Raw genomic sequence first — 55,872 nt, forward strand, 5'->3', positions numbered from 1 at the left:
GCCATCGGTCTGGCCGATCACTTCGGCAATAATCTCTTCAGCGGCTATACCGCCAACTGCTGGAAACCCGACCCCCGGCTCTACCTGCACGCGGCCAGCCGGATGGGCTTCGACGCCGAGGATTGCGTCGCCATCGACGACGCCATGGTGGGGGTCAAGGCCGCCCTGGATGCGGGGATGACGGTCATCCACCTCAACCGTTTCCCCGATGTGGAAGAAACCCCCGAAGGGGCCATCATGATCAGCAGCATGTACCAGCTGCCCACCGTGATCGGTCATCTCCTGCACCATCGCGCCATGGACAACCGTCTGGCCGCCTATAGCCGCTGAGCCTTGCCGGCAGCCGCATATCCTCTACCCGCCGGCCTTGCGCCACCGTTATTCACCGCAGGAGCCTGTGGCGATGCAGTCCGCGCCCCTGGGCGGTATCATCTGGCCATCCCTTTTTCGTACAAGGAGTTCCCATGGCCTCTCTGCGGGACCAGCTGCATGGCCTGGTCTATTCCACCGAGCACGGCGATATTTGCCCGAACTGCCGCCAGCCGCAGGCCGACTGCTGCTGCGCCGAGGCCGCCGAGCAGGCTCGCATCGAGGCGCTGGACGGCGTCGTGCGCATTCGCCGGGAAACCAGCGGGCGCAAGGGCAAGGGCGTGACCACGGTTACCGGCATCCCTCTGCCCGATGCCGAACTGAAGGCCCTGGCCAAGCGTCTCAAGAAGCGCTGTGGAACCGGTGGCGCCGTCAAGGAGGGCATCATCGAGATCCAGGGCGATCATCGCGAGGTACTCAAGGCCGAGCTGGAGCGTAGCGGCTATACCGTGAAGCTGGCCGGCGGCTAGGCTCAGTCCGAAAACTGGCTGCGCTCAACCATACGGCGTTAAAAATCGGCTCAAAGTACTCATTTACACCCCGTAAACTCCGTCTTTTCGCCGATTTTTGCCTTGCCTGGTCTTCGCTCGCCGACTTTTCAGACAAAGCCTAAGCAAGGAGAATGGCATGCACGATACGACGACTGTTGCGGCGCCACCGCCGGGCAAGCCGATACTAGCGCTGGCACTGGGGCTACTGGTCATGCTGGTGCTGGCCGGCTGCGCCGGCACCCCGCAGTTCACCGAGCTGCAGGCTCGCGTGATACCACCCGATCCGCTGACGCTGAGCGACGATGCCGAGCTGAACGTACGCCTCAGCGATGCCGACGGCACCCTGGCTGAAACCACGCTCACCCACCTGGGAACGCCCCCCTGGGCGGTTTCGTTGCGCCACGACAGCCAGGCCCTCGAGGACTCCCGCTCCCCCCGGCTAAGCGCCGAGCTGCGCCAGCGGGGCGAACTGACCCACGCCACCAGCGAACCGGTACTGCTGGAAGAGAGCCACCCGGACGAGCCCGTTACCCTGTCGCTTGACCCGCGCCGGTAAGGGCCGCCGCCAAGGCATTCAGCGTCTCGCCCACCGGCGCCTCGACCTTCAGCGAGTAGAGCGCATCGGCCCGGGTATGGCCCAGGTTGAGGCAGGCGATGGGCTTGCTGGCGCGGGATGCCTGCCGCGCGAAGCGGTAACCCGAATAGACCATCAGCGACGAGCCCACGACCAGCAGCGCGCCGGCCTCGTCGACCATCGCAGTGGCACGGGCCACGCGCTCGCCGGGCACGTTGTCGCCGAAGAAGACCACGTCGGGCTTCCAGATCCCCTGGCCGCAGCGACGACACCCGGGCACCCGGAAGGTGGAAAAGTCCGCCTCCAGGTCCGCGTCACCATCGGGCCGTGCTGCTGCCTCTCGGGACAACCAGTGCGGATTGCACTCGGCCAACTCGTCGTGAAGGTCATGGCGCATGCGTAGCGCCCCGCACTGCATGCAGCGCACCTGCTCGGCGCGGCCATGCAGGTCGATGACCCGTCGCGAGCCGGCCTTCTGATGCAGCCCATCCACGTTCTGGGTGATCACCCCCGCCACCAGCCCCTCGGCTTCGAGCTGGGCCAGCGCCGTGTGGGCGATACCCGGGCGGGCCCGATGCAGGGTACGAAAGCCGACCAGCGCCCGCGCCCAGTAGCGCTGCCGCGCCGCATGGCTGCTCATGAATAGTTGGTGCTGCATCGGCGGTGAACACTTCCAGGCGCCGCTGGCATCGCGATAGTCGGGAATGCCGCTGTCGGTACTCACACCGGCCCCGGTCAACACCGCCAGTCGCGGGTAGCGAGTCAGGAAGTCCGCCAGGCGGCTGACCTCCTCCACCGGCATTGGCACGTCGCTCATCGTCTCTCCAATGTCTGCTGCAGCCGCCTTGATGCGATCAACCTTCATGCGAACAACATGGCTCTTATGGTGGTAGGTTGTCTAGAATGTCATGCTTACGTGACTATAACAGGCAAGGACGGACCCCCGATGGCCTGGCTGGAATACCTGCTTCCCCTGATCTTCCTGTTTCCCCTCGGGGCAATGGCGGTGATCGTTATCGCCCTGCGCAACCTGCACGATGCCAGGGTACGCTCACCGTTCAACGCCCGCCCCCTGCGAGAACCCGGCCAGGCCCTGCGCGACAGGCTCGACCGCGCCTTCGCCGCCCTGTTCCTGGATGGCGCCCTGGGGCCGATCCTGTCACTGGCGCCGCTGGTCTACGGCATGGGCCGCATGCTCTTTGCCAACCGGCAGAACTGGCTGGAATGGGCCCTCTACGGCGCACTCAGCACCGTGCTGGTGCTGGTCTACTGCTTCCTGCTGATTCGCGACTTCCAGCTTATCCGTCGCATCAAGCTGGGCCTGGCCTGCGAACTCGCCGTGGGCCAGGAACTGGAGCGGCTGATTCATCCCGAGGCCCACCCCTACTACGTCTTCCACGACGTGCCCACCGACACCGATACCATCGACCATGTCGCCGTCACCCCCCATGGCGTCTTCGTCGTCGAGACTCGCGCCCGCACGCGCCCGTTCACGGCGGACGGCCGCGAGATCAATGTGGTGACCGTGGAGCCGAAGCGCCTCCGCTTCCCCGGCTGGAGCGAGCAGCAGCCCCTGGTGAAGACCCTGGGCGCCACGCGCTGGCTGGGCGAGTGGCTGGAGAGCCGCTGCGGTGCGCCGGTCCCCATCCTGGGGGTGCTGACCCTGCCCGGCTGGGACATCATCTGTGCCGGCACGCCGGAGGGGCTGATGGTGGTGAGCGGCGAATCGCTGGCCCAGCAGTTGGGCGAGAAGCAGCTGGGTCAGATCGATGACGACATGCACGACAAGGTGATCGCGGCGCTCATCGAACGCGCTGCCGAACTGGAGAAGAATACGCCGTTGAACGCCCCCTCCATCTGAGGGGCTGCTCGATCGAGGGCGGCGATGCTTAGCCGGAGGCCAGGCGGCCGCGGTCCTGGCGGGCCTTCACATCCTCAGTCCCCCCGCAGCCGACCGCCCATCTCCTGGGCCAGGTCCACCGCATAGTGGTCGGTCATGCCGCCGATGAAGTCGAGCATGCGCCGATAGCTGTCGTACAGCGTCCAGGAGGGGCGCGGCGTGTTCTCGCCGACCAGCGCCAGCACCCGCTGGTGCTTGAAGCTGGACTCACCGGTGTAGTGCAGCTCGTGGGCCGCACCGATGAAGGCTTCCAGCAGGATGCCGAGGGTGGTGTAGGCGCCGATCTCCAGCTTGGCCTTGCGCTCGTTCTGGAAGATACGCTCGCGGGCCAGCTGCTTGGCCGCCGCCACCCCCCAGCCCAGGTCGGGGTGACAGAGCTCCAGCAGGTCGCTGGTCAGGGTACCGTTGAGCAGCGCCGTCTCATGGTCGACGAAGACCGCCCCCACATCGTTGACCGCCCGCTCCATGGCCGCGCCGCGCAGGGCGGCGATACGCCGACGCTGGGAGACGCCGCTGCGCTCCATGGCGGCATAGTCCGGCGGGGCGTCGCCGGCGATCTGCAGCAGCACGTCGGCCACCTCGTCGAAGCGCAGGATACCCATTTCCAGGCCGTCCTCCAGGTCGAGCAGGGCGTAGCAGATGTCGTCGGCCGCCTCGACCAGCCAGGCCAGCGGGTGACGACACCAGCGCCCCTCGCCCCGGGGCACCAGGCCCAGGCGGTCGGCCACCTCGGCCAGCAGCGCCTTCTCGCTCTGATAGCAGCCGAACTTCCCGGCACTGCCCCCATACTCCACCGTCCAGGGGTACTTCAAGAGTGTCCCCAGCGTCGCCGTGGTCAGCCGCATGCCGCCACGGAACTGGTTGTACTCGATCTGGGTGACCACCCGGAACCCCTGGGCATTGCCCTCGTAGGTGAGCAGGTCGGCGCGTTCGCGCTCCGACAGCCCCTCGAGCAGCCCGCTGCCGTCGGCCTCGGCGCGCTTGAACCAGTCGCGGATGGCATACTCGCCGGCATGGCCAAAGGGCGGGTTGCCGATATCGTGCCCCAGGCAGGCCGCCTGCACGATGACGCCCATGTCGGCCGGGGTGATCCACTCCGGCAACCGCTCGCGCAGCAACTCGCCGACGATCATGCCCAGCGAGCGCCCCACGCAGCCCACCTCCAGGGAATGGGTCAACCGGGTGTGGATGTGGTCGTTGTCGGTGAGGGGGTGTACCTGGGTCTTGCGCCCCAGGCGGCGAAAGGAGCCGGAGAAGACGATCCGGTCATGATCCTTGTGGAAGGGGCTGCGGCCGATCTCGTCGCGCCCGGCCCGACTGCCGTAGAGTCGCGACGGGTCGAGCAAGCGCTGCCAGTGCATCTGCGTCATGGGCTATCTCTCCTTGAGGCCCCCATTCTGGCACCACAGTGGCGGTAAAGGCCACGCCCCGATACCGCCGTCTCACTCCCCGTCGGCCAATGCCGGCAACAGTGTCTTGAGCTTACGGGTCAGGGTGTTGCGCCCCCAGCCGAGAAGCTCCGCGGCCTCGCCCTTGCGCCCACCGGTATGCTTCAGCGCGGTCTCGATCAGGATCTTCTCGAAATCGGGAACAGCCTCTTCCAGCAGATGGGTATGGCCGGCGGCCAGGGCCCGGTCGGCCCAGTCGCGAAACGCGGCTCGCCAATCGCCGTTGCCGCTCTCCGCCGCTTCCGGCTCGCGCAGCTCCGGCGGCAGGTCCTCGACCAGCACCTCGCGGCCGGATGCCATCACCGTCAGCCAGCGGCAGGTGTTCTCCAGCTGGCGCACATTGCCGGGCCACGGCAGCCGGGTCAGGTGCGTCTCGGCATCCTTGGTGAGCACCTTGATATCGGTAGACAGCTCCTTGGCCGCCTCGGCCAGGAAGTGCCGTGCCAGCCGCGGGATGTCCTCGCGCCGCTCGGCCAGCTTCGGAAGGTGCACGCGGATCACGTTGAGGCGATGGAAAAGATCCTCGCGGAAACGACCATCCTCCACCAGGGTCTCGAGGTTCTGGTGGGTGGCGGCGATGATGCGTACATCCACCTTGACCGGGGTGTGACCGCCGACCCGGTAGAACTCGCCGTCGGCCAGCACTCGCAGCAGCCGTGTCTGGGTCTCGGCCGGCATGTCGCCGATCTCGTCGAGAAACAGGGTGCCGCCATCGGCCTGCTCGAAGCGCCCCTGGCGCTGGGCGGTGGCCCCGGTAAAGGCCCCCTTCTCGTGACCGAACAGCTCGGACTCGATCAGGTCCCGCGGTATCGCCGCCATGTTCAGCGCGATGAACGGCCTGCCCGCCCGCGGGCTGTGCTGATGCAGGGCGCGGGCCACGCGCTCCTTGCCGGTACCCGACTCACCGTTGATCAGCACCGTGATGTGGGAGTGCGACAGCCGGCCGATGGCGCGAAACACCTCCTGCATGGCCGGGGCCTCGCCGATGATCTCGGCATCCAGCCCTTCCGGCACGCTGACCGGCCGCTTGCGCTCCCGCGCATGGGCCACGGCACGACGCACCAGCGCCAGCGCCTCGTCGACGTCGAAGGGCTTCGGCAGATACTCGAAGGCTCCGCCCTGGTAGGAGGCGACGGCGCTGTCCAGGTCGGAATGCGCGGTCATCACGATGACCGGCAGGTCGGGGTGCACGTCCCGCACCCGTGACATCAGGTCCAGGCCGTCGATGCCCGGCATGCGGATGTCGGTGACCAGCACATCCGGTGGATCGTCCAGTAGTCGGCTGAGCGCCAGGTCGGCTCGCTCGATGCATTCGACTTCGAGGTCGGGCTGAGCCAGGGCGCGCTCCAGCACCCAGCGAATGGCGCGATCGTCATCGACGACAGCGACACGTGCGACATCAGTCATGGCGCCTCTCCAGGGGAATAAGCAAGCGGAATTCGGTATGGCCAGGGCGGGATTCGCATTCGATCAAGCCCTGGTGTTGATGCAGGATGCCCTGGGCAATGGACAATCCCAGTCCACTGCCCTCGGCACGGCCCGATACCATGGGGTAGAAGAGCGTCTCCTGCAGGCTCTCGGGAACGCCGGGACCGTTGTCGATCAGCGCCACCTCACAGACCAGGCGATGGCGTTCGGCACCCAGGGTGAACTGGCGCCGCGCCCGGGTTCGCATCAGCAGGTGCGGCTGATCGGTGCCGTCCTCGGCCATGGCCTCCACGGCGTTACGTGCCACGTTGAGCACGGCCTGGATCATCTGCGCCTCGTCACCCGGGAAGTCTGGCAGGCTGGGGTCGTAGTCGCGCTCCACCACCACGCCGGGGGTCTCGGCAATCAGCAGCGTGCGTACTCGCTCCAGCACTCTATGGATATTGAGCGGCTCATGGCGTACCAGCTTGTTGGGCCCCAGCATGCTGTCGACCAGGTCGCGCAGGCGGTCCACTTCCTCGATGATGATACGGGTGAACTCGGCCAGGTCGGGGTCATCGAGATCACGCTCCAGCAGCTGGGCGGCGCCGCGAATACCGCCCAGCGGATTCTTGACCTCGTGGGCCAGGCCGCGCGAAAGAACCTTGATCGCCTCCTGGCGGTTGAGCAGCGCCTCCTCCCGGGAGATACGCAGCAGACGGTCGCGTGGCTCCATCTCGACCAGAAGCTCCTCGTCCGAGAGCGGCGTGACGGTATAGTCCACGGTGATCACCGCACCGGTGACGAGGGACAGCCTCACCTCCCGCTGGGTGAAGGGATGACCGTCATCGCGGGACTTGGCCAGCACTGCACTCATTCCGTCATCCTCGGCGACCAACGCCGACAGGCGCATCCCTTCCACGCGCCCCAGGCTGACCGCCAGCAGCGCTTCGGCGGAAGGATTCATCCAGCTCACGCACAGCCTGCTATCCAGCAGCAGCACCGCAGTGGTGAGATGTTCCATCAGGCGTCGGTACATTGGCCTTCCCTTGGTGTAGACGTGCACCCGTTTCGCGCATTCCGTGAATCCCGGCAAACGACTCGGGCTCCCTTGGCTACCCTAGCGACCCATAGCTATCCATACGTGTAGCAAGAACCTAGCAAGAACCGCGCCAACCTTGAAAAGCGCGGCTCGGCGCCGTTTCAGGGCATTATGGCAGCCATGGAGTGCACTATCATGGTGCACGAAAGAAGTGTCCACCGACTCGGAACGGGTTAACGCTCACCCGTGGGGCACGAATGGGCAAGGCCGGGCGAGCCCGGGGCGCGCTTGCCTCAGCCGGCAGGAGAGCGCTGAACATGGAGGGTCACCGGCTGGGTGCGATGACGAATATCCCCGCTCGCATCCAGCAATTCGGCCTGAATCACGTACTGGCCACGATCGAGATCGGTGAGCATGAAGGCAGTGGTATGCATCTCGGTCTGGCTCACCCTGCCATCGACCAGCAGCCGGACCCGGTGGTCGGGCCGCAGCTCGGGCTCGATGGCAAGCTCCACCTGCACGTTACCCGCGTAGCTGGCGGCCAGGTCGGCCCCATGCGCTGGCGACAGGATACGAAAGGCATCGTAGGGCATGAACGGCTGCCCCGGAGACTCGCTGACCCGCGGCGCGACGCCCTCCACCCGCGGCGGCTCTGAACTTCCCGACAGGCTCCGGGATGGCACCACGGTGAGCGGCGTCAGCTCCACCGGCTCGCCACCTCCGTCCGGACTATCGCTGAAGATCACATTGCCCTGGGAGTCGACGGTGCGATAGATGGTCGTCGCCAGGGTAGACGTGGTGACCAGCAGCCCAACCATTGCCAAAAGCGCCTTCTTCATGAGGATCGATCTCCTTCGTCGGCGCCCCGTACCGACTGGACGTCACGGTCAGCTGCCTGTCATATCAAGCCATGGTTCAAGTGTACGACAAAAAGGGGCTCCGCCAAGACGGAGCCCCTGTGATTGCAGAACACGATTCCCGACACGCTTGCCTGACACGACTGCCTGACACTAGCGCACCCGAGTCGGCTCGGGCGGCCCGACCCAGCGATATGGGTCGGACACGTCGGCCTGCTTCAGCAGCTGTAGTACATGTCGAACTCGACCGGATGCGTGCTCATGCGAATACGCTCCACGTCTTCCATCTTGAGCTCAATGTAGGCATCGATCATGTCGTCGGTGAAGACGCCACCTTCCGTGAGGAAGGCACGATCGGCATCCAGCGCTTCCAGCGCCTGATCCAGGCTGTTGGCCACGGTGGGCACGGCCTTGCCTTCTTCCGGCGGCAGGTCGTACAGGTTCTTGTCCATGGCATCGCCGGGGTGGATCTTGTTCTTGATGCCGTCGATACCGGCCATCAGCATCGCCGCGAAGCACAGGTAAGGGTTGGCGGTCGGATCCGGGAAACGAAGCTCGACGCGCTTGCCCTTGGGGCTAGCGGTATAGGGAATACGGATGGAGGCAGAGCGGTTGCGGGCGCTGTAGGCCAGCATCACCGGAGCTTCGAAGCCCGGCACCAGGCGCTTATAGGAGTTGGTCGAAGCATTGGTGAAGGCGTTCAGGGCGCGGGCGTGCTTGATGACGCCGCCAATGTAGTAGAGCGCCATCTCGGACAGCCCGGCGTACTGGTCGCCGGCGAACTGGTTGACGCCATCCTTCCAGAACGACTGGTGCACGTGCATGCCGGAACCGTTGTCACCAACCAGCGGCTTGGGCATGAAGGTCGCGGTCTTGCCATAGGCGTGAGCCACGTTGTGCACGACGTACTTCATCTCCTGAAGCTCATCGGCCTTCTTCACCAGGGTGTTGAACTTGACGCCGATCTCGTTCTGGCCGGCGTTGGCCACCTCGTGGTGATGCACTTCGACGGTCTGGCCGATCGCTTCCAGGGTGTTGCACATGGCACCACGAATATCGTGGAAGCTGTCCACCGGGGGTACCGGGAAGTAGCCGCCCTTGACCCGCGGACGGTGGGCCAGGTTGCCGCCCTCGACCTGACGGTCGGTAGACCAGGCACCCTCTTCAGAGGAGATCTTGAACATCGCCCCTTCGATGTCGGTCTTCCAGTGCACCTCGTCGAAGATGAAGAATTCCGGCTCCGGGCCGAAGAAGGCGGTATCGCCCAGGCCGCTGGACTGCAGGTAGGCTTCCGCGCGCTTGGCGATGGAGCGCGGGTCGCGCTCGTAGCCCTGCATGGTGGCGGGCTCGATGATGTCGCAGCGCAGCACGATGGTAGCGTCTTCGGTGAACGGATCGAGGAAGGCGGTACCGTCTTCCGGGCGCAGGATCATGTCCGACTCGTTGATGCCTTTCCAGCCGGAGATGGAGGAGCCATCGAACATCTGGCCGTTCTCGAAAAATTCTTCGTCCACGTCACGCGCGGGAATGGTGACGTGCTGCTCCTTGCCTTTGGTGTCGGTGAAGCGCAGGTCAACCCACTTCACGTCGTTTTCTTCGATCAGGGCGAGAGTCTTGGCAGACATGATGTCCTCCATTAAGAGCGAGTTTGGCTCGATTCGTTGGCTGATGATCCACTGGCGCTGGGTTCGATCCAGCGCATGTTGTAGCACGCTGTGAGCTTGATGCCCACGATCACCATGCACGGGCATGGGAGCTGGCCAACCTAATGCAGGCTGCGTGCCAACATTGCACCATCACAACCCATACTTTTTTAACCAACTGTTTTGAAATTATTTTTTGATCCACCAAACTGCCCTGCCTTGCACCAGTAATGCAATCCGACCCATCCGGCAGGGTGGAGAGGGGTATTTGTGCACCATAATCGAACGAAATCAGTGCGGCCTGCACCGTATTGATGCAGACCTTCTCTCCCATCCCCTTGCTGATAGCGGCTTCATGGTCAAGAACCATCCTCCTCATTAGCGTTTAATTTTCGTCTAACGCAGCGTTTGAGGGGGTGCGGCGCAGCAGATAGTGTCGTCGGCCATCCATTTCGTCAGCAAAACAATACACGGAAGGAATGGAATTCAAGCAAATGTTCTGTCCAGAGCCTTGATCACCCACCCGAACCGTCATCCACACGACAAGACGTACTCGACATGACCGATATGCCACGCAAGAACTTCTGGTCGGGGGTCGGTGTTGCCGCTGTCGCAGCCTTCCTGCTCGCCTGGGTCATCCCGACCTTTGGCGGCCGTGGCTTCGCCATCGGCATGCCGCCCAAGGCGCTGGCCACCCTCGGCGCCTGGCTGATGCTCGGCTGCGCCGGCCTGCTGATCCTCGTCAGCGCCATTGCCCTCAAGCGCGCCAGGGAGCCCTTCTTCGCCCTCCCCGCCGCCGGCCACCTCTGGCACCAGACGTGGCCGTTTCTGTATGTGCTGGGCTTCATCCTGCTGATCGATCGCTTTCCGTTGACCTGGGTCGCGCCGCTGTTGATCGGCGGCCTGCTGCTGCTGCTCGGCGAGCGCCGCTGGCACGTGGTGCTGCTCACCGCCACGATCCCGGCGGCCGGCCTCTATGGCCTGACCGCCCATCTGATGCGTATTGGAGTGGTGTGACATGATCGGTTTCGACGCCATTCTCGCCTCCTTCGCCGCCGCCCTGCACTATGAGTCCATCGTCATCATCCTCGGCGGCGTGCTGCTCGGTTATGTCGTCGGGGTGATCCCCGGCCTCAACCGGGCCGTGGCCATCGCCATCGCCATTCCGCTGACCTTCTACATGTCGCCCTATGCCGCCATCGCCTTCCTGATCGGCCTGTCCAAGGGCACCGCCGCCGGCAGCGCGGTGTCGGCCATCCTGCTCAATACCCCGGGCGAGCCCTCGTCGGCGGCCACCTGCCTCGATGGCTATCCCATGGCCCGCGACGGCAAGCCGCGCAAGGCGCTGAAGGTGGGCCTGCTGGCCTCGGTGATCGGCGATCTGCTGGCCACCCTGCTGTTGATCGTGGTGGTCATCCCGTTTGCCTCGGTGGCGCTGAAGTTCGGGCCCTATGAGCTGGCCGCCATCCTGATCTTCGCCCTGGTGTTCATCGCCGCCATGGCCGGGGGGTCCTTCCTCAAGGGCCTGGCCGCGGGGGGCATGGGGATCATTCTCGGCACCGTGGGCCTGGACCCGGAAACCGGGGCCGCTCGCTTGACCTTCGGCTACGCCGAGCTGATGGAGGGCGTGCCGATCCTGCCGCTGGTGATCGGTACCCTGGCCCTGGCCGAGATGTTCGTGCAGCTCGACGAGTATCGCCGCAACAAGGGCGCCAGCGTGATCAAGCTGAGCCACGACAAGGCGGACGATCTCTCCTATCAGGAGTTCAAGGGCACCCTGCCGACCATCCTCAAGAGTACCGGCGTGGGGGCCTTCGTCGGCGCGCTGCCGGGCCTGGGGCCCTCCGTCGGGGCGTTCATGGCCTATGGCCTGGCCAAGCGTTCGGCCAAGGATCCCGACAGCTTCGGCAAGGGCAATCCCAACGGCATCGCCGCCGCCGAGGCGTCGGACAATGCGGTGATCCCGGCCAGCTATATCCCGCTGTTCGGCCTGGGCATTCCCGGCAGCGTCTCGGCCGCCCTGCTGGTGGGGGCCTTCATGATCCACGGTATCCAGGTGGGGCCGCTGATGCTCCGCGACCATCCGGAAATGCTCTTCACGCTGTTCTCGGGGATGATCGTGGCGAGCCTGTTGATGCTGGCGGTGGGCTGGTATGGCCTGCGGATCTTCGCCCGGGTCACCAGCGTGCCGCCGCATATCGTCATTGCGGTGGTGATCTTCCTCTGCCTGGCCGGCATCCAGGTGCAGGGCTATGGCACCTTCGGCCTGATCACGGTGTTCGTCTTCGCGATCTTCGGCTACTTCCTGAAGAAGTTCGACTACTCCTTCGTCACCTTCCTGGTGGCCTTCATCGTTACCCCGATGCTGGAGATGAACCTGCGCCAGTCGGTGATCCTGTCGGGCGGTGAGATCGGCATCCTGCTGGAAAGGCCCATTGCCCTGGCCTTCGTCATCCTGACGGTCGTGATGGTGCTGCACCTTGGCTGGAGCAGCTACCGCCGCCGGATGCAGGCGCGCTTCAAGGCCAGGGCCGGCCGTTGAGTCGGCCGTACCGCAACGAAGCAAGACCGCAACGCACGACCACGACGCAAGACAACAGAGCAAGACCACGACGCAAAACAACGAAGCAATAAAGAGGGTTCCACCATGAAAATGAAGCTGCTCACGACCGCCATCCTCTCGTCCGCCATGGCATTCGGCATGGCCGGCGCGGCCCAGGCCGACGAGTTCCCCACCAAGCCGCTGACCCTGGTGGTCGGCTTCGGCGCCGGCGGCAGCACCGATATCCAGGCCCGGGTGCTGGCCAACGTACTGGAAGAGGAGCTGGGTCAGCCGGTCAACGTGGTCAACCAGCCGGGGGCCGGCGGTGGCGTGGCACTGGCACGCCTGGCCAACAACACCGACGAGGGCTACACCTTCGTCTTCGGCACCTCCATGACCATCACCTTCGGTCCGCTCTCCACCGAGACCACCTATCAGCTGGACGACTTCCGCTACGTGGCCGGCGTGACCCTGGGCCAGTCGGCCATGGTCACCGGTGAAGACCGTGAGTTCGGCGATACCTGGGAAGGCCTGATCGAGTATGCCCGCGAGAACCCGGGCACCAGCTACGCCACCCAGACCGCGCTGGATCGCATGATCATCGAGTACATCGCCCGTCAGGAAGGCCTCGAGCTGCGCATCGTGCCCACCGCTGGCGGGGCCGGCATGGCGCCGCTGATCCTGTCGGGGGATGTCGATTTCGGCTACAGCGGCGGCACCCACTCCGGCTATGCCGACAGCGGCGAGATGCCGGTGCTGCTGAGCCTGGCCGAGGATCGCCTGGTGGCCTTCCCCGACGCCCCGACCGTACAGGAAGCCGGCTACGACCTGGATACCTCCGACTTCCGCGTGGTAGTGGTGCCGAAGAATACCCCCGACGCCCATGTGGAACGCCTTGCCGAAGCCCTGGAAGCCGCCACCCAGGACGAGCGCTTCATCGAGATCACCGAGGAGCGCATCCTGATGCCGGTTCACTTCATCGGTGAGGAGGAAGCCACAGAGATGCTCCATGCCCAGTCGGAGAGCTATCGCCAGCTGCTCAAGGCGATGGGCGGGGTTCCCGACGACGAGTAAAGCCACACTCGAACCGGATAACCGCGCCGGACAACCAGACGCAGCGGCTCAGGCGCGCTCGATCGATACGCGAGCCTGGCAGGCCTGTAGGCGCTCGATCAGCTCCGGCAGGGCGCCGTGTTCAAGCACGGGGTCGAAGCCACCGATACGATCGAACCAGTCGCGTGTCACACAGAAGGTGTCGGTAGGCGATGCCCGATGCAACCGGCTCAGCAGTCGCATCAGTCGCATCAGTCGCATCAGTGCGCTCTGCCGCCGCGCCTGCAAGACCACGGCATCCCACTCCTGCCGGCCCAGGACGCCGAGCTGATTGGCCAGCCATCGATGAAAGCCGCCCTGGCCCAGGCCGGGAAAGAACAGCAGCTCGCCATGGCTGGCCGCCACGGCAACGTTGAGCCGCTCCCCCAGCGGGCAGGGACGAGAGGAGACCAGGGTGACACCGAAACGGCAGGCCAGCCCCGGCAAGCGGCGATCGCCGGTATCGTCGACCACCAGCACCTCATGCTTCCCCCCCCCGTAGCGCATGACACGATGCAGCGCGTCCAGATGTCGTGGCAGCTGGGCGCCGAACGAGCGGGCATCGAGAAGAACACTGCTCGTATACATGGCTGCCGACTCCTGGACAGCAAGCCAGAATGCGAGCTTGCCGGGCACGGGAAAGAAAAGCATTGTTAGTTAACGTATCATCAAGTGTACAAAGGCATCCAAAAGTATCCAGACTGGTTTTCATCGCACCGATCTCGCCAATTCCATCCGCTGCATACCAGCAGAACGGGCAGTCCGGCGTCAGCCGCAAGGAGGCCCTGGCCCTACTGCGACCTGAGAAGCGCCTACCACGAGGGCCCGATACTGAGGTTCTGCTATTCGCCTACCTTCCTAGTCTGTACAATGCGCCTCCACTCTCCCTACCCCCGCGCCTAGGGTACTTTCTTGATATGTGTACATAGGTGCGTAGATGATGACGAGCCACAACCTATGAGCACAGCCGTTCCCTCTCAGATCGAGAGTCTTCGCAATATCGCCATTATTGCCCACGTCGACCATGGCAAGACCACCCTGGTCGACAAGCTCCTCAGCCAGTCCGGCACGCTGGACCGCAAGGCCGAGGGGCAAGAGCGCGTGATGGATTCCAACGACCAGGAAAAGGAACGCGGCATCACCATCCTGGCCAAGAACACCGCGATTCGCTGGCAGGCGCCCAACGCCGACCAGGTCTACCACATCAACATCGTCGACACCCCGGGACACGCCGATTTCGGTGGCGAGGTCGAGCGCGTGATGTCCATGGTCGACTCGGTGCTGCTGCTGGTGGACGCCGTCGACGGCCCCATGCCCCAGACCCGCTTCGTGACCCAGAAGGCCTTTGCCCAGGGCCTCAAGCCGATCGTGGTGGTCAACAAGATCGACCGCCCCGGCGCGCGCCCCGACTGGGTCATCGACCAGATCTTCGACCTGTTCGACAATCTCGGCGCCACCGATGAGCAGCTCGACTTCCCGATCATCTACTGCTCGGCGCTCAACGGCATCGCCGGCCTGGACCCGGAAGAGCTGGCCGACGACATGACGCCGATGCTGCAGTCCATCGTCGACATCGTCGAGCCACCCAAGGTCGAACTGGACGGCCCGTTCCAGATGCAGATCTCGGCGCTCGACTACAACAGCTATGTCGGCGTCATCGGCCTGGGCCGCATCAAGCGCGGCAGCGTGCGCCCCAACCAGCAGATCACCGTGATCAGCACCGACGGCACCACCCGCAAGGGCAAGATCGGCCAGGTGATGACCCACATGGGCCTGGAGCGCGTGCAGACCGAGCAGGCCGATGCCGGCGATATCGTCTGCATCACCGGCATCGACAACCTGTCGATCTCCGACACCCTGTGCGACCAGGCTGCCGTCGAGGCCCTGCCGCCGCTGTCGGTGGACGAGCCCACGGTCTCCATGACCTTCCAGGTCAACGACTCGCCCTTCGCCGGCCGCGACGGCAAGTACGTCACCAGCCGCAACATCAAGGAGCGTCTCGACCAGGAGCTGATCCACAACGTGGCGCTGCGGGTCGAGCCCGGCGAGACCCCCGAGAAATTCAAGGTGTCCGGCCGCGGCGAACTGCACCTCTCGGTGCTGATCGAGACCATGCGCCGCGAAGGCTTCGAGCTGGCTGTCGGCCGCCCCGAGGTGATCATCAAGGAGATCGACGGCGTCAAGCAGGAGCCGTACGAAGAGGTGATCATCGACTGCGAGGAGCAGCACCAGGGCGCCGTCATGGAGGAGCTCGGCTATCGCAAGGGCGAGCTGACCAACATGAACCCCGACGGCAAGGGCCGTGTGCGCCTGGACTTCATGATCCCCGCGCGTGGCCTGATCGGCTTCCGCGGCCAGTTCCTGACCCTGACCTCGGGCACTGGCATTCTCACCAGCCGCTTCGACCACTACGGCCCGCTGAAGCCCGACGCCTCCATCGAGCGGCGCAACGGCGTGCTGGTCTCCATGGTCGACGGCAAGGCCCTGGCCTACGCGCTCTATGCCCTGCAGGAGCGTGGCAAGCTGATCATCGACCACGCCACCGAGGTCTACGAGGGCATGCTGGTCGGCATCAACAACCGCGCCAGCGACATGGTGGTCAACCCCACCAAGGGCAAGAAGCTCGACAACATGCGCTCCACCGGCAACGACGAGAACATCGTCCTGACCCCGCCGGTGAAATTCTCACTGGAGCAGGCCATCGAGTTCCTCGACTCCGACGAGCTGGTCGAGATCACGCCCAACCATATTCGCCTGCGCAAGAAGTTCCTCAAGGAAAACGAGCGCAAGCGCGCCAAGAAGTAAGCGCTACTCGCCCAGTCCAACGACACCCGCCCTTCGGCGGGTGTCGTCGTATGGTACGAACGACTTGGCCGTCGTCATGGCATCTCACGCGCGATTTGCTTAGAGTGCTGTGCTTCTCCACTGCCATGGCTACCCTTGGAGAAACCATCACCCAAGGAGAAACGGCCATGCACAGACACGTGGAATGGGATGACCCCGGCAGCGCCAGCGTGGCACGCCACTTCGAGCAAGATCCCACCGGGCGCTCCGACCCCGGGCCCGGCGACATTCTCTCGGCCCGCTACCAGGGCCTGGTGGTGCGCATCCGGGTCGACGCCTATGTCGATGGCACCAGCATCGGCGAGGTCGTGGCGTTGATCGACCCCGCTACCGGCGAGCGGCGCAAGCTTGTCGGCAAGCTGGCCAAGGGCGACATCGTGCGGCTGCCGGATGCAAGCCGCGCCTTCGAGCCCACCGGCGGTGAAAAGGACGATGATGACGAGGACCACACATGATCCGTGGCCCCCGTCATCAGCCGACCCCAACGCAACCTTAACGCAACACCCCTGGCCAGAACGCCGGGTTCTGACGCACAGTGTACGCGCCGTCACGCTCCACCTACCGGTGCGGTGACGGACGGCAACCCTAGAGGGCCCACAAGGCCACGACCCGATCCTCGGAACCACAATGAGCACGCACAACGTCTGGACACACAAGGGCACCTTTCTGCTGGCCGCGGTTGGCTCGGCAGTGGGGCTCGGCAATCTATGGCGCTTTCCCTACCTGGCCGGCGAAAACGGCGGCGGTGCCTTTATCCTGGTTTATGCGCTGACCATCTTCGCCGTCGGCATTCCCATCCTGATCGGCGAGACCATGCTCGGACGCAACAGCCGCCGCAGCCCCATCATGGGCATGCGTCACCTGACCAGGACGCACAACACCTCGCGAGCCTGGGAATCCATCGGCTGGCTGGGCGCCGCCTCGGCCTTCCTGATCCTGAGCTTCTATTCGGTCATCGCCGGCTGGGCGATCCACTACACCGGCCAGATGTTCACCGGCTCGCTGGTCGGCGCCGACGCCGACACCATCGCTGCCAGCTTCGACGCCCTGCTGGCCTCCCCGGGGCTGCTCACCCTCTACCACACTCTGTTCATCATTGCCTCGGGGTTGATCGTCGGCCTGGGCATTCACAGGGGGCTCGAGAACGGCCTGCGCATCATGATGCCGTCGCTGTTCGTGATCCTGCTGGTGGTGCTTGGCTACGGTATCGCCAACGGTGACTTCGGGGCCGCGGTCAGCTTCCTGTTCACCTTCGATATCGGCGCCCTGAGTCTCGAAGGCTGGCTGCAGGCGATGGGCCAGTCGTTCTTCACCCTGAGCCTCGGCATGGGCGCGATCATGGCCTACGGCGCCTATATGTCCAGCGAGGTCTCGCTGACCCGCACCGCCTTTGCCATCGCCATCGTCGACACCGCCGTGGCCATGGTTGCCGGCCTTGCCATCTTCTCGCTGGTGTTCGGCGCCGGCCTCGATGCCGCAGCCGGCCCCGGGCTGATGTTCGTGTCACTGCCGCTGGCGTTCGCCGAGATGCCGTTCGGCGCCCTGGTGGGTGGGGTCTTCTTCATCCTGGTGCTGGGTGCGGCGATCAGTTCCTCGATCTCGCTGATCGAGCCGGTGGCCGCCTTCCTGGTCGAGCGCTTCGACCTGACCCGTCCCCAGGCGGTATTCGGCATGGTGACGGCAAGCTGGGCCATGGGCCTGCTCACCGTGGTGAGCTTCAATATCTGGGCCGAGGGGACGATCTTCCATGCCCTGTTCGGCCGCAGCGCCTTCGACTTCATCGAGCTGCTGACCAATATCTTCATGCCGCTGGGCGGGCTGCTGATCGCACTGTTCGCCGGCTGGGCGTTGACCCACGCCGAGGTCATGAAGGAGATGCGCACCAGCGAGACATGGTTCACTATCTGGCGCTTCCTGGTGCGCTTCGTCGCCCCGGCGGCGGTGGCCTTCGTCTTCCTGCGCAGCATTCCGCAGATCGAGGGCTACCTGATCCCCACCGTGGGCGCCCTGGTGATCGTCGGCGCCTTTGCCGCCAGCCGCACCTTCCTGGCCGACAGCAGCCAGGAGACGTAACGCAGGCAGCCGCCGCCCCCGGGCGGCGGCCTCACTATTCAGCGTGTCACCGCAAGCTGCCCTCAGGCTCTGCGGGGCACCATAACAAGACTCCGGAAGCCATCGGACTCCGGAAAAAACGGGGCGTAACCAACATGCCAGCCATTATCGACGTCAGGCACGTCCACAAGGCCTTCGGTGGCCTGAAGGTCATCAACGACTGCTCCATCCAGGTGGAGGAAGGCTCCATCACCGGACTGATCGGCCCCAACGGGGCCGGCAAGTCCACCCTGTTCAACATCATTGCCGGCGCCCTGCCGCTGGACAGCGGCCAGGTCCTGTTCGACGGCGAGGACATCACCAACCGTCCGGCCAACGAGCTGTTCCACAAGGGGCTGCTGCGCACCTTCCAGATCGCCCACGAGTTCTCCCAGATGACCGCGCTGGAGAACCTGATGATGGTGCCACCCCAGCAGGCCGGCGAGGGCCTCTTCAGCGCCTGGCTGAAGCCGGGGATGGTACGCAGCCAGGAGGCCGAGGTGCGCCGCCGCGCCCGGGAGGTGATCGACTTCATCGGCCTGCACCACGTGCGCAACGAGCTGGCCGGCAACCTCTCCGGCGGCCAGAAGAAGCTCCTCGAACTGGGTCGCACCATGATGACCGATGCCCGGGTGGTGCTGCTCGACGAGATCGCCGCCGGGGTCAACCGCACCCTGCTGGGCGACCTGGTCAGCAATATCGAGCGGCTCAACCGCGAGATGGGCTACACCTTCCTGGTCATCGAGCACGACATGGACATGATCGCCCGACTGTGCGACCCGGTGATCGTGCTGGCCCAGGGCAGCGTGATGGTCGAAGGCACCATCGAGGAAATCCGGAACAACCCGCAGGTGATCGAGGCCTACTTCGGTTCCAACGTAGCCTGAACCACTGCCCGACCCGCCTGGTTTACAAGAAGATGGGTTACAAGAAGAACAGCAACGACTAGCGCAGAGAAACCAAGATGCCACTACTCGAAGCACGCGACGTGCACGGCGGCTATGGCGGCATGAACATCCTCAACGGGGTGAACATGACCATCGAGGCCGACGAGATCGGCGTGATCGTCGGCCCCAACGGCGCCGGCAAGTCGACCATGCTCAAGGCCATATTCGGCCTGCTTACCGTCAGCCAGGGCGAGATCCTGCTGCGCGGCGAGCCGATCCACAACCTGCCGCCCCACAAGCTGGTCCAGAGGGGCATGGGGTTCATTCCCCAGGAGAAGAACGTTTTCCCCAGCCTCACGGTGAAGGAAAACCTGGAGATGGGGGCCTTCCTCAAGCCCAACAGCGTCAAGCGCATGCTCGACAAGGTCTACGGCTTCTTCCCGCCGCTGCACGAGAAGCGCCATCAGCCCGCCGGCGAGCTCTCCGGCGGCCAGCGCCAGATGGTGGCCATGGGCCGGGCGCTGATGGCCGAGCCCGAGGTGCTGCTGCTCGACGAGCCCACCGCCGGCCTCTCCCCGCTCTACATGAACGAGATCTTCGAGCGGGTGAAGGAGATCAATGCCGCGGGTGTCGGCATCCTGATGGTGGAACAGAACGCCAAGCAGGCGCTCGCCATCGCCGACAAGGGTTTCGTGCTGGCCGCCGGCCAGAACCGTTTCACCGATACCGGCGCAGCGCTGCTAGCCGACCCGGACGTCGCCAAGAGCTTCCTCGGCGGCTAGCCCAGCCAGTACCTGGAGAACAATGACGTGAATGAACTGGTCTTCTTCATCAACAACGTGGTGGTCGCCGGCAGCGTGACCGGCTCGATCTACGCCATCGGCGCCATCGGCGTGACGCTGGTGTTCAGCATCATGCGCTTCGCCCACTTCGCCCACGCCGACATGATGACCTTCGGCGCCTTCATGGTGCTGCTGCTGACCATGGCCTTCCCGGGGGCCGGTGCCGTGGTCGGCCTGCCCACCGCGGTGGTCATGCTGCCGCTGGCCATGGCGCTTACCGCGCTGCTGGCCGTGGGCATCGACAAGGCGTTCTACAAGCCGCTGCGGGCCCACGGGGTCAAGCCCATCGTGCTGGTCATCGCATCCCTTGGCGTCACCCTGATCCTGCAGGGCCTGATCCGCCTGTTCGCCGGCACCAGCTCCCAGAGCCTCTATATCGCCGAGCGCAAGGAGATCTATCGGCTGGACCTGCCCTTCGAACTGGCCACGCGGCCGATCATCGTCACCGAGCCGCAGATCATCCTCTTCATCCTCACCATCGCCGCGGTGGTGGGTCTGCACCTGTTCCTCAACCGCTCGCGGCTGGGCAAGGCGATGCGCGCCATGTCCGACAACCCCGACCTGGCCCGCGCCTCGGGGATCAACACCAACACCATCGTGGCGGTGACCTGGGTGATCGCCGGGGGCCTGGCGGCCGTTGCCGGCACCCTGCTGTCGCTGGACGTGACCTTCAAGCCCGACCTCAGCTTCTTCCTGCTGCTGCCGATCTTCGCCGCGGCCATCGTCGGCGGCGTGGGCCACCCCTACGGCGCCATCGCCGGTGGCTTCGTGGTCGGCTTCGCCGAGACCCTGGCGGTGTTCAACTGGACGGTGCTGCTGCGGCCCATCGCCCACCACTTCCCGGAGTGGCTGGATCTGCCCCGCAACCTCGCCTTCGTCGGCACCGAGTACAAGATCGTGGTGCCCTTCTTCATCCTGGTGGCCATCCTGGTGTGGCGCCCCACCGGCATCTTCAAGGGTAAGGTGATCTGATGACTACGAATCGTCCCGACACCGTCGCCGCGCCGTCGCGCTTCCCGGTACGCGAGGTCGTTCTCTTCGCCGCCCTGCTGGTGGCCATCCTGGGCGTCTACATGGTCATGGGCACCGCCTACAGCACTCGCATGCTGGTGGAGGCCTCCTGCTATGCCATCCTGGCCCTGGGCCTCACCATCCAGTGGGGCTATGCCGGCCAGTTCAATGCCGGCGTCATGGGCTTCGTCGCCATCGGCGGCTTCTCCGCGATGTTCTTCAGCGTACCGGTCAACGACGACTTCTGGGGCACCGAGCTCCCCGGTGAGCTGGGCCGCGTACTGCTCTACCTGGTGGCAGCGGTCGTGCTGGTGATCGGCGCCACCCGGCTCGACCGCATCGGCGTGCCGAAGAAGCTGCGCACGGTGATCGCCGTGATCCTGGCGGTGGTGCTCTACCTGATCGTCATCAGCATGCTGCGCGGGGTCACCAGCGAGATCCAGTCCCGGGCCGGCTTCGTCGGCGGCCTGGGCCTGCCGGCCTGGACCGGCTGGATCGTCGGCGGTGCCCTGGCCGGCGGTATCGGCTATTACATCGGCCGCATCTGCCTGGGCCTGCGCAGCGACTACCTGGCCATCGCCACCCTGGGCATCGCCGAGATCATCAAGGCCTTCCTCAAGAACTCCGACTGGCTGACCCGTGGCACCGCCACCGTTTCCCCGCTGCCCTGGCCCACCCCGGGACCTGCCGAGCTGGGCTTCACCCTGGCCCGGGCGGTCTACCTGTCGGTGACGGCGGTGATGATCGCGGTGATCTTCTTCCTGCTGCACCGCGCCTACCATGCCCCCTGGGGCCGCATGATCCGCGCCATCCGCGACAACGAGGTTTCTGCCGCGGCCATGGGCAAGGACATCAACAAGCGGCGCCTGGAGATCTTCGTGCTGGGCTGTGTCCTGATGGGCATCGGCGGCGGCGCGCTGGCCTCGTTCAACAGCCTGTTCGACCCCCAGGGCTACCTGCCGCTCAACCACACCTTCCTGGTGCTGGTGATGGTGATTCTCGGCGGCCCCGGCAACAACCTGGGCACCATCTTCGGCGCCGTGGCGGTCTATATCATCTGGCTGATGTCCGAGCCGCTGGCGCTGTTCCTGATGAACCTGGCGGTGATGTTCGGCGAAGGCGTCTTCGGCTGGGAGCCCCCCGGCAACCTCTCCAGCCGGGCACTGCAGGCCCGGGTGCTGGTGATCGGCCTGTTGATCACCCTGGTGCTGCGCTTCGCCCCCAAGGGGTTGTTACCGGAGAAAGTCAGGCATCATGGCTGAGGCCACACCCTGGCCAGCACGAGAAAGCCCCGGCGGGATAATCCCGCCGGGGCTTTTCATTGCCGCATTGCGCTAGCGTCTTAGAGGTCGACCTGCCCCTTGCCGACGAAGGCGCCGCCTTCCACCACCATCTCGACCACGACGCCGGGCACGTCGCCGGCCTCGTCGAACTCATGGCGGCCGGACGCACCCTCGTAGTTGATCTCGGTACCGGCGGCGATCAGCTCCACGGCCTTCTCCCACTCGCCGGGCAGGATCACTTCGCCGGGCTCGCTGGAGACGCTGCGCAGTGCCGCGGACAATCCTTCACGCTCGGCGCTGCCGTTCTGCTCGATGGCCAGCGCCAGCAGGAAGGCGGCGTCGTAGGCCTGGGCGGCGAAGACCGCGCTGGGGTCGAAGCCCGCTTCCTCGGCGGCCTGGTTGAAGAGCTCGGTACCCGGCAGGTCCGGGCTGCCCGGGCGGGTGGCGATCATGCCCTCGAGGACATCGGCACCCACCGCCTCGACCAGCCTGTCGCCGACCATGCCGTCGGCGCCGGCATACTGGGTGAACATGCCGCTCTCGTAGGCCTGGCGCAGCACGGTCTGGCCGGAGCCATCGGCGTAGGCCAGCACCACCAGCGTCTCGGCACCGCTGCCGGAGAGCGAGCCCAGCTCGGAGCGGTAGTCGGCGCGGCCATCCTCGTGGGCCAGGTTCTCGGCGACGACACCGCCGCCGGCCTCGAAGGCCTCGACGAAGGCATCGGCCAGGCCGCGGCCATAGTCGTTGTTGACGAAGGTCACCGCGACCTCATCGAAGCCCTTGTCGAGCATCAGCTTGGCCAGGATCTGGCCCTGGAAGGCATCCGACGGCACGGTACGGAAGACCAGGTCGTTGTCGTCCAGCTCGGAGACCGCCGGCGCCGTGGAGGCCGGCGACACCATCACCACGCCGCCAGGGATGCCGGCATTGTTGGCCGCCGCAATGGTCGCCCCGGTACAGAGTGCACCCACGATGGCGGTGACCTGCTCGGTGTTGACCATGCGGTCCGCCGCATTGGAGGCCGCCGAGGCGTCGCTGCAGGTGGTATCCGCACTGGGCATCGTCAGGGTCTGGCCGCCCAGGATGCCCCCCTGCTCATTGATCTGCTGGACCGCCAGCTGGGCACCGTCGAAGATCGGCGGTGTCAGGCTCTCGATCGGGCCCGTGAAGCCACCCAGGAAACCGATCTTCACTTCAGCCTGCGCCGCACCGACGAATGCCAGGCTGGATGCTGCAACGGCCATCGCCAAAACGCGTTTTTTCATGGTTGTTCTTCTCACTCTGGTTGCGAAAAAAGTGCACCCTCTAAATCTGGAAGGATCGGCGCCAAAACACAAGTCCCACTGCCAACGTAAGCGACAATCGATATGCCGCCAACCCCCTGATCGCAAGGGGGAATCGCCGCCAGATCGATAGGGCACAATTCAACGTTGGCGGCACGCTGCCGCCCGGCGTGCCTATACTGAGGGATCCGAACCACGCCCACCCGACAGGAGGCCCGCCATGTGGCCCGCACCCTCTTCCCTCCTGGCAGGCAGCCTGCCGCTACTGGTCGGTCTTGGCCTTGCCACCAGCGCCCACGCCTTCACCCCGTCCGGCAGCGATATCGTCTATGACGTCGACGACGAAAGCTTCGAAGGCTATCTCGCCACCGCCGACGGCGAATCCCGCGGCACGGTACTGATCATTCATGACTGGAACGGCCTGGACGACTACGAACGCCAACGTGCCGACATGCTCGCCGCCGAGGGCTACGACGCCTTCGCCGTCGACCTCTTCGGCCAGGGCAACCGCCCCGAGTCGACCGAGGACCGCCAGGCCGCCACCCGTGCGCTCTACAGCGACCGCGAACGCATGCGAAGCCTGACCCTGGCCGGCCTGGCCGAAGCGCGGGAGCAGGGTGCCGCCGAGACGGCCGTGATCATGGGCTACTGCTTCGGTGGCGCCGTGGCCCTGGAGATCGCCCGCTCCGGCGAGGCCGACGCCATCGCCGGCTACACCAGCTTTCACGGCAGCCTCGGCACACCGGAAGAGCAGACGTGGCCCGCCGACGTCCCGCAGCTGCTGATCGCCCACGGCGGTGCCGACAGCTCCGTCACCATGGGCGATGTCGCCACCCTGGCCGAAGAGCTGGAAGCCGTGGAGGCCACCTACGAGATCCAGGTCTACTCCGGCGCCCCCCACGGCTTCACCGTGTTCGGCGACGACAGCTACCGGGAGCGCGCCGACGAGCGCTCCTGGTCCGCCTTCCTGGATCTGCTCGAGGAGGTACTGTGACCCAACCCAGCCACGCCCTGGCCGTGACCCGGCTCTCCGGCAGTCGGCATGACATCGGCACTGGCCATGGCCGCATTCACGCCCGTCTCATTCAGCACAGCCTGGCGGTCTACGCCCAGCTGTTTCACGACTTCGTCGGCATCCGCTGGGAAGAGGCCCGCCAGGAAGCCGTGCGCTTCCAGGCCATGATCGAGCGGGGGTTTCCCGCCATCCTCGAGGAGATGGCAGGCATCGCCGAAGGCGCCGGGGTCGATGTCACCGACATCCTCACCCTCAACTGCCGCAGCGAGATCGCACTGACCCGCGCCAGCGGCGGCTGCTCGGCCTTCTCGCTGCAGCGCCAGGGCCGCCAGTGGCTGGCCCAGAACTGGGACTGGCGCACCGACCAGTTGCACAACGTGGTGGTCCTGCACATCGAGGGTACCGGCACCGTGCCGCTGGTCAGCGTCGGCGAAGCGGGCATGGTCGGCAAGGTGGGCATGAACGCCAACGGTATCGGCGTATGCCTCAACGCCATCCGCTCGCAGACCTGCGGCGACGGGCTGCCGATCCACGTGGCGCTGCGCAAGATACTGGAAAGCCCCGACTGGGAGAGCGCCCTGGACGTGGCCCGTAACGACCGGGTCTGCTCACCGGCCCACTTCCTGCTCGCCGCAGGCGACGGCCGGGCCATGGGCCTGGAGGTGCAGCCCGGCGAGCCCGGCCGGCTCAGGCCGCAGGACGGCATCATCACCCACACCAACCACCTCTACGCCGCCGGCTGCCAGGTCCAGGACTTCCCCCGCATCGACTCGCAGCCCCGGCTGCAGCGGCTCGACACCCTGCTGCACGACGAACTGGCCGCCGACAGCGACGTGGACGAAGCCACCCTGTTCGACATCCTCAGCGACCACCACAACGCCCCGCTGTCGATCTGCCGCCACTTCAACCCCGACCAGCCCCCCGACGAACGCATGGAAACCCTGTTCGCCGTGGTCATGGAGCTAGGCGAACGCCGCCTGACCCTGCGCCACGGCAAGCCCTGCGAAACCACCGATAGCCTGACCCTCTCCCTGGCCTGAGCCCCCCATTCTGAGGCTACCTTGCCGCGCCTGGCTCCGCGAATGAGAGCGGTGAAAGGAAGAAGTGAGCGCCATGGCCGTGCCCCTGGAAGAGGTCCACCTGGGCTCCGAGACCGGCGACTTCGAACGAGTAAACAGCAATGGCGCGGCCTACCTCGACGCCGCCCAGACGCTGATGCCGTAAACCCGCCGCCGATGGCGCCGCCGACACCTTCAGCCGGCGAGCGCTTCCTCCACCAGCCCCTTCGCCTCATCGCTCATCGGCAGCTCCAGCGCCAGCTCATGGGCCCTCGGCGACATCTTCTTCCAGGTCATCTGCACGATACGGATCAGATGATCGTGGTCGATCTGCTTCGAGAAATCGGCGAAGTAGTTCTCCAGGAACACCAGGCAAGCGCAATCCTCCACCGCCTGGGTGCCCTCGTCGCGGCCCAGGCCCTGCTTGCGGACCATCTGCGCCACCCGCGCCGCATCCTCCGGCGAATAGCCGCACGCCTCCATCACCCGCGCCGTCGTCTCGCCGGCCCGCTTACCCTGGTCACGCCGCCAGGTCAGATACCCCACCCGGCCCTCCGGATACTCACTGCGCGGCACCTGCCAGCGCTGCATATGCTGCGAACGCACCGCCAGCTGCGTCAGCTCATCCGCCGCCGGCACCACCCGCTCCAGCCAGGCACTCATGCGCCCCGCATGCCACAGCTCCATCGGCAGCGACTCCCCCTCGACCTCCACCCGGCGAGGATCCTCCGCATGCAAGGCATCGAGCTCGGCGATGGTGCGCTGAAACGGCGTTTGATCTGACATGGAGAAGTCCTTGCAAGTCATTATTGCCACAGCATACCGCATACGCGCATGTCGCCGATAATCCCGATAGGTCGCGGAAACCCTTCGCAAATCAGCTTGTAAGACACTGAAACTCAACTAACTTAGGATAGATGACTAACACCACGGAGAGGTAAGCCTATGAAACCTATTATTTTGAGCCTTCTTGTCTCCCTGCTGACCCTCGGCGTCGCCCACGCCGAAGAAGAGCAGGAAAACGAGCTCGTCGAGCAGCTCGAAGCAACTCAGGGCCAACCGATGGATACTCTGCAAGAGGCCATGGATGCCCTGGAGCTACGCAACGACCTGCTCGGCGTGCTGCTCGACAAGGAGGATCTAACCGACGGCGACCTGGCCATTATCCAGCAGCTCACCGACACCATCGAGAACGCGCTGGCGAAGATCGATGAAGAACTCGACATCATGCGGGATCGTGTGCAGGAAGTTCGCGAAGGCGCCGACGGCCAGGATCAGCAACGCGTGCGCGAGAGCGGTAAAGAATACCTGGAGCGGATCAAGACGCTGATGCAATAAGGCAGGGGAATCCGCTTGCCACCAGCAGGCCGTCTGACGACCCGGCGGGGACCTCCGCCGGGTCATTCGATGATGACGATGGCCGTTTCGTCGCCCGCAAGCCAACAGCAGGAACCCCATCGACCCGTGGGCCAAAATCGTTAATTCAGCCCTACATAAGAAAAATACGCTGTTGGAGGTAGCTTTAGCTCGCGACCGCGGTGTTGTTAGACCTGGCGATGAACGCCAACAGCAGCGCTCCCCACCGCCGCACCCCATGGCCAAGACACGGCGGTAAACGGAACGCCCCTAGCCGCCTTCCATCTACATAAGAAAAATACATTGTTGGAGGTAGCTTTAGCTCGCGACCGCGGTGTTGCCTAACCTTGATGATGAACACCAACAGCACCGTCTCTCACTCAGGTTGCTCAATGCACATGCTTCTACTGCACGGCCTTGAGCCACGCACCTGCATGGCCGGATTGTCACCTCCTGTCCCTACGGTAGGGACACTGGTTGAGCCCACCCAACGTATCTGAGCTGCCTGGGCGGCAGCGCACCTGACGACCTTCCCGACACCGCATGCCCAGCGCCGCTTTACCTGGAGGACATGGGAACACCGACTGGTTGGAGCGCTGGTAGTCAGCGTGAGATATGGGAGACGGGAAATAAGAACCCCCGCGTAAGCTCGTAAGAACCAAGAGGCGGGGGCCGTGTTGGAGACGATACTAGGAGGCTGCCACCAAATGAGCAAGCGCTCTGGCCTCGCAACCGATGGTGGCTGTTGCTAACTAGCAGCCCCCCACCTTGCGATCCCCCTCCCGCCCTCGGCATGATGACAGGCACTGCCCCTGCCACCCACAAGGATTCCCATGTCGACTCTCTTTGATCGCCTGAAGGACGTTGCCTCGCCCCCCATCGGCCTGGGTTGCATGAACCTCTCCCATGGCTACGGCAGCCCCGTACCCGAGTCCGAGGCAATTCGTGCCCTGGATGAGGCCTTCGACATGGGCTATCGCCACTTCGATACCGCGACGCTTTACGGGGCGACGGCCAACGAGAAGGTGGTGGGCCAGGCCCTGGCGGACAAGCGCGACCAGGTGATGCTGGCCAGCAAGTGCGGCATGGCCATCGACCCGGAACTGGGCAAGCGGGTGATCGATGGTCGCCCCGAGACGCTAAAGCGACAGTGCGAGGCGAGCCTTAAGCGCCTGCGCACCGATCACCTGGACCTCTACTACCTGCATCGCCTGGATCCCCGGGTGCCCATCGAGGAGAGCGTGGGTGCGCTGGGACGGCTGGTGGATGAGGGCAAGATCGGCGCCATCGGGCTCTCCGAGATATCCGCGGCCACCCTGCGCCGCGCGGTGGCCGAGCGCCCCATCGCGGCGGTGCAGTCGGAGTATTCCCTGTGGACCCGCAACCCCGAGATCGCGCTGATCGCGGCCTGTCGGGAGGCTGGCACGGCGCTGGTGGCCTTCAGCCCCCTGGGCAGGGGCTTTCTGGCAGGCGCCGTCAGGGATCCTGAACGCCTGGAGGAGAACGACATGCGGCGAGGCCTGCCGCGCTTCAGCGCCGAGAACCTGCCGCGCAACCTGCGCCAGCTGGAGAAGCTCGAGGCCCTGGCCGAGGAGCTGGGCGTGACCACCGGCCAGCTAGCCCTGGCCTGGCTCAGGGCCAAGGGGGACGACGTGATACCGATTCCCGGCTCCCGCTCGATTGCCCACATGCGCGAGAACCTGGCGGCGGGAACGCTCGACCTGGACTCGGCGACCGTCGCCCGGCTGGACGCCATGATGACCCCGGACCAGGTAGCCGGCGACCGCTACAGTGCGGAGCAACAGGCGGATGTCGATACCGAGGAATTCGAGCCGCAGGATTAGTCGAGGAGTGGCAGGGCCCTGCTGGCCAGGCTCACACCACTTCCGCCACTTCGTCGAACGTCAACCGCGGGCCCCGGGGGCGCAGGCTCTCGGGGTCGCCGATGCCCAGGTTGACCAGGAAGTTGCTCCTGTAGCGGCCATCGGGGAAGAACTCGGCGTCGACCATGGCGTTGTCGAAGCCGCTCATGGGCCCCACGTCGAGCCCCAGCATGCGGGCGGCGATCATCAGGTAGGCGCCCTGCAGGGTGCCGTTGCGCCAGGCCGTTTCGCTGGCCGTCTCGGGATTGGCCCCGAAGCGCTCCCGTGCGTTGGGCGAACTGGGAAACAGCGTCGGCAGGTGTTCGTGAAAGCGGGTGTCGGTGGCCACGATCACGGTGGTGCCGGCCTGGTAGGCCTTGTCGCGATTGGCTTCGGAAAGCGCCGGCAGCAGCCGCGACTTGGCCTCGACGCTGGTCACGAACACATAGCGCGACGGCTGGCAGTTCATGGAGGTCGGGCCCCATTTCAGCAGGTCGTAGAGACGGCGCAGGAGTGCCTCGTCGATGGGCTCATTGCGAAAGCCGTAGTGGGTACGCGCTTCACGGAAGACAACATCGAGCGCGGTATCGTCGAGCGGCGGTCGCATTAGGTTCTCCAGATGACATATTCTTAGACTCTACGGTATCGCTTCATGCCGGTCACTGTCGGCAGCTCGGCTTTGGTCGAAAAAATTTCTGTCCATGCCTATGGAGATGTCCATGTCCTCGTCACGCCTGCTTGCCTGCCTGGTCGCTGCGCTGTTGGCCAGCCTCGCCCCCCTCGCCGCCGCCCAGGAATTCCAGGGCTACGAAGACGCCCTGGCCCGGGGCGAACGGCACGCCAACTATTGGCAATACGGCTGGGCGGGGGTGTATGCCACCACCCTGGCGGTGAACGCCTATCAGGCCAGCGAGTCGAGCAGCCGCGACGACCGCTATGACGCCCGAGTTGGCGTGGTGAAGTCGGCCCTGGCGCTGGGCGGCACCCTGATGGACCGCCAACCGCACCCTCAGGCCTACCGCGAGCTGCGTGACGGCGATCAGGATATCGACAGGGCCCGGCGGCTGATGCAGTCGGTAGCCGAGGAGGAGCGTCGCCGCCGCAGCCTGGAAGCCCGGCTGGGTTCGCTGGCCGTGAACGCGGCCTCGGGGCTGCTGATCGGTGTGGGGGACGGGCGCGGACGCGACGGGGCGATCAACTTCGCCACCGGCATGCTGATCAGCGAACTGCAGCTGCAGACCCAACCGCGCCAGGCCACGGTGGCGATCAACCGCTTCCAGCCGGCCCGGGTGTCGGTGGGTGACATGCACCTGAACGGCGAATACGCCCTGCTGGTGACGCCCAACCAGGTCGGGGTGGCGCTGCGCTACTGATTCACGCCGAGCCAGGGCGAGAGGACCTCGCCCGCGGCTTGCCGTTGGACTGCCTTTCAGACGGAGTTCCTTGTACATCAACGCCGGACTCATTATTGTTATGTTATAACATATTCTAGAATATCCCATTTTACCATCTCTAGAGAGCCCGATGATCGATTCACTACTCTGGTGGGTCACCTCGCCGCTGGACTACGCCTTCATGCGCCGAGCGCTGGTGGCCTGCCTGGCGCTGTCGCTGACCGCCCCCATCCTCGGGGTATTGCTGATGCTTCGCGGCATGAGCCTGATGGGCGAGGCGCTCTCCCATGCGATTCTGCCCGGCGTGGCGGTGGCCTTCATGCTGGCGGGCTTCTCGCTGCCGTTGATGATGCTGGGTGGCGTGGCGGCGGGGCTTGTCACCGTGGCCACGGCCAGCAGCGTGACCCTGTTCAGCGGCCTGAAGGAGGACGCGGCCATGGCCAGCCTGTTTCTCGTGGCCATGGCCGCCGGGGTCATGATCATTTCGCTCTCGGGCAGCGCCCTGGACCTGGGGCATGTGCTGTTTGGTTCGATACTCGCCGTCGACGGCCGCACCCTGCTGCTGGTCTGCCTGGTCAGCAGCCTGGTTCTGGTTGGCCTGGCCATCAGCTTCCGGGCACTGGTGATGGAGTGCCTGGACCCGCAGTTCCTGACGCTTCAGGGCAGGCACGCCGGCTGGACCCATGGGCTGTTCATGTGCCTGGTGGTGCTCAGCCTGGTGGTGGGCTTCCAGTCCCTGGGTACGCTGATGGCCGCCGGCCTGATGCTGCTGCCGGCGGCCACGGCGCGCTACTGGAGCCGGCGCCTGGAGGGAATGATCGCCATCGCCATCGGCTGGGCAGTGACCTGTAGTGTCACGGGGCTGCTGGTTTCCTATCACGCCGGGCTGCCCACCGGGCCCACCATCGTGCTGCTGACGGGGGCGGGCTATGCGCTCTCCGTGCTGGTCGGGCCCTGCAATGGAATGCTGGCTCGCCAGCGCACGCCGCACCGGGTCTTGAGTCACGAAAAACGGTGAGCCCCCTCCCCGCCGGCCGGCACATTTGTTATGTTATATCCTAGTTAATCTTATCGCGCCGAGAGGCCAACCCATGGCACATCGCTCACGTTCGCATCGACACCGCCAGGAAGGGCCTTGCCATTTCTCGCTGATGTCGCTTTCCGCCACGCGCCGCCTGCTGCTGGCCACCGCGCCGCTGGCCGCGCTCTGGCTGGCCGTCTCCTGGGCGGCAGGGTGGTGGGGCTGATGGAGCAGGAACCCAACTCCCGGCTGCAGCTGCACAACCTGCAGCTGGCCCAGGCCAACCGCACCGTACTCGAGCATGTGGACGGTCGCTTTCGCGACGGCGCCATCACCGCGCTGGTCGGCGCCAACGGCACCGGCAAGAGCACGCTGATCCAGGGGATCATGGGCATGCTCAAGCCGGTGGCCGGCCGCGTGGCGTGCTCGGTGCCCAGGGAGCGCCGCGCCTGGCTGCCACAGCAGCTGGCACTGGACCTCACCTTCCCCATGAGCGTGGAAGAGCTGGTCATGACCGGCAGCTGGCCGAGCCACGGAGCGCTCACCGGGTACTGCGCCCGCCACTATCGCCGCGGCCGCGAGGTCATGGCTCGCCTGGGTATTTCGCACCTGGCGCACCGCCCGCTGGGTGAACTCTCCGGCGGCCAGCGCCAGCGCGCCCTGATCGGCCGTACCCTGATGCAGGAAGCGGAGCTGCTGCTGCTCGACGAGCCCTTCGCCAACGTCGATAGCGAAACCGTGGACGTGCTGATGACGGTGCTTCGCGACATGGCCGCCAGCGGCGCCACCCTGATCGTGGTGCTGCACGACATGGAGCAGCTCTCGCGTCTGGCCGACGAGGTCGTGGTGCTGGCCAACGGCCACGCCCACTGGACCTCGCCCCAGGCGATTCTCGAGGGCCAGGCCCCCATTGCCGGCACCGCCCGGCTGACGCTGGGTATCCCGGGGGTCAGCACATGCTAGCGCTGCTCTACGAGTGGCTGATCGCTCCCTTCGATTACGGCTTCATGCGGCGCGCCGCGGTGGGCGGCCTGGCCCTGTCGCTGGCGGCGCCCCCCATGGGGGTGTTCCTGATGCTGCGGGGCATGAGCCTGATCGGCGATGCCATGGCCCATGCCATCTTGCCCGGTGTTGCGCTGGGCTTCCTGCTCGCCGGCTTCTCGCTGCCGATCATGAGCCTTGGCGGCGTACTCTCGGGACTGCTGGTAGCCATGCTGGCGGGTAGCGTGTCCCAGATGACCGGCCACCGGGAAGACTCCGCCATGGCCAGCTTCTTCCTGATTTCGCTGGCGGCCGGGGTGATGCTCGTCTCGCTGGGCGGCAGCAGCGTCGACCTGACCCATGTGCTGTTCGGTTCGATCCTCGCCGTGAACACCACCGCCCTGATCCTGATCGCGGCGATCAGCAGCGTGATCGTGATCACCCTGGCGCTCATCTTCCGCGCCCTGGTGGTGGAGTGCCTCGACCCGCTGTTCCTGCGCGGCCAGGGCATGCATGGCGGCCTGGTTCACGGCATCTTCCTCGGCCTGGTGGTGCTCAACCTGACCGCCGGTTTCCAGACCCTGGGCACCTTGATGGCAGTGGGCCTGATGATGCTGCCGGCCACCACCGCGCGCTTCTGGAGCAAGCGCCTGGAAGGCCTGATCGGCATCGCCATCGTGCTGGCCATGATCGCCAGTACCGGCGGGCTGCTGCTGTCGTATCACCTCAGCATTCCCTCGGGTCCTGCCATCATCCTGCTGGCCGGCGTGGGCTACATGCTCTCCGCCCTGTTCGGCCGCCACCACAGCCTGACTGCGCGACTGCGCCGACGCGCGGCACCGCTGGGGGCTCCCGAGCCTCACTGACCGCCGCATAGACACCGACAACAAACCAAGGAGTACTGCATGCGTACCATCAAGCCCTCCGCCCTGGTGATTGGCGCCACGGCCATGCTCGCCCTGCCGGCTGCCTTCGCCGCCGAACGCGTACAGGTCGTTACCAGCTTCAGCATCCTGGCCGACATGGTGGAGAACGTGGGCGGCGAGCACGTCGAGGTGACCTCGCTGGTCGGCCCCGACAGTGACGCCCACGTCTTCTCACCCAGCCCGCGCGACGCCCGCGACCTGGCCGATGCGGACCTGGTGGTATTCAACGGCCTGCTCTTCGAAGGCTGGATGGAGCGCCTGATCGATTCCAGCGATTACGCCGGCCCGCTGGTGACGGCTACCGACGGTATCGACAAGCTCGACTACCATGGCCACGACCATGACAAGGCACATGGCCATGACGATCATGATGACCATGACGACCATGGACACGATCATGACGACCATGGGCACGACCATGACGATCATGACGATCACGGCCACGACGACCATGGGCATGACGACCATGGGCACGATCATGAGGATCACGGCCACGACGACCATGGGCACGATCATGACGACCACGGCCACGATGACCACGACCATGCGCATGGCGAACAAGATCCCCATGGCTGGCAGGATCTCGCCATGGGCCAGGTCTATGTCGGCAATATTCTCGAAGGGCTGATCGAGGCGGACCCGGACAACGAGGCCGCCTACCGCGAGAACGCCGAGCGCTACATCAACGAGATGCAGGCCACCGATGACGAGATTCGTCAGCTGATCGGTGAGATTCCCGCCTCCACCAGCGTGATCACCGGCCACGACTCCTTCGGTTACTTCGCCAACGCCTACGGCATCCGCTTCCTCTCACCGGTGGGTCTCTCCACCGAAGCCGAGCCCAGCGCCGCCGACATGGCGCGGTTGATCGACGTGATTCGCGAGCAGAACGTCAGGGCACTGTTCCACGAGAACATGACCAGCCCGGCGATCATCAACCAGCTGTCGGAGGAGACTGGCCTGCCCATCGCCGGCACCCTCTATGCCGACGCCCTGGCCGCCGAAGGCGACGCGAGCACCTACCTCGGCATGATGCGTCACAATGCCCAGGTGCTGCATGACGCCCTGGCCGAACCCAGCCATGATGACCACGACGACGATCACGGGCATGGCCATAGCCATTGACCGGACGGTACCGAGCGCGCCGCTAGCGGCTGCGTAATCCACAGCGGGGGCGCCAATGCGCCCCCGCTGCTTGCATGGCCTTGCTGGCCCCATTCCTGCCTTTCAAACAGCGGCTTGCCCCCTGCCGCCCGCCACGTTTTTCCAAAGAAAACCTGGCATGATCTGTATCGCCCAGCCTCCCCCGCTACAGCGCCCTCCCTCTCGCGGCACTCTCCATCCTGCTGATTTCAATAGAACATCTTTAAATGAAGCCAAGCTAGCCACGGACACCACCCCTAGGACCAAAGTCTTAGCTCTTTCAAGCCATCTGATAATTGGCACGAAATGCAAAAAGTGTGGCGCGATGCGTAAAACCGCAGCGTGAGTTTCCTCCTACCATGAAACAGCGCCGGATCGGCCGGAATGGAGCCATCCACAGCCAGCCAACACCTTACGCACAAAAGTTCACACGAAAATACACAGGTTATCCACAGCTTGAATCCAGCGCCGTCGATTACCGGCGGCTCGTACAACAACAACGCACAAGGCAACAGAATGCACGCTACCCACCGCTTCGCCATGGGCGCACTCGCCGCCTCCGTCATGCTCGCCGGCCACGCCGGTGCTGCCGAGATCACCGACAACGAGATTCGCATCGGCTACCTGGCCGACATGTCGGGCCCTTACCGCGACCCCATCGGCCCCCAGGGGCTGGATGCCATCGAAATGGCCATCGAGGACGTCGGCGGCAGCGTAGCCGGTGCCGATGTCGTGGTATTCAGCGCCGACGACCGCAACAGCCCCGACGTGGGCTCGAGCATCGTGCGCGAATGGATCGACGAGCGAAACATCGACATGGTCACCGGGCTGGTCGCCTCATCGGTCACACTTGCCGCGGTCAAGCTGCTGGAGGAGGAGAACCGCCTCGGGCTGGTCAACGGTGCCGTCTCCTCCGGGGTCACCAACGAGAGCTGTTCGCCCAACCATATCCACTGGGTCTACGACACCTGGGCCATGTCCAACGGTACCGCCAAGGCGATCACCCAGGAGGGCAACGCCAGCTGGTACCTGCTCAGCGCCGATTACTCCTTCGGCCACGCCCTGGAAGGTGACGTGGAGCGCGTCGTCACCGAGAACGGCGGCACCATCGTGGGCAAGGCGCGACACCCCTTCCCCACCAGCGATTTCTCGTCGTTCCTGCTGCAGGCCCAGGCATCGGGCGCCGACGTGATCGCGCTCAACAACGCCGGCGCCGACACCGTCAACGCCATCGCCACCGCCGGTGAATTCGGCATCACCCAGGCGGGGCAGATACTCGCCGGCATGGTGCTGTTCAGTACCGACGTGCGCAGCATCGGGCTCGAGGCCGCCCAGGGGCTTCAGTTCACCAAGGCGTGGTATTACGACCTGAATGACGAGACCCGCGCCTGGGCCGAGCGTTTCCGCGAACGCACCGGCAGCATGCCGACCATGGTTCATGCCGGGCTCTACTCCAGCACGCTGCACTATCTCCAGGCCATCGACGCCATCGGCACCGACGAGGCCCAGGCGGTGCGCCAGCAGATGGCCGAAACCCCGATCAACGATATCTTCGCCACCGATGGCTATATCCGCGAGGACGGCCGCATGGTCCACGACATGTACCTGGTGGAGGTGAAGTCGCCGGAAGAGTCGCAGGACGAGGACGACCTGTTCCGGATCGTGCGTACCATCCCGGCCGAGGAAGCCTTCCGCCCACTGTCAGCGAGCCAGTGCCACCTGGTTAACAACGATGCCTGAGCGCCGTGACCGGAGACGTGACATGAGCGTTTCTCGCCCTGGTTCACCGCCGCGTGCCAGCACCTCCCTGCTATGGGTGCTCTGCGCCGATGAATCGCCCATGCCCCCGGCTGAAGCCGGGGGAAGCGCCGAGGCATCGTCACGACGGCCGAGCCGGCCAGCCCCAGCCGACGTTTCGATACGACCCACGATGCCTGATAGCTCCAGGAACCGATGAACATGACAACGACAACACCATCACGCATCCAGCAGAACACCATCGGTGCCGCCCTGAGCCGCAGCGCCCGCAAGCACCCCACCAGGCTGGCGCTGGCCTTCGATGAGCGCCGCTGGCACTACGCCGAACTCGACCGGGCGGTGAACCGGGTCGCCAACCGGCTCCTCGCGGCGGGCCTTTCTCCCGGCGACCGCCTGGCGGTGTACGGCAAGAATTCCGACGCCTATGTGATCGCCTGGCTGGCTGCCACCCGCGCCGGCCTGGTGCACGTGCCGATCAACTTCGCCCTGAGCGCCGACGAGCTGCGCTATATCCTCGAGCAGTCCGGCGCGGCCGGGCTGCTCAGCGACCGGAGCCTGGCCGACAACGTGACAAGTGCGAGCGAAGGGCTCGGACTCACGCTTTCGGGCACCCTGCATGCCACGGATCAGGAAAGCTTCGACGTGCTGCAGCTGGCCCTCGACAGAGACAGTGCCGAGAGCGACGACAGCGAGCCGGACGTGGCCGTGGAAGGGGCCAGCCTGGCCCAGTTGCTCTATACCTCGGGCACCACCGCGGCACCCAAGGCGGCGATGATGACCCACCAGGCGCTGCTCGCCGAGTACATGGCCTGCATGGTGGAGCTCGACATCAAGGGCGACGAGCCGATGCTGGCGGCCCTGCCGCTCTATCACTCGGCGCAGATGCATGTGTTCCTGATGCCGGCCATGCTGCTCGGCGCCCCGGTGCACCTGCGCGAAGCGCCGCTGCCCGACGACTGCCTGACGCAGATCGCCAGTGAAGGCATCGTCTCCTTCTTCGCCCCGCCCACGGTGTGGATCAGCCTGCTGCGCCACCCCGACTTCGACAGCCACGATCTGAACCGACTGAAGAAGGCGTATTACGGTGCCTCGATCATGCCGGTATCGGTGGTGGAAGAACTGCAGCAGCGCATTCCCGGCGTGGGGCTCTACAACTGCTACGGCCAGAGCGAGATCGCCCCGCTGGCCACCGTGCTGCGCCCCGAGGAGCATGCGGCACGGCCGGCCTCGGCGGGTCGCCCCATCCTCACGGTGGAGACGCGCATCGTCGACCTGGAGATGAACGACGTGGCACCCGGCGAGCACGGCGAGATCGTGCACCGCTCGCCCCAGCTGCTCACCGGTTACTGGGACAAGCCGGAGATGACCGAGGAGGCCTTCGCCGGCGGCTGGTTCCACTCCGGCGACGTGGGCTACTTCGACGAGGGGGGCTATCTCTACATCGTCGACCGCATCAAGGACGTCATCAATACCGGCGGGATCGTGGTGGCCAGCCGCGAGGTCGAGGAAGCCCTCTTCAAGCACCCTGCCGTCTCCGAAGTGGCCGTGGTGGGCCTGCCCGATGCCAAGTGGATCGAGGCGATCACCGCCGTGGTGGTGCTAAAGGAGGGGTTTGACGTGAGCGAGGAGGCGCTGATCGCCCACGCCAGGGGCCTGATGGCGCCCTACAAGGTGCCCAAGTGGATCCTCTTCGCCGGCGCCCTGCCCAAGAGCACCGCGGGCAAGATCCTCAAGCGCCAACTGAGAAAGGAGCTTCACGCCTGACCATGAGCACACCCGATGACGACATGACCGCCCTGTTCCACGACATGATCCGGCGCTGCCTGGAGCAGGAGGTCGCCCCCTGCTACGAGGCGTGGGAAGAGCTGGGCGAGATGCCGCGCTCGCTGTGGCACAAGCTCGGCGAGGCCGGGCTGCTGGGCATCGACCTGCCGGAGGAGGTCGGCGGCAGCGGCGCCGACTTCGCCATCACGCAGTTCGCCCTGGAGGAGATCTCGCGGCAGGGGTTCGGCGGGCTGGCCAGCGCCTACAACATCCACGCCAATATTGTCATGCCCTACCTGCTGCATGTGGGTACCCCGGCGCAGCAGGAGAGGTGGCTGCCGGCCATGGCCCGGGGCGAGGCCATCGGCGCCATCGCCATGACCGAACCCAATGCGGGCAGCGACCTGGCGGCGATGAAGACCCGGGCCCAACGCACCGACGAGGGCTGGCAACTCGACGGCGCCAAGATCTTCATCACCAACGGCCAGGTGGCGGATATGGTGATCGTCTGTGCCAAGACCGACACCGCCGCCGGGGCCAAGGGGGTGTCGCTGTTCCTGGTCGACACCTCGCTGCCGGGGTTTTCCCGGGGCAAGTCGATCAAGAAGATCGGCCAGCACGCCAGCGATACCGCCGAGCTCTTCTTCGACGGGCTGCAGCTTCCCGCCGACGCCCTGCTCGGCGACGAGGGAGCCGGTTTCCGCTACCTGATGCAGGAACTGCCCCGCGAACGCCTGGGGGTGGGCGCCCAGGCGCTGGGCGCCATGGAGGGCGCCCTGGCGCTGACCCTGGACTACGTCAAGGAGCGCCGCGCCTTCGGCCAGGCCGTGGGGGACTTCCAGAACACCCGCTTCACCCTGGCAGAGGTGCGCGCCAAGATCGACATGGGCCGCGCCTACTTCGAACACTGCGTGGCCAAGTATCGACGCGGCGAGATGAGCAGCACCGATGCCGCCATCCTCAAGCTCGAGCTCAGCGAGATGCAGTGCCGCAATATCGATGCCTGCCTGCAGCTCTTCGGCGGCTACGGTTATACCCGGGAGTATCCGATCTCGCGCTTCTATGTGGATGCGCGGATCCAGACCATCTACGCCGGCACCTCCGAAATCATGAAGGAGGTGATCGCACGCTCGCTGCTCGGCAGGGGTGCCACGCCGGGCTGACGCCGGGCCCGGAATCCGTCATTCAGGAGACAGACCATGCTATTCGACTCAGTCGTCATTCTCGACGGGGCCCGCACCGCCATCGGTAGCTTCGGCGGCAGCCTGGCCGGCCTCGCCCCCCATGAGATGGGCAGCATCACCGCCCGCGAAGCCATCCGCCGCGCCGGCATCGAGGCCGGTGCCATCGACCACTCGGTCTATGGCCATATCATCACCACCGGCCCCCAGGATGCCTATCTGGCCCGTCATATCGCCCTGGAGGCCGGGGTGCCCGAGGGTGCCGCGGCATTCAACGTCAATCGCCTGTGCGGCTCCGGCGTGCAGGCGCTGCTCTCCGCCGCCCAGCAGATCACCCTGGGCGACAGCCATTTCGCCCTGGCCGGGGGCGCCGAATCGATGAGCCGCGGCGCCTACCTGCTGCCGCCACAGGCCCGCAACGGCCTGCGCATGGGTCACGCCAGCGTCACCGACCTCACCCTGGGCATCCTCAGCGACCCCTTCGGCAGCGGCCACATGGGCGTCACCGCCGAGAACATCGCCAGCCGCTTCGGCCTGACCCGCGAGGAAGTGGACCAGTTCGCCCTGGAGAGCCACCACAAGGCCGCCCACGCCATTGCCGAGGGCCGCTTCGACGGCCAGATCGTGCCGGTCACGGTGCGCGAGGGCAAAGCCGAGCGCCAGTTCGACCGCGACGAGCACGTACGCGACGGCGTGACCCTGGCCGACCTGGGCAAGCTCAAGCCCGCCTTCCAGAAGGAGGGGCTGGTCACCGCCGGCAACGCCTCGGGCCTCAACGACGGCGCCGCCAGCCTGGTGCTGGCACAGGCCGAGGAGGCCAGCCGGCGTGGCCTGACGCCCCGGGCGCGGATCGTCGCCGGCACGGTCGCCGGGGTCGAGCCATCCCTGATGGGCCTGGGGCCGATCCCCGCGGTGAAGCGGTGCCTGGCCCAGGCCGGGCTCACCATCGGCGACATCGACGTGATCGAATCCAACGAAGCCTTCGCCGCCCAGGCCTTGGCGGTGGCCCGGGAGCTCGACTTCCCCCTCGAACGCCTCAATCCCAACGGCGGCGCCGTGGGCCTCGGCCATCCGGTCGGCGCCACCGGGGCGATCCTGGTGCTCAAGGCGCTGGCCGAGCTGGAGCGCACCGGCGGACGCTACGGGCTGATTACCCTGTGCATCGGCGGCGGCCAGGGCATTGCGCTACTCATCGAGCGCCAACGCTGAAGCCATCTTTGAAGCCATCTCTTACGCCATCGCTGAGCGACAGGCGAAGCCTGGACGGAAACAACGACAAGGAGCCGCACATGAACAGCGTCACACCCAAGATCCTGCCCGCCACGCCTTCGGCCACCAACCCGCCGCTGCTGATCGGCGACCTGCTCGACTCCGGCGTGCGCATGGCCGGGGACAACCAGATCGTCTACCGCGACCTCTCCCGCCACGACTATCGCCGCTTCCGCGAACGGGTCCATCAGCTCGCCCACCTGCTGTCGGCCCAGGGCGTCACGGCCGGCGACGTGGTGGCGGTGCTCGACTGGGACAGCCATCGCTACCTGGAGGCGTTCTTCGCCATCCCCATGATCGGCGCGGTGCTGCATACCGTGAACGTGCGCCTGGCGCCGGAGCAGATCCACTACACCATGGAGCATGCCGAGGACGACTTCGTGCTGGTGCATGAGGACTTCGTGACACTGCTCGAGCCGCTGGCCGCCAAGCTGCCGCGCATTCGTGGCTACCTGCTGTGCCAGGATGCCCCCTCGTCGACGGAGAGCTCGCTGAACCTGGCCGGAGAGTACGAGGCGCTGCTGGCCGAGCAGCCACGCCACTACGACTTCCCCACCTTCGACGAAAACGCCGTCGCCACGCTGTTCTACACCACCGGTACCACCGGCAATCCCAAGGGCGTGTTCTTCACCCATCGCCAGCTGGTTCTGCACACCCTGGCCGAGGCCAGCACCTTCCAGACCCCGGGCTTCGAGCTGCTCAACCGCGACAAGGTGTACATGCCGATCACCCCCATGTTCCACGTCCACGCCTGGGGTGTGCCCTATACCGCCACGCTGATGGGCGCCACCCAGGTCTACCCCGGGCGCTACGAGCCGGAGATGCTGGTCAAGCTGCTGGTCGGCGAGAAGGTCGACTTCTCCCACTGCGTGCCCACCCTGCTCAACATGGTGGTCAGTGCCGACGCCATCGCTTCGGGCAAGGTCGACCTCAGTGGCTGGAAGGTGCTGGTGGGCGGCAGCCCCTTGACCCAGCCGCTGTGCCGCAAGGCGTGGGAGCTGGGCATCGATACCCGTAGCGCCTACGGCATGTCCGAGACCTGCCCGCTGCTCACCGCCGACATCCTGCCCCGGGACATCGACCAGGCCGACTTCGAAGGCCAGCTGCCCTGGCGCTGCAAGGCGGGTGTCGCGGTGCCGCTGGTAAGTCTCGAAGTGGTCGACGAGGACGGCAACCCGCTGCCCCAGGACGGCGAGAGCATCGGCGAGGTGCGGGTGCGGGCGCCCTGGCTGACCCAGAGCTACTACAAGGAGGAGACCCGTAGCGAGGAGCTGTGGCGCGATGGCTGGCTGCACACCGGCGACGTGGCGGCCCTGGACGAGCGCGGCTTCCTGCAGATCCGCGACCGCATCAAGGACGTGATCAAGACCGGCGGTGAGTGGGTGTCGTCGCTGGACCTGGAGAACCTGATCGGACAGTACCCCGGGGTCTCCGAGGTGGCGGTGATCGGCGTCGCCGACGAGCAGTGGGGGGAGCGCCCCGCGGCCCTGGTGGTGGCCAGCGACCTCAACCACCCCCCCGAGGCGGAGCAGGTGCAGGCGTTTCTCCAGCAGTTCGTCGACCAGGGCAAGATCAACCGCTGGGCGATTCCCTCGTTCATCCGCTTCGTCGACGAGATTCCCAAGACCAGCGTGGGCAAGCTCGACAAGAAGCGCATCCGCCAGGAGGTGTGAACCAGGCAGGCAGTGGCAGGAAGGGGTCGCCCAGCACCCCTGGACTGCTGCTGTTCAACTGTTGTTCAACCGCAGAGCTGGTTACTGTATGCATGAAGGCAATAAAAAAGGCCTGAGTCGCCGTGCCGGCAGATAGAACCGCCTTGTGCAACAGCCAGACCCTTCACCAGAGGGCATTCACGAGAGGCCATTCATGACGAACGTTCAGTATTACGATAACAAACCCTGGATGAGCCATTACCTCGCCTCCCGCCCTGATGCCGATGAAGCCTCTGCCAGCCACCATTTACACGATAACCTGCCGGCGCTCATTCAGGCGGCAGGGCAAAACTACAGCCAACAGCTCGCCTTCACCACCTGCATGCCCAACGGTATGAATGGGCGCCTGACCTATGCCGAAGTCGATGAAAAGTCCGATGCCTTCGCCGTTTACCTGCGCGAGTGCGTGAAACTGGAAGCCGGCACCCGTGTGGCCGTTCAGATGCCCAACTGCCTGACGCTGCCCGTTGTTGCCTTTGGCATCCTCAAGGCCGGTTTCATCCTGGTGAACGTCAATCCGCTCTACACCAAAAGGGAAATGGCGCATCAGTTCAATGACAGCGGTGCGCAAGCATTGGTCATCGTCGATATGTTCGTCGACAAGCTGGAGGCCATCATCGAGCAGACGGATATCAAGCAGGTGGTGGTCACCTCTGTTGCCCAGTGGTTCCCTCCCGTAGTGAAAGGGGTGTTGCAGCTCATTCTCAGATACTGGAACCGGGTGATTCCCCAACATCGGCTGGATGTCGACACCATCGATCAAGCCTTGAAAAAAGGGCGGGAAGCGAAGGCCGCTGCCGGCATCGATGTTCGCCAGTACTGGCAGCATTTGGCCCGCTCGGATACCGCCTTGTTGCAATACACCGGGGGGACCACCGGGGTCAGCAAGGGCGCCGAGCTGACCCATGGCAACCTGATCAGCAACCTGGAGCAGATTGATTCGGTCGCCAGCGCCCACATTGAGCCGGGCAAGGAATGTATTCTGACGGCCTTGCCGATCTACCACATCTTTGCTTTCACCGTTAACCTGCTGGCGTTTTACCATAAAGGAGCCCACAACGTTCTGGTGCCCAATCCGCGCCCGATTCAGAATTGCCAGCGCGCTTTCGACAACTACCCCATTTCCTGGATTTCGGGCGTCAACACCCTCTATAACGCCTTGTTGAACGAGGAATGGTTCACCGTCTATCCACCTCCATCCATGAAGGTGGCATTGGCGGGTGGCACCGCGCTGCACAAGGCGGTAGCCGAGCGTTGGCGCGCGGTGGTGGGCAGTCCCATTGCGGAGGGTTATGGCCTGACGGAAACCTCCCCGGTCATCTGTTTCAACCCCATCGGCCAGGAGCGTCCAGACAGCATCGGCATACCCGCCCCGGATACCGACGTACGCATTGTCGATGCACAGGGCGAGCCGGTAGCGGTCGGTGAGCCGGGCGAAATCATCGTGCGCGGGCCACAGGTCATGAAGGGATACTGGAATAACCCCCAGGAAACCGCCAATGCCATCAAGGATGGCTGGTTCTATACGGGCGATATCGGTGTCATGAGTGAAGACGGCCATTTCAGCATTGTCGATCGCAAGAAGGACATGATTCTGGTCAGCGGCTTCAACGTGTACCCCAATGAAGTCGAAGACTGCATTGCCCTCATTCCGCAGGTACAGGAATCAGCGGTGATCGGGGCCGCCGACGCTCAGACCGGAGAAGCCGTCCATGCCTATGTGGTCCTGCGTGAGGAGAGCGTCACCGAGAAGGATGTCATCGCACACTGCAAGCGGGAACTGGCTGCCTACAAAGTACCCAGGAAAGTCGTGTTCTGGAGCGAGTTGCCCAAGACGCCGGTCGGCAAGGTCTTGCGCAAGGAAGTGCGAGCCGCAGCCACTGGCGACTGACCGGCTCATCGGCTGATTTATCGGGCTTGATAACAACAATTGTTGGAGCATAAGGCATGCTGAGTCCATTGGAAGAGAGTTTATTGTCCATCATGATGGTGATCATCATGTTTGGCATGGGGTCATCACTGACCTTCAAGGATTTCAGGCTGGCCTTGCGCCACCCTCAGGCAGTCGGGGTAGGTTTTGCCTCCCAGTACATGCTGATGCCGCTGATCGCCTTTCTGTTATCGCGAGTGCTGAACCTGACCGCTGAGCAAACGGTGGGCCTGGTATTGGTTGGCTGCATGCCCGGCGGTACGACGTCCAATATCTTCGCCTATTTTTCGAAAAGCCTGCTCAGCTTGAGCATCATGATGACCATCTGCTCCACCCTGGCCGGCTTCGTCATGGTGCCCTTGCTGATGGAGCTTTACACCCAGGGCATCGATGATGCCTTCCGCATCCCGCCGGATCAGATCGCCCGGCTGCTCTTCGTATTGTTGATTCCTACCCTTATCGGCATGTGGCTGCGTCGCAAGAACTCCAATATCGGCGCCGTCATCGAACTGATGGGGGGAATTCTCGGCGCCATCGTGATTATCTTCCTGGTGGTTACCTGGGTGCCCAGGAACTGGCGTCTGCTGGTGGAAACCGGCTGGGAAGTCTATGCCGCTGTCATTCTGATCGGCCTCATCGGCTTCACTTTCGGTTACCTGTTCTCCCGTGTACTGCGATTGAATCCCCAGAAAGCCAGAACGGTGTCGCTGGAAACCGGCATTCAGAATGGCCCGCTGGCGGCGCTGATCGTCATCATGACGTTTGCCGATGAAACGCAGCAGCTCATCCTGCTGATGCCAGTGATGTATTCGCTGTTCATCGTCATCAACTCCAGCATTGCCACCGTCTTCTATCGCCGCTGGACCCGGAGTGAGGAGCTGGCACGAGATCAGGCCAAGGTCGAACCGGCCTGAAGAAGCGCATTCGCCAGGTGGCCTGAGCCAGTGGGCCTAAGCCAGGAGGCGCGTGTCAGGCAAGCTGAGGCAGGGAAGCGATCGCCCGCCGGTAGGCGGCGGGCGAGTTGCCGGTCCACGACTTGAAGGCACGGCTGAAGCAGGCCAGGTCGCGGAATCCCAGCTCGTCGGCGATGGCCAGCAGTGGCCGCTCGCTGCGAGTCAGCGCCTGGATCGCGAAGTCGCGCCGGAACTCGTCCTTCACCGCCTGGAAGTGGGTGCCCTCGGCGGCCAGCCGACGCGCCAGGGTGCGCACCGACATGTGCAGCGCCCGCGCCACGTCGTGCACCGAGCCCGAGGTAGCCAGGTGGCGCGAGAGGTGCTCCCGCACCCGATGCGAGACCAGGCGATCGGCAAAGGAGACATAGAACCAGTCGGCGGGTGCCCGGCGCAGGAAGGCGCCCAGGTGCCTCTTGGTCTGGCGGATCGGCTGCTCGAGCAGGGCGGCGTCGAAGTAGATGGCGGTCTGCGGCCGCTCGAAGCTCACCTTCCCCGGGTAGAAGTAGAGATAATCGGCGCTATGGGCCGGCTGGGCATAGGCGCACTCCATCATCAGCGGCGGGATCTTGCGGGCGATCATCCACGAGGCGATGCCGTGGAACAGCTTGAGCATCAGCTCATGGACGAGAATCCGGCTGCCCGCCGGCGGTCGATGCTCCACCAACGCGACCCGGGCCAGATCGTCCTCGACGCTGTACTCGTAGCCGAAGTCATCCAGCACGATACGGAAGAACAGGGTGTAGCGGTGCAGCGCCACCTTCAGCGTCGGCGCCTCCAGCACGCTGAGGCAGAGCAGCTTGAGCGTGCCACCCCGCAGCGGCCGGGCGAAGAAGCCCGGCGTCTCGTCATCGTACTCATTCACCAGCAAGCGGTAGAGGGTGGCGAACTGCTCCACCGTGACTCGCCCATGGGGTGCCGCGAGCAGGAACGGCGATATCCCCGCACGCTCGAGATAGCTCCCACGGGCATGTTCCACGACGGGGACGCCGTGAAACAGCTCGTTGACGAAATGCATGGATACCGTGACGGTCACGCCGGGCCTCGCTCGACGACTGCTCGTGAAAAAATGCTAGACTCATCATGCCATTGATGGGGTGAGTAGCAATGCGCGTAACACACGATCAGATCCATATCATCCTTTCGACAGTCCGCAGCATCGCTGGAACGGACGTCGAGGTGAGGCTGTTCGGCTCCCGCCTGGACGACACCCGAAAGGGCGGTGATCTCGATCTTCTGCTCATCTCGCCCAAACCCCTGCCACGCCTCGCTCTGGCCGAGATCAAAGGTAAGCTTGAAGCGAAACTCTACCTGCCCGTGGATCTTCTGTCTTATTCCCGGGATAGGGTTCCATCACCTTTCCAGGCCATTGCTCTCTCCCAAGGCCACCCATTGGACGATGCGGCATGACGCACGATCTGCTCGAAGAACAGCGCCGACACCTGGCCAGGCTGCTCGAAGCCATTCAGCGCTGTGCATGGTTCCTTCACCAGTCAGATGGCAAGCTCGAATGGCCCATCGATGCTGACGAACTGGAATCGCGCAAGAAGGATGTCGACCTTTACGAAACCCTGGCCGCCATCAACGAGCGATTCGCCAAGCTTCAAGACTCCTTGGCTTCCGCCATGCGACACAGTGCCCTGCTGATGGGGGAACCTACCGACAGCTTCCTGAAGGTTCTCGCCTTCTTCGAGAAACAGGGCGTGATCGACTCCATGGACGACTGGCAGCGCTGCCGCATGGTTCGCAACATGGCAGCACATGACTATGCCACGGATTACCGAGACGTCGCCGAGCATTTCAATCTGCTCCACGACCTCAGCGACATGTTATTCCAGACCGCACGCAAGCTGCTCGAACTTTGCCGTACCCTGATCAAGGTTCAGCCCGCGTCCCCTGACTTCACGGATGAATTCGAGCGCATCTTCGCCTAGCAGCCAGCCTGTGGGACGATAAGCGTTTTCCCGGGAAAGGCTCAGCCATGCTCGAATTCCGCCAGGTCCACAAGTCCTACGCGACACCCCAGGGACCGCTTCAGGTGCTGGACGGCATCGACTTGCGGCTCGACGCCGGAGAGAGCCTGGCGCTGATGGGCGAATCCGGCAGCGGCAAGTCGACCCTGCTGCACCTGGCGGCGGGGCTCGACCTGCCGGAGGCCGGCGAAGTAACGGTCGCCGGCCAGGCTGTCTCTTCGCTGGACGAGCCCGCCCGGGCCCGGCTGCGCCGCGACACGCTCGGCCTGGTGTTCCAGCAGTTTCACCTGGTGCCGAGCCTGAGCGTTGGCGACAACCTGCGCCTGCAGGCCAGGCTCGCGCGGCGGGACGATGCCGAGTGGTCGGCCCACCTGATCGAACGGCTCGGCCTGGCCGGCATGGAGAAGCGCTACCCGGAACAGCTCTCCGGTGGCCAGCAGCAACGCCTGGCCATCGGTCGCGCCCTGGCGCCTCGCCCCGCCCTGCTGCTGGCCGATGAGCCCACCGGCAACCTGGACGAGACCAGTGCCGGCGAGGTGCTCGGCCTGCTGCTCTCGCTGGTGAGCGAAGCCGGGAGCGCCTTGCTGTTGGTGACCCACAGCCACCAGGTGGCCGCGCCGCTGGACCGCTGCCTGAGGCTGACCCACGGCCGGCTCGGCCCAGTCGATGAGCGGGAGGCGAGCCACCGCTGATGTTCACTGCCCTGGCGACACTGCTCTCCCACTACAAGCGCCACCCCGGTCAGCTCGCCATGCTGCTGCTGGGCCTGTGGGTGGCCAGTGCCCTGTGGAGCGGCGTACAGGCGATCAACGCCTCGGCCCGGGACAGCTACGCCCGCGCCGAGGCGTTGTTCACCACCGGGCTCGACCGCCTGGAGCGTCGCGACGGCCAACCCTTGACCCGGGATGACCACCTGCGCCTGCGCCGCGCCGGGCTGCCGGTGTCGCCGCTGCTGGAGGGCACGCTGGAGGCCCCTGACGGCACCCGGCTGACGGTGATCGGCATCGAGCCATTCACCCTGCCCGGCGACAGTGCCTTCGCCACCGCCGGCAGCACCAGCGAGCTGGCGGCGTTCCTCACCCCGCCGTGGCAGACCCGCGTGGCCCCGGACACCCTGCCCGCCCTGGGCATTGCGGATCGCCAGGCGCCAGGCGACGAACCGCGCCTGGCCGATGGGCGGCGGCTGCCACCGCTGGTGCTGGCGCCTTCGCTACCGCCCGATACCCTGGTGATGGATATCGCCGCGGCCGCGATGCTGCTCGACAGCGGCGAGCGAATCTCACGGCTGGTCACCGCCCCCAATGCCCTGGACGAAGCCCCGCCTGGCCTGGTGCTGACCCGGGCGGCCACGCTGGCCTCGCCGGGGCAGCTCACCGAAAGCTTCCACCTCAACCTCACCGCCATGGCGCTGCTGGCGCTGGTGGTGGGGCTGTTCATCGTCCAGGCGGCGCTGGGCCTGGCGCTGGAGCAGCGCCTGGCCATGCTGCGCACGCTGCGGGCGCTGGGCGTCTCGGGACGCCGCCTGGTGGGGCTGCTGGCCCTGGAGCTGTTGCTGCTGGGCATCATCGGTGCGCTCGCCGGCATCGTCAGCGGCGTGTGGCTGGCACGGCTGCTGCTGCCGGACGTGGCCGCCACCCTGGGCAGCCTCTATGGTGCCGGCGTGACCGCCGAACTCAGCCTGCCCTGGCACTATTGGGTCGGCGGGGTCGCCGTCACCCTGGGCGGGCTCTTCCTGGCCGGCGCCGGGGTGCTGTGGCGTGCCGCCCGGCTCAGCGTGCTGGGGCTCGGCCAGGCCCAGGCCTGGCGGGCGGGGTTCCGCCGCCAGCTCACCTTCATGACCCTGGCCGGCGCCCTGGTGGCCTCGATCGGCCTAGCCCTGTGGGCCTGGCTAGCCCGGCAGCCGCCGGGAGAAGGGCTGCTGGCCGGTTTCGGCCTGATGGCGGCGCTGCTGCTGGCCAGCGCCCTGTGGCTGCCGCCGCTGCTGGCGGCCCTGCTCGCCGGCCTGGAACGGCTGGCGCACCGCCGGCCCCTGGCCCAGTGGGCATTGGCCGACCTGCAGCTCCAGCTGCCGCGGCTGTCGCTGGCCATGATGGCGCTATTGATCGCGCTCTCCGCCAACCTGGGCGTGAGCAGCATGGTCGGCGGCTTTCGCCTCACCTTCCTCGACTGGCTGGACCAGCGCCTGGTCGCCGACCTCTACCTGCGCCCGCCGGCGGAGCAGTTCGAGGAGATCGAGACCTGGCTCGACGAACGCCCCGAAGTGGCCGAGCTACTGCCCACCCGCCGCACCGAGGCGACCCTTTATGCGGTCGAACGCGACGGCAGCACCCGGGAGCTGGCGTTGCCGACCAGCCTCTACGGCATCACCCCCGGCGACGCCTTGATGCCGAGCTGGCCGCTGCAGGACACCCTGGCGGGGCGTGACGCCGCCTGGCAGGCCTTCCACGACGGCGAGGCCTTCATCAACGAGCAGTTGGCGATCCGCGAGGGGCTGGCCCCTGGCGACCGGCTGACCCTGGGCGCCCCTCGCGGCCGGGAGCAGGTCACCGTGGCAGCGGTCTATCCCGACTACGGCAACACCCAAGGTGAGGTGCTGTTTGCCACTGCCCAGTTGGCCAGCCGCTTCGGCGCCCTGCCGGGCTCCATCGGCATCGTGCTGGCGGCCGGCGCCGACGAGACGGCGCTGGGCCAGGCGCTGACCCGGCGCTTCGGCCTGGGCAGCGACAGCCTGGTGGACCAGCGCGAGGTCAAACGCATCGCCACCGGCATCTTCGAGCGTACCTTCACCATCACCCGGGCACTGAGTGCGCTGACCCTGGGGGTGGCGGCCCTGGCGCTGCTGGCCAGCCTGCTGGCCCAGGCCCGGGAGCGACGCCGCCAGCTGGCGCCGCTCTGGGCACTGGGGATCCCGCGGGCCCAACTGGTCCGGATACAGCTGGGCCAGCTCGGCGGCGCCGCCCTGGTGACCGGCGCCCTGGCGATACCCCTGGGTATCGTCCTTGCCCTGGGCCTGGTGGCGGTGATCAATGTCGCCGCCTTCGGCTGGCGCCTGCCGCTGTTCCTGTTCCCGGGCGAGATCGCGCTGACCCTGGCCACCGCCGTGGCCGTCGCCCTGCTGGCGACCGCCCTGCCCGCCATCACCCTATGGCGCACCCCACCCCGGGCGCTGCTGGCCGAGGAGGCGAACACATGAGTGCCACCAGACTGGTCGCGATAGGGCTGACGCTGCTGTGGCTTGCCGGCTGCGACACCGGGCGGGATGACGCAGCCCCAGGCGAGCCCGCCGGCTTCGCCGGGCTGGGCGAGGAGGCCGGCGACTTCGCCCAGGCCCATGAGGGAATCACCCTGCGCTTCCCCGAAGATCACGCCGCCCACCCGGACTACCGCATCGAGTGGTGGTACCTCACCGCCAACCTGGAGGACGACAGCGGCGAACCGCTGGGCCTGCAGTGGACCCTGTTTCGCCAGGCGATCACTTCACCGGAGGAGCGCCCCGTCCCCACGCCCTGGGTCGCCGACCAGCTGTGGATGGCGCATATCGCGGTCTCCCGGGGCGAGACCCATCGGGTGGCGGAGCGCTTCGCCCGCAGCCACTCCGCCGATGCTCTCGATGACCGGGATGGCCAGGCCGGGGCCAGGGCGCAGCCTTTCCGGGCCTGGATCGACCACTGGCAGCTGGCCAGCCATATAGCAACATCAGACGATGAACCCGACGCCGACACCTTCGCCGAACTGGAACTGACGGCGCATCAGGACGACGAGCACGGCGGCTTCGGCTACGCCCTGACCCTTACCGCCGAGGGGCCACTGGTGCTGCACGGCGAGGCCGGCTTCAGCCAGAAATCCGCCGACGGTCAGGGCTCGATGTCCTCTGGCTCGATGTACTACAGCCAGCCGTTCTGGCGCGTCGAAGGGGAGGTCACCCTGGATGGCGAGAGCCGCACGGTAAGCGGGCGCGGCTGGCTCGACCGGGAGTGGAGCAGCCAGCTGCTGGGGCCAGAGCAGCAGGGCTGGGACTGGTTCTCGCTGCATCTGGAGAGCGGCCACAAGCTGATGGCCTTCCAGCTGCGTGGCGGCGGCGCTGACGGCGGTGACTACCGCTCCGGCACCTGGATCGCCCCCGACGGCGAGCCCACCGCGCTGGCGCCGGACGAGATCGACATGACGCCGCTGGAAACCCGCCGCGTGGCGGGGCGCGACGTGCCGACCCACTGGCGCCTGGCAATCCCCCGCGCCGGGCTGGACCTGGTCGTCGAGGCCCCCCACGCCGAGCGCTGGATGGACACCAGCGTGCCCTACTGGGAAGGCGAAGTGGTCGCCCGCGATGCCGATAGCGGCGAGAATCGAGGCGTCGGCTACCTGGAGATGACCGGCTATTGACGCAGTGTGAGGAGAGACCATGAACCTGCTGGACGCCATGAGCGCCTACGTGCGCGTCGCCGAACTCGGCAGTTACACCCGTGCGGCGGAAGCGCTGGACCTGTCGCGCACACGGGTCTCGCGGCTGGTCATGGAGCTCGAGAGCCACCTTGGCGTGCGACTGCTGCAACGCACGACCCGGCGCCTGCATCTTACCGAGGCCGGCGAGAGCTATCTCGCCCGCGCCCAGGGCATCCTGCAGGCGCTGGAAGAGGCCGAGGCCGAGCTGGGCGCCGGCAGCACCGAGGTCTGCGGCCGGCTGCGGGTCAACGGCCCGATGTCCTTCGGCACGCGCTTCCTCTCACCGCTGATCACCCGCTTCATGCTGGCGCACCCGGCGCTGCAAGTGCGCCTCGACCTCAACGATCGCCGGGTGGACCTGCTGGAAGAGGGCTACGACCTGGCGATTCGCATCGGCGAACTGCCGGACTCCAGCCTGGTGGCGCGGCCCCTGGCCCGCTGCCGCCTGCTGCTGTGCGCTTCACCCGAGTACCTCGCCCGCTTTGGCAAACCGGGCACCCTGGCGGAGCTGGCCGAGCACCACTGCCTGCGCTATCGCACGGCCAGCGGCAGCGAATGGCAGTTCGGCGGCCTTCGCCTGGCGGTACAGGGCCCCCTGGAGAGCAACAACGGCGACGTGCTGACCCAGGCCGCCGAGGCCGGGCTGGGTATCGCCCACCAGCCGAGTTTCCTGGTCACCGAGAGCATCAGGAGCGGACGCCTGGTGCCGCTGCTGATCGAGGAGGCCAGCGTGACGATAGGCATCTACGGTGTGTATCCCGCGCGGCGCCATCTGCCGGCCAAGGTCGAGCGGCTGCTCGACTTCCTGATCGAGGCCTGGGGGGATCCGCCGATCTGGGAGCAAGAGCTGGGCCTGTAGGCGACACCGATTGTCACGCTAAGCGCAACAGTGATGTGCAATAGTCGCAGATTATCTCCTTATCGGGCTCGGGTAGAGTGACAGCCATCGAAGCACCACTTGACCCTACAACGCCCCCCGACGGAGATCACGACCATGACCACCCAAGCCATCCAGTTGACCCATACCGACACCCTGCAGGCACACGCCACCGCCCTCCTGCGCCTCTCGCTGGGCGTCATGACCCTGGCCCACGGCCTGCTCAAGGTGTTCGTCTTCACCGTGCCCGGCACCGTCGGCTATTTTGAATCGCTCGGCCTGCCCGGCTTCATCGCCTACCTGACCATCTTCGCCGAAATTGGCGGTGGCCTGGCCCTGCTGTTCGGCGTCTATACGCGCTGGGTGAGCCTGGCATTGATTCCGATACTGCTCGGCGCCGCCTGGGTCCATCTGGGCAACGGCTGGGTGTTCTCCAACGAAGGCGGCGGCTGGGAGTTTCCGGTGTTCTGGGCGATCGCCCTGCTGGTGCAAGCCGGACTCGGCAGCGGTAGCCTGACCCTGAGCCGCCGCTTCGCCTGAGCCACTCGAGTCACCCTGCGCCTGCCCTTCCCGGGCAGGCGTACCCCGTTCACAGGAGTCTCCCCATGTTACCCAGCCTCTTTATTTCTCACGGCTCCCCCATGCTGGCCCTGACACCCACGCCGGCCCACGCCTTCCTGCGCGAGTTCGGCCAGTCGCTGCGGCCGCAGGCGGTGGTGGTGGTCTCGGCCCACTGGGAGAGTGACCGGCTGCTGGTGAGCACAAGCGCCCGCCCCGAGACCATCCACGACTTCGGCGGCTTTCCGCGGGAACTCTACGAGTGCCAGTACCCCGCCCCCGGCGAGCCAGAGCTGGCCAGGCGCCTGGCCCGGCAGCTCAACGCCGTGCCCACCGAGCGTGGCCTGGATCACGGCGCCTGGGTGCCGCTCTCGCTGATGTTCCCGGAGGCGGACGTGCCGGTGGTCTCGCTGTCGCTGCCCACCACCTGGTCCAACGCCGAGCTGGCCGAGCTGGGCGAGAAGCTCGCCGGCCTGCGGCAAGAGAACATCCTGGTGATCGGCTCCGGCAGCCTGACTCACAATCTCTACGAGATGCTGCCGCCGGATGCCCAGATACCTGCCTGGGTCAGCGAATTCGTCGACTGGGTCGAGACGCGCCTGGCCGCAGATGACCGCGCGATGCTGCTGGAGTGGGAGACGGCCCCGCAGGCCCGGAAGAACCATCCCACCCCCGAACACTTCCAGCCGCTGCTGGTGGCCATGGGTGCCGGTGGCCGGGCACAGCGCCTGCATCACAGCGTTGAGGAAGGGGTGCTGGCCATGGACGTCTACGCTTTCGCTTGAGTGCGCTCCACACCAAGCATCATCCTGCCTCACCAAACAGCAGCACCGCACTTCCGTCGGGGAGTGTGGTGCTTCGCTGTGCATCGACGCTCATTGATCCAGTGGCGTCTCACCCAGGCCGGCCAGCCGGTCGGCCTGGACCACCTCGATCCAGTAGCCGTCCGCGTCCTTGACGAAGACCACGTCCTTCATCTTGCCCTGCCCCGAGCGCTTGATGAATTCGACGTCGTTGGCGTCGAACCAGGCCTCGGCGGCATCGAGGTTGGGCACCGAAAAGCAGATATGCCCGAAGCCCTGGGGTTCGGCATTGCCGTCGTGGTAGGCGAAATCCGCCTGGCTCTCGGTGCCCCAGTTATGGGTCAGTTCCAGCAGGCCCTTCTGGCTGAAGGTCCAGACGGTACGCTCGCCCTTCTCCTCCGGCACCTGCTCCTCCTCTTCCAGCCTGGCCAGAAAGTAGAGCGAGAAGCCCAGCTCCTCGAAATCGAGGCGGCGCAATACGCTCATGCCGAAGACACGGGTGTAGAAAGCCAGCGACCGCTCGGGGTCCTTGACCCGCAGCATGGTGTGATTGAGACGAAAACCGAGGGTGTCTCCCGTGGGCATCTTTACGCCGGGGTGCTGCTCGCCCTTGAAGTTCATGGCCACTCTCCCTTGTCGCTGCCTGATCACTGGGTTGTAAAGAAGATGATGATGCGCCGCCCGGGATATTTCCAGCCTCTCGCTGCATGGCACCACTGTGTTGCGCGCTCTGACCGGCATCCACCCAGCGCTTTCACGGATTCTCGCCAAGCACGGACGGTTCGAGCTAAAGTAGGAAACAGGATTTGCGAAGAGTAACAGGGCGATGCAGCGAGTGGGGTGGTTCGACCCGGTGGCAATAGCAGGCAGTTCCCGGCCGTGTCATGGGCAGGGGCGGCTGGTCGCTCTGCTGCTGACGCTGATGCTGCTTGCCGGCTGCGCCAGCCGCGACCTGGCCACCCAGGACCCGCGCCCGGGCGAAGGCTTGTCCATCGAGCGAGCCCTGATCCTGGCCACGGCGGAGGGTGCCCTGGGGACCCCCTATCGCTTCGGCGGCAACTCTCCGGAAGGGCTCGACTGCTCCGGGCTCGTCGAACTCGCCTATCGCGCCGCCGGGATCCCGGTGCCGCGTACCGCCGACGACCAGTTCCGTACGCTTCCCGAGGCGCGCCAGGCGCGGCCGGGGGACCTGCTGTTCTTCGGCGATCGACGCAAGGCCACCCATGTCGGCATCTACCGCGGCAATGGCCAGATGATCCACGCCCCGGGGCGGGGTCGCCAGGTCGTCAGCGTACCGCTGGACGTCGACTACTGGCAGGATCGGTTTCTAGGTGCGGCAAGCCCCGCCCCCTGACTTCGCTTTATCCGAAAAGTGCCTGCGCTTGGCCATACTGCGTTAAAAATCGACTCAATATACTCATTTACCCCGTGTAAACTCGCACGCGAGCCCGGTCCGTCTTCTCGCCCATTTTTGCCTTGTCTGGCCTGCGCTCGCCGACTTTTCGGACAAAGCTCTCAATTTTTGAGGTTTCTCATGCGCCTAGACCTGACCCTCTATTTGGTAACCGACCCCCGGCTTTGCGCCCGGCACGGCCTGGTGGAAACCGTCGTGGCGGCGGTACGCGGTGGCGTGACACTGGTGCAGTTGCGCGACAAGCAGGCCAGCGACGACGAGCTGATCGATCAGGCGCGACGCCTCAAGGCGGCCCTCGCCGGTAGCGGCGTGCCGCTGATCATCAATGACCGGCTGAACGTGGCGCTCGCCAGCCAGGCGGATGGGCTCCACCTGGGCCAGGACGATGGCGACGTTGCCGCGGCGCGCCTGGCACTGGGCGAGCGCGCCATCCTCGGCCTCTCGGTGCAGAACCTCGAGCAGATGGCACGGCTGGATCCGGGCCCGCTGGACTACCTGGGACTGGGGCCGGTCTTCGCCACCGCGACGAAGCAGAACCATGCCCGGCCGCTGGGCTTCGACGGCCTGGCCACGCTGGTCGCCGCCAGCCCGCTGCCGGCGGTGGCCATCGGCGGGCTGCAGGCCGAGCATGCGGCTCGGGTGCGTGCCGCCGGCGCCCGGGGATCCGCGGTGATTTCTGCGATTTGTGATACCCCCGACCCCCAGGCAGCCGCAGAGGCCTTCTTCACGCGGTAGGCCGCCGCTTCAGGGTGGTGCGCCGGTCATGATAGGCAATCGCCAGGCCGCTGCCGATGATCAGCGTACTGCCCACGAAGACCCAGACATCCGGCATTTCACCCCAGAACCACCAGCCCAGAATCACCGCCCAGAGCATGGCCGTG

At 65.6% G+C, this 55,872-nt stretch carries 56 protein-coding genes (2 of these 56 only partly in view); 42 read left to right on the forward strand and 14 right to left on the reverse strand.

The window, feature by feature from the left end; translation table 11 throughout:
- From LY622_RS05485 to LY622_RS05495, 3 genes are all read left to right on the forward strand, one after another.
- On the forward strand, nt 1–330 hold the end of the coding sequence (locus tag LY622_RS05485; RefSeq protein WP_234280498.1) for an HAD family hydrolase. 369 nt of this gene lie to the left of the window's left edge; the window shows 330 of its 699 coding nt (coding positions 370–699); its start codon lies off the left edge, out of view; its stop codon occupies nt 328–330.
- Between the two features lie 134 nt (nt 331–464).
- Complete coding sequence (locus LY622_RS05490) at nt 465–839, forward strand: translation initiation factor Sui1 (RefSeq protein WP_234289965.1); 375 nt, start codon at nt 465–467, stop codon at nt 837–839.
- 157 nt (nt 840–996) lie between these two features.
- The gene (locus tag LY622_RS05495) at nt 997–1,416 is read left to right on the forward strand and encodes a YbaY family lipoprotein (protein WP_234289966.1); all 420 of its coding nucleotides are present in this window, start codon (nt 997–999) and stop codon (nt 1,414–1,416) included.
- Here the strand turns inward: LY622_RS05495 and LY622_RS05500 are convergent.
- Entirely contained in the window at nt 1,388–2,251 is an 864-nt protein-coding gene (locus tag LY622_RS05500) for an NAD-dependent protein deacetylase (RefSeq protein WP_234289967.1), read from the reverse strand. The two genes, LY622_RS05495 and LY622_RS05500, sit on opposite strands and share 29 nt — an antisense overlap.
- 129 nt (nt 2,252–2,380) lie before the next feature.
- On the opposite strand from LY622_RS05500, the gene LY622_RS05505 reads away from it, so the two are divergent.
- Nucleotides 2,381–3,295 (forward strand): nuclease-related domain-containing protein, encoded by a 915-nt coding sequence (locus LY622_RS05505; protein ID WP_234289968.1) that lies wholly within the window; start codon nt 2,381–2,383, stop codon nt 3,293–3,295.
- A 74-nt stretch (nt 3,296–3,369) separates the two neighbouring features.
- On the opposite strand, the gene LY622_RS05510 is transcribed toward LY622_RS05505, so the two are convergent.
- The 6 genes from LY622_RS05510 to LY622_RS05535 form a co-directional block, all read right to left on the reverse strand.
- Nucleotides 3,370–4,704 (reverse strand): deoxyguanosinetriphosphate triphosphohydrolase, encoded by a 1,335-nt coding sequence (locus LY622_RS05510; protein WP_234280503.1) that lies wholly within the window; start codon nt 4,702–4,704, stop codon nt 3,370–3,372.
- 72 nt (nt 4,705–4,776) lie between these two features.
- Nucleotides 4,777–6,189 carry a nitrogen regulation protein NR(I) gene (ntrC, locus tag LY622_RS05515; RefSeq protein ID WP_234289969.1) on the reverse strand — a complete coding sequence of 471 codons (1,413 nt, stop codon included), beginning with the start codon at nt 6,187–6,189 and terminating at the stop codon, nt 4,777–4,779.
- Nucleotides 6,182–7,228, reverse strand: a complete 1,047-nt coding sequence (glnL, locus tag LY622_RS05520) for a nitrogen regulation protein NR(II) (RefSeq protein WP_234289970.1) — start codon at nt 7,226–7,228, stop codon at nt 6,182–6,184. Before glnL ends, ntrC begins: the two co-directional genes overlap by 8 nt.
- 296 nt (nt 7,229–7,524) lie before the next feature.
- A complete protein-coding gene (locus LY622_RS05525) occupies nt 7,525–8,070 on the reverse strand; it encodes a DUF4124 domain-containing protein (protein WP_234289971.1) in 546 nt (181 codons plus the stop codon).
- 236 nt (nt 8,071–8,306) lie between these two features.
- Nucleotides 8,307–9,713 (reverse strand): glutamate--ammonia ligase, encoded by a 1,407-nt coding sequence (gene glnA / locus LY622_RS05530; protein WP_234280507.1) that lies wholly within the window; start codon nt 9,711–9,713, stop codon nt 8,307–8,309.
- A 109-nt stretch (nt 9,714–9,822) separates the two neighbouring features.
- Nucleotides 9,823–10,101 (reverse strand): hypothetical protein, encoded by a 279-nt coding sequence (locus LY622_RS05535; RefSeq protein WP_234289972.1) that lies wholly within the window; start codon nt 10,099–10,101, stop codon nt 9,823–9,825.
- A 188-nt stretch (nt 10,102–10,289) separates the two neighbouring features.
- Between LY622_RS05535 and LY622_RS05540 the strand changes: the two genes are divergently transcribed.
- The 3 genes from LY622_RS05540 (at nt 10,290) to LY622_RS05550 (ending at nt 13,347) form a co-directional block, all read left to right on the forward strand.
- Nucleotides 10,290–10,748, forward strand: a complete 459-nt coding sequence (locus tag LY622_RS05540; RefSeq protein WP_234289973.1) for a hypothetical protein — start codon at nt 10,290–10,292, stop codon at nt 10,746–10,748.
- A gap of 1 nt (nt 10,749) precedes the next feature.
- Nucleotides 10,750–12,273, forward strand: a complete 1,524-nt coding sequence (locus LY622_RS05545; protein ID WP_234289974.1) for a tripartite tricarboxylate transporter permease — start codon at nt 10,750–10,752, stop codon at nt 12,271–12,273.
- A gap of 105 nt (nt 12,274–12,378) precedes the next feature.
- A complete protein-coding gene (locus LY622_RS05550; RefSeq protein ID WP_234289975.1) occupies nt 12,379–13,347 on the forward strand; it encodes a tripartite tricarboxylate transporter substrate binding protein in 969 nt (322 codons plus the stop codon).
- 48 nt (nt 13,348–13,395) lie between these two features.
- Here LY622_RS05550 and LY622_RS05555 read toward each other — a convergent pair whose 3' ends face one another.
- Complete coding sequence (locus tag LY622_RS05555) at nt 13,396–13,953, reverse strand: glycosyltransferase family protein (protein WP_234289976.1); 558 nt, start codon at nt 13,951–13,953, stop codon at nt 13,396–13,398.
- A gap of 369 nt (nt 13,954–14,322) precedes the next feature.
- On the opposite strand from LY622_RS05555, the gene typA reads away from it, so the two are divergent.
- From typA to LY622_RS05590, 7 genes are all read left to right on the forward strand, one after another.
- The gene (gene typA, locus LY622_RS05560; RefSeq protein ID WP_114479479.1) at nt 14,323–16,170 is read left to right on the forward strand and encodes a translational GTPase TypA; all 1,848 of its coding nucleotides are present in this window, start codon (nt 14,323–14,325) and stop codon (nt 16,168–16,170) included.
- Between the two features lie 167 nt (nt 16,171–16,337).
- Nucleotides 16,338–16,664, forward strand: coding sequence for a hypothetical protein (locus LY622_RS05565; protein WP_234289977.1), 327 nt, complete (start codon nt 16,338–16,340; stop codon nt 16,662–16,664).
- 172 nt (nt 16,665–16,836) lie between these two features.
- Nucleotides 16,837–18,282 (forward strand): sodium-dependent transporter, encoded by a 1,446-nt coding sequence (locus tag LY622_RS05570; RefSeq protein ID WP_234289978.1) that lies wholly within the window; start codon nt 16,837–16,839, stop codon nt 18,280–18,282.
- Nucleotides 18,283–18,416: 134 nt separating this feature from the next.
- A complete protein-coding gene (locus LY622_RS05575) occupies nt 18,417–19,187 on the forward strand; it encodes an ABC transporter ATP-binding protein (protein ID WP_234289979.1) in 771 nt (256 codons plus the stop codon).
- A gap of 77 nt (nt 19,188–19,264) precedes the next feature.
- Entirely contained in the window at nt 19,265–19,969 is a 705-nt protein-coding gene (locus LY622_RS05580; protein WP_234289980.1) for an ABC transporter ATP-binding protein, read from the forward strand.
- A gap of 27 nt (nt 19,970–19,996) precedes the next feature.
- Nucleotides 19,997–21,001 carry a branched-chain amino acid ABC transporter permease gene (locus LY622_RS05585; RefSeq protein WP_234289981.1) on the forward strand — a complete coding sequence of 335 codons (1,005 nt, stop codon included), beginning with the start codon at nt 19,997–19,999 and terminating at the stop codon, nt 20,999–21,001.
- Complete coding sequence (locus tag LY622_RS05590; RefSeq protein WP_234289982.1) at nt 21,001–22,302, forward strand: branched-chain amino acid ABC transporter permease; 1,302 nt, start codon at nt 21,001–21,003, stop codon at nt 22,300–22,302. Before LY622_RS05585 ends, LY622_RS05590 begins: the two co-directional genes overlap by 1 nt.
- Before the next feature lie 80 nt (nt 22,303–22,382).
- Here LY622_RS05590 and LY622_RS05595 read toward each other — a convergent pair whose 3' ends face one another.
- Nucleotides 22,383–23,588: an ABC transporter substrate-binding protein gene (locus tag LY622_RS05595; RefSeq protein WP_234289983.1), complete on the reverse strand. Its 1,206-nt coding sequence runs from the start codon at nt 23,586–23,588 to the stop codon at nt 22,383–22,385.
- Nucleotides 23,589–23,826: 238 nt separating this feature from the next.
- On the opposite strand from LY622_RS05595, the gene LY622_RS05600 reads away from it, so the two are divergent.
- The 3 genes from LY622_RS05600 (at nt 23,827) to LY622_RS22635 (ending at nt 25,845) form a co-directional block, all read left to right on the forward strand.
- Entirely contained in the window at nt 23,827–24,600 is a 774-nt protein-coding gene (locus LY622_RS05600) for a dienelactone hydrolase family protein (RefSeq protein ID WP_234289984.1), read from the forward strand.
- Nucleotides 24,597–25,661 (forward strand): C45 family autoproteolytic acyltransferase/hydrolase, encoded by a 1,065-nt coding sequence (locus LY622_RS05605; RefSeq protein WP_234289985.1) that lies wholly within the window; start codon nt 24,597–24,599, stop codon nt 25,659–25,661. The genes LY622_RS05600 and LY622_RS05605 overlap by 4 nt, the downstream gene beginning before the upstream one ends.
- A 64-nt stretch (nt 25,662–25,725) precedes the next feature.
- Nucleotides 25,726–25,845 (forward strand): DUF6746 family protein, encoded by a 120-nt coding sequence (locus LY622_RS22635; RefSeq protein ID WP_369413774.1) that lies wholly within the window; start codon nt 25,726–25,728, stop codon nt 25,843–25,845.
- Between the two features lie 29 nt (nt 25,846–25,874).
- On the opposite strand, the gene LY622_RS05610 is transcribed toward LY622_RS22635, so the two are convergent.
- Nucleotides 25,875–26,465 (reverse strand): DUF4202 domain-containing protein, encoded by a 591-nt coding sequence (locus tag LY622_RS05610; protein ID WP_234289986.1) that lies wholly within the window; start codon nt 26,463–26,465, stop codon nt 25,875–25,877.
- 159 nt (nt 26,466–26,624) lie between these two features.
- Between LY622_RS05610 and LY622_RS05615 the strand changes: the two genes are divergently transcribed.
- Nucleotides 26,625–27,017 (forward strand): DUF6746 family protein, encoded by a 393-nt coding sequence (locus LY622_RS05615; RefSeq protein WP_234289987.1) that lies wholly within the window; start codon nt 26,625–26,627, stop codon nt 27,015–27,017.
- A gap of 851 nt (nt 27,018–27,868) precedes the next feature.
- Nucleotides 27,869–28,879: an aldo/keto reductase gene (locus LY622_RS05620; RefSeq protein ID WP_234289988.1), complete on the forward strand. Its 1,011-nt coding sequence runs from the start codon at nt 27,869–27,871 to the stop codon at nt 28,877–28,879.
- 31 nt (nt 28,880–28,910) lie between these two features.
- Here LY622_RS05620 and LY622_RS05625 read toward each other — a convergent pair whose 3' ends face one another.
- Nucleotides 28,911–29,504: a malonic semialdehyde reductase gene (locus tag LY622_RS05625; RefSeq protein WP_234289989.1), complete on the reverse strand. Its 594-nt coding sequence runs from the start codon at nt 29,502–29,504 to the stop codon at nt 28,911–28,913.
- 112 nt (nt 29,505–29,616) lie between these two features.
- Here LY622_RS05625 and LY622_RS05630 point away from each other — a divergent pair, with 112 nt between their 5' ends.
- From LY622_RS05630 to LY622_RS05690, 13 genes are all read left to right on the forward strand, one after another.
- Nucleotides 29,617–30,270 carry a hypothetical protein gene (locus tag LY622_RS05630; protein ID WP_234289990.1) on the forward strand — a complete coding sequence of 218 codons (654 nt, stop codon included), beginning with the start codon at nt 29,617–29,619 and terminating at the stop codon, nt 30,268–30,270.
- A gap of 151 nt (nt 30,271–30,421) precedes the next feature.
- The gene (locus tag LY622_RS05635; protein ID WP_234289991.1) at nt 30,422–31,309 is read left to right on the forward strand and encodes a metal ABC transporter permease; all 888 of its coding nucleotides are present in this window, start codon (nt 30,422–30,424) and stop codon (nt 31,307–31,309) included.
- Nucleotides 31,310–31,382: 73 nt separating this feature from the next.
- On the forward strand, nt 31,383–31,538 hold the full coding sequence (locus LY622_RS05640; RefSeq protein WP_181872823.1) for a hypothetical protein: 156 nt from the start codon (nt 31,383–31,385) through the stop codon (nt 31,536–31,538).
- A complete protein-coding gene (locus tag LY622_RS05645) occupies nt 31,538–32,275 on the forward strand; it encodes a metal ABC transporter ATP-binding protein (RefSeq protein WP_234289992.1) in 738 nt (245 codons plus the stop codon). The genes LY622_RS05640 and LY622_RS05645 overlap by 1 nt, the downstream gene beginning before the upstream one ends.
- Nucleotides 32,269–33,159 carry a metal ABC transporter permease gene (locus tag LY622_RS05650; RefSeq protein WP_234283341.1) on the forward strand — a complete coding sequence of 297 codons (891 nt, stop codon included), beginning with the start codon at nt 32,269–32,271 and terminating at the stop codon, nt 33,157–33,159. Before LY622_RS05645 ends, LY622_RS05650 begins: the two co-directional genes overlap by 7 nt.
- 39 nt (nt 33,160–33,198) lie before the next feature.
- A complete protein-coding gene (locus tag LY622_RS05655; protein WP_234289993.1) occupies nt 33,199–34,344 on the forward strand; it encodes a metal ABC transporter solute-binding protein, Zn/Mn family in 1,146 nt (381 codons plus the stop codon).
- Nucleotides 34,345–34,878: 534 nt separating this feature from the next.
- On the forward strand, nt 34,879–36,102 hold the full coding sequence (locus tag LY622_RS05660) for an ABC transporter substrate-binding protein (RefSeq protein WP_439649577.1): 1,224 nt from the start codon (nt 34,879–34,881) through the stop codon (nt 36,100–36,102).
- Nucleotides 36,103–36,315: 213 nt separating this feature from the next.
- Nucleotides 36,316–37,884, forward strand: a complete 1,569-nt coding sequence (locus LY622_RS05665; protein WP_234289994.1) for a fatty acyl-CoA synthetase — start codon at nt 36,316–36,318, stop codon at nt 37,882–37,884.
- A gap of 2 nt (nt 37,885–37,886) precedes the next feature.
- Nucleotides 37,887–39,047, forward strand: a complete 1,161-nt coding sequence (locus LY622_RS05670; RefSeq protein ID WP_223136984.1) for an acyl-CoA dehydrogenase family protein — start codon at nt 37,887–37,889, stop codon at nt 39,045–39,047.
- A gap of 36 nt (nt 39,048–39,083) precedes the next feature.
- Complete coding sequence (gene bktB / locus LY622_RS05675; protein ID WP_234289995.1) at nt 39,084–40,274, forward strand: beta-ketothiolase BktB; 1,191 nt, start codon at nt 39,084–39,086, stop codon at nt 40,272–40,274.
- A gap of 80 nt (nt 40,275–40,354) precedes the next feature.
- On the forward strand, nt 40,355–42,007 hold the full coding sequence (locus LY622_RS05680; RefSeq protein ID WP_234289996.1) for a fatty acid--CoA ligase: 1,653 nt from the start codon (nt 40,355–40,357) through the stop codon (nt 42,005–42,007).
- Between the two features lie 193 nt (nt 42,008–42,200).
- The gene (locus tag LY622_RS05685) at nt 42,201–43,937 is read left to right on the forward strand and encodes an AMP-binding protein (RefSeq protein WP_234289997.1); all 1,737 of its coding nucleotides are present in this window, start codon (nt 42,201–42,203) and stop codon (nt 43,935–43,937) included.
- A 56-nt stretch (nt 43,938–43,993) separates the two neighbouring features.
- A complete protein-coding gene (locus LY622_RS05690) occupies nt 43,994–44,890 on the forward strand; it encodes a bile acid:sodium symporter (protein WP_234289998.1) in 897 nt (298 codons plus the stop codon).
- A 55-nt stretch (nt 44,891–44,945) separates the two neighbouring features.
- Here LY622_RS05690 and LY622_RS05695 read toward each other — a convergent pair whose 3' ends face one another.
- Entirely contained in the window at nt 44,946–45,962 is a 1,017-nt protein-coding gene (locus LY622_RS05695; RefSeq protein WP_234289999.1) for an AraC family transcriptional regulator, read from the reverse strand.
- Nucleotides 45,963–46,033: 71 nt separating this feature from the next.
- Between LY622_RS05695 and LY622_RS05700 the strand changes: the two genes are divergently transcribed.
- The 8 genes from LY622_RS05700 to LY622_RS05735 all read left to right on the forward strand — a co-directional run bounded on the left by LY622_RS05700 (nt 46,034) and on the right by LY622_RS05735 (nt 53,559).
- Nucleotides 46,034–46,336 (forward strand): nucleotidyltransferase domain-containing protein, encoded by a 303-nt coding sequence (locus LY622_RS05700; RefSeq protein ID WP_234290000.1) that lies wholly within the window; start codon nt 46,034–46,036, stop codon nt 46,334–46,336.
- On the forward strand, nt 46,333–46,860 hold the full coding sequence (locus LY622_RS05705; RefSeq protein ID WP_234290001.1) for a hypothetical protein: 528 nt from the start codon (nt 46,333–46,335) through the stop codon (nt 46,858–46,860). The genes LY622_RS05700 and LY622_RS05705 overlap by 4 nt, the downstream gene beginning before the upstream one ends.
- 47 nt (nt 46,861–46,907) lie before the next feature.
- Nucleotides 46,908–47,591 carry an ABC transporter ATP-binding protein gene (locus LY622_RS05710; protein WP_234290002.1) on the forward strand — a complete coding sequence of 228 codons (684 nt, stop codon included), beginning with the start codon at nt 46,908–46,910 and terminating at the stop codon, nt 47,589–47,591.
- Nucleotides 47,591–50,092 carry an FtsX-like permease family protein gene (locus LY622_RS05715; RefSeq protein WP_234290003.1) on the forward strand — a complete coding sequence of 834 codons (2,502 nt, stop codon included), beginning with the start codon at nt 47,591–47,593 and terminating at the stop codon, nt 50,090–50,092. The genes LY622_RS05710 and LY622_RS05715 overlap by 1 nt, the downstream gene beginning before the upstream one ends.
- Complete coding sequence (locus LY622_RS05720) at nt 50,089–51,279, forward strand: lipocalin-like domain-containing protein (protein ID WP_234290004.1); 1,191 nt, start codon at nt 50,089–50,091, stop codon at nt 51,277–51,279. Before LY622_RS05715 ends, LY622_RS05720 begins: the two co-directional genes overlap by 4 nt.
- Nucleotides 51,280–51,298: 19 nt before the next feature.
- Nucleotides 51,299–52,198, forward strand: a complete 900-nt coding sequence (locus LY622_RS05725) for a LysR family transcriptional regulator (protein WP_234290005.1) — start codon at nt 51,299–51,301, stop codon at nt 52,196–52,198.
- A 135-nt stretch (nt 52,199–52,333) separates the two neighbouring features.
- Entirely contained in the window at nt 52,334–52,756 is a 423-nt protein-coding gene (locus tag LY622_RS05730; RefSeq protein WP_234290006.1) for a DoxX family protein, read from the forward strand.
- Nucleotides 52,757–52,821: 65 nt separating this feature from the next.
- Entirely contained in the window at nt 52,822–53,559 is a 738-nt protein-coding gene (locus LY622_RS05735) for a DODA-type extradiol aromatic ring-opening family dioxygenase (RefSeq protein WP_234290007.1), read from the forward strand.
- 90 nt (nt 53,560–53,649) lie between these two features.
- Here LY622_RS05735 and gloA read toward each other — a convergent pair whose 3' ends face one another.
- Nucleotides 53,650–54,198: a lactoylglutathione lyase gene (gloA, locus tag LY622_RS05740; protein WP_234290008.1), complete on the reverse strand. Its 549-nt coding sequence runs from the start codon at nt 54,196–54,198 to the stop codon at nt 53,650–53,652.
- A 301-nt stretch (nt 54,199–54,499) separates the two neighbouring features.
- Between gloA and LY622_RS05745 the strand changes: the two genes are divergently transcribed.
- A complete protein-coding gene (locus tag LY622_RS05745) occupies nt 54,500–54,931 on the forward strand; it encodes a C40 family peptidase (protein ID WP_234283357.1) in 432 nt (143 codons plus the stop codon).
- A gap of 180 nt (nt 54,932–55,111) precedes the next feature.
- A complete protein-coding gene (gene thiE / locus LY622_RS05750; RefSeq protein WP_234290009.1) occupies nt 55,112–55,726 on the forward strand; it encodes a thiamine phosphate synthase in 615 nt (204 codons plus the stop codon).
- Here thiE and LY622_RS05755 read toward each other — a convergent pair.
- Nucleotides 55,716–55,872, reverse strand: partial view of a DMT family transporter gene (locus LY622_RS05755; protein WP_234290010.1) — the 3' portion only. 719 nt of this gene lie beyond the right edge of the window; the window shows 157 of its 876 coding nt (coding positions 720–876); the start codon falls outside the window, past its right edge; it ends in the stop codon at nt 55,716–55,718. The genes thiE and LY622_RS05755 overlap by 11 nt on opposite strands.

This window comes from Halomonas alkalisoli (assembly GCF_021412585.1).
Lineage (GTDB): Bacteria > Pseudomonadota > Gammaproteobacteria > Pseudomonadales > Halomonadaceae > Halomonas > Halomonas alkalisoli.

What these genes read in the sequence shown, in the direction of transcription:
- LY622_RS05490 (WP_234289965.1), top strand. Translation starts at nt 465, where the DNA reads ATGGCCTCTCTGCGGGACCAGCTGCATGGCCTGGTCTATTCCACCGAG.
- LY622_RS05495 (WP_234289966.1), top strand. Translation starts at nt 997, where the DNA reads ATGCACGATACGACGACTGTTGCGGCGCCACCGCCGGGCAAGCCGATA.
- LY622_RS05500 (WP_234289967.1), bottom strand. Translation starts at nt 2,251, where the DNA reads ATGAGCGACGTGCCAATGCCGGTGGAGGAGGTCAGCCGCCTGGCGGAC.
- LY622_RS05505 (WP_234289968.1), top strand. Translation starts at nt 2,381, where the DNA reads ATGGCCTGGCTGGAATACCTGCTTCCCCTGATCTTCCTGTTTCCCCTC.
- LY622_RS05510 (WP_234280503.1), bottom strand. Translation starts at nt 4,704, where the DNA reads ATGACGCAGATGCACTGGCAGCGCTTGCTCGACCCGTCGCGACTCTAC.
- ntrC (WP_234289969.1), bottom strand. Translation starts at nt 6,189, where the DNA reads ATGACTGATGTCGCACGTGTCGCTGTCGTCGATGACGATCGCGCCATT.
- glnL (WP_234289970.1), bottom strand. Translation starts at nt 7,228, where the DNA reads ATGTACCGACGCCTGATGGAACATCTCACCACTGCGGTGCTGCTGCTG.
- LY622_RS05525 (WP_234289971.1), bottom strand. Translation starts at nt 8,070, where the DNA reads ATGAAGAAGGCGCTTTTGGCAATGGTTGGGCTGCTGGTCACCACGTCT.
- glnA (WP_234280507.1), bottom strand. Translation starts at nt 9,713, where the DNA reads ATGTCTGCCAAGACTCTCGCCCTGATCGAAGAAAACGACGTGAAGTGG.
- LY622_RS05535 (WP_234289972.1), bottom strand. Translation starts at nt 10,101, where the DNA reads ATGGTTCTTGACCATGAAGCCGCTATCAGCAAGGGGATGGGAGAGAAG.
- LY622_RS05540 (WP_234289973.1), top strand. Translation starts at nt 10,290, where the DNA reads ATGACCGATATGCCACGCAAGAACTTCTGGTCGGGGGTCGGTGTTGCC.
- LY622_RS05545 (WP_234289974.1), top strand. Translation starts at nt 10,750, where the DNA reads ATGATCGGTTTCGACGCCATTCTCGCCTCCTTCGCCGCCGCCCTGCAC.
- LY622_RS05550 (WP_234289975.1), top strand. Translation starts at nt 12,379, where the DNA reads ATGAAAATGAAGCTGCTCACGACCGCCATCCTCTCGTCCGCCATGGCA.
- LY622_RS05555 (WP_234289976.1), bottom strand. Translation starts at nt 13,953, where the DNA reads ATGTATACGAGCAGTGTTCTTCTCGATGCCCGCTCGTTCGGCGCCCAG.
- typA (WP_114479479.1), top strand. Translation starts at nt 14,323, where the DNA reads ATGAGCACAGCCGTTCCCTCTCAGATCGAGAGTCTTCGCAATATCGCC.
- LY622_RS05565 (WP_234289977.1), top strand. Translation starts at nt 16,338, where the DNA reads ATGCACAGACACGTGGAATGGGATGACCCCGGCAGCGCCAGCGTGGCA.
- LY622_RS05570 (WP_234289978.1), top strand. Translation starts at nt 16,837, where the DNA reads ATGAGCACGCACAACGTCTGGACACACAAGGGCACCTTTCTGCTGGCC.
- LY622_RS05575 (WP_234289979.1), top strand. Translation starts at nt 18,417, where the DNA reads ATGCCAGCCATTATCGACGTCAGGCACGTCCACAAGGCCTTCGGTGGC.
- LY622_RS05580 (WP_234289980.1), top strand. Translation starts at nt 19,265, where the DNA reads ATGCCACTACTCGAAGCACGCGACGTGCACGGCGGCTATGGCGGCATG.
- LY622_RS05590 (WP_234289982.1), top strand. Translation starts at nt 21,001, where the DNA reads ATGACTACGAATCGTCCCGACACCGTCGCCGCGCCGTCGCGCTTCCCG.
- LY622_RS05595 (WP_234289983.1), bottom strand. Translation starts at nt 23,588, where the DNA reads ATGAAAAAACGCGTTTTGGCGATGGCCGTTGCAGCATCCAGCCTGGCA.
- LY622_RS05600 (WP_234289984.1), top strand. Translation starts at nt 23,827, where the DNA reads ATGTGGCCCGCACCCTCTTCCCTCCTGGCAGGCAGCCTGCCGCTACTG.
- LY622_RS05610 (WP_234289986.1), bottom strand. Translation starts at nt 26,465, where the DNA reads ATGTCAGATCAAACGCCGTTTCAGCGCACCATCGCCGAGCTCGATGCC.
- LY622_RS05615 (WP_234289987.1), top strand. Translation starts at nt 26,625, where the DNA reads ATGAAACCTATTATTTTGAGCCTTCTTGTCTCCCTGCTGACCCTCGGC.
- LY622_RS05620 (WP_234289988.1), top strand. Translation starts at nt 27,869, where the DNA reads ATGTCGACTCTCTTTGATCGCCTGAAGGACGTTGCCTCGCCCCCCATC.
- LY622_RS05625 (WP_234289989.1), bottom strand. Translation starts at nt 29,504, where the DNA reads ATGCGACCGCCGCTCGACGATACCGCGCTCGATGTTGTCTTCCGTGAA.
- LY622_RS05630 (WP_234289990.1), top strand. Translation starts at nt 29,617, where the DNA reads ATGTCCTCGTCACGCCTGCTTGCCTGCCTGGTCGCTGCGCTGTTGGCC.
- LY622_RS05635 (WP_234289991.1), top strand. Translation starts at nt 30,422, where the DNA reads ATGATCGATTCACTACTCTGGTGGGTCACCTCGCCGCTGGACTACGCC.
- LY622_RS05640 (WP_181872823.1), top strand. Translation starts at nt 31,383, where the DNA reads ATGGCACATCGCTCACGTTCGCATCGACACCGCCAGGAAGGGCCTTGC.
- LY622_RS05645 (WP_234289992.1), top strand. Translation starts at nt 31,538, where the DNA reads ATGGAGCAGGAACCCAACTCCCGGCTGCAGCTGCACAACCTGCAGCTG.
- LY622_RS05650 (WP_234283341.1), top strand. Translation starts at nt 32,269, where the DNA reads ATGCTAGCGCTGCTCTACGAGTGGCTGATCGCTCCCTTCGATTACGGC.
- LY622_RS05655 (WP_234289993.1), top strand. Translation starts at nt 33,199, where the DNA reads ATGCGTACCATCAAGCCCTCCGCCCTGGTGATTGGCGCCACGGCCATG.
- LY622_RS05660 (WP_439649577.1), top strand. Translation starts at nt 34,879, where the DNA reads ATGCACGCTACCCACCGCTTCGCCATGGGCGCACTCGCCGCCTCCGTC.
- LY622_RS05665 (WP_234289994.1), top strand. Translation starts at nt 36,316, where the DNA reads ATGAACATGACAACGACAACACCATCACGCATCCAGCAGAACACCATC.
- LY622_RS05670 (WP_223136984.1), top strand. Translation starts at nt 37,887, where the DNA reads ATGAGCACACCCGATGACGACATGACCGCCCTGTTCCACGACATGATC.
- bktB (WP_234289995.1), top strand. Translation starts at nt 39,084, where the DNA reads ATGCTATTCGACTCAGTCGTCATTCTCGACGGGGCCCGCACCGCCATC.
- LY622_RS05680 (WP_234289996.1), top strand. Translation starts at nt 40,355, where the DNA reads ATGAACAGCGTCACACCCAAGATCCTGCCCGCCACGCCTTCGGCCACC.
- LY622_RS05685 (WP_234289997.1), top strand. Translation starts at nt 42,201, where the DNA reads ATGACGAACGTTCAGTATTACGATAACAAACCCTGGATGAGCCATTAC.
- LY622_RS05690 (WP_234289998.1), top strand. Translation starts at nt 43,994, where the DNA reads ATGCTGAGTCCATTGGAAGAGAGTTTATTGTCCATCATGATGGTGATC.
- LY622_RS05700 (WP_234290000.1), top strand. Translation starts at nt 46,034, where the DNA reads ATGCGCGTAACACACGATCAGATCCATATCATCCTTTCGACAGTCCGC.
- LY622_RS05705 (WP_234290001.1), top strand. Translation starts at nt 46,333, where the DNA reads ATGACGCACGATCTGCTCGAAGAACAGCGCCGACACCTGGCCAGGCTG.
- LY622_RS05710 (WP_234290002.1), top strand. Translation starts at nt 46,908, where the DNA reads ATGCTCGAATTCCGCCAGGTCCACAAGTCCTACGCGACACCCCAGGGA.
- LY622_RS05715 (WP_234290003.1), top strand. Translation starts at nt 47,591, where the DNA reads ATGTTCACTGCCCTGGCGACACTGCTCTCCCACTACAAGCGCCACCCC.
- LY622_RS05720 (WP_234290004.1), top strand. Translation starts at nt 50,089, where the DNA reads ATGAGTGCCACCAGACTGGTCGCGATAGGGCTGACGCTGCTGTGGCTT.
- LY622_RS05725 (WP_234290005.1), top strand. Translation starts at nt 51,299, where the DNA reads ATGAACCTGCTGGACGCCATGAGCGCCTACGTGCGCGTCGCCGAACTC.
- LY622_RS05730 (WP_234290006.1), top strand. Translation starts at nt 52,334, where the DNA reads ATGACCACCCAAGCCATCCAGTTGACCCATACCGACACCCTGCAGGCA.
- LY622_RS05735 (WP_234290007.1), top strand. Translation starts at nt 52,822, where the DNA reads ATGTTACCCAGCCTCTTTATTTCTCACGGCTCCCCCATGCTGGCCCTG.
- gloA (WP_234290008.1), bottom strand. Translation starts at nt 54,198, where the DNA reads ATGAACTTCAAGGGCGAGCAGCACCCCGGCGTAAAGATGCCCACGGGA.
- LY622_RS05745 (WP_234283357.1), top strand. Translation starts at nt 54,500, where the DNA reads ATGCTGCTTGCCGGCTGCGCCAGCCGCGACCTGGCCACCCAGGACCCG.
- thiE (WP_234290009.1), top strand. Translation starts at nt 55,112, where the DNA reads ATGCGCCTAGACCTGACCCTCTATTTGGTAACCGACCCCCGGCTTTGC.